The 57,671-nt window shown below is 63.4% G+C and carries 49 protein-coding genes and 1 pseudogene (2 of these 50 running past the window's edge); 34 read left to right on the top strand and 16 right to left on the bottom strand.

Annotated features, from left to right (window positions below; translation table 11 throughout):
- The 9 genes from NLY36_RS24855 to NLY36_RS24815 all read left to right on the top strand — a co-directional run.
- On the top strand, positions 1-1,353 hold the 3' portion of the coding sequence (locus NLY36_RS24855) for a sugar ABC transporter ATP-binding protein (protein ID WP_023696615.1). The gene continues 156 nt to the left of window position 1, outside the view; only the last 1,353 of its 1,509 coding nucleotides appear in the window; the start codon falls outside the window, past its left edge; its stop codon occupies positions 1,351-1,353.
- A gap of 106 nt (positions 1,354-1,459) precedes the next feature.
- Positions 1,460-2,224 (top strand): SDR family oxidoreductase, encoded by a 765-nt coding sequence (locus tag NLY36_RS24850; RefSeq protein ID WP_023696616.1) that lies wholly within the window; start codon positions 1,460-1,462, stop codon positions 2,222-2,224.
- Positions 2,225-2,233: 9 nt separating this feature from the next.
- Positions 2,234-3,019: an SDR family oxidoreductase gene (locus NLY36_RS24845; protein WP_023735614.1), complete on the top strand. Its 786-nt coding sequence runs from the start codon at positions 2,234-2,236 to the stop codon at positions 3,017-3,019.
- A gap of 416 nt (positions 3,020-3,435) precedes the next feature.
- The gene (locus NLY36_RS24840) at positions 3,436-4,410 is read left to right on the top strand and encodes an ABC transporter substrate-binding protein (protein WP_023732157.1); all 975 of its coding nucleotides are present in this window, start codon (positions 3,436-3,438) and stop codon (positions 4,408-4,410) included.
- A 70-nt stretch (positions 4,411-4,480) separates the two neighbouring features.
- On the top strand, positions 4,481-5,560 hold the full coding sequence (locus NLY36_RS24835; RefSeq protein WP_023668534.1) for a quaternary amine ABC transporter ATP-binding protein: 1,080 nt from the start codon (positions 4,481-4,483) through the stop codon (positions 5,558-5,560).
- Positions 5,557-7,536, top strand: coding sequence for an ABC transporter permease (locus NLY36_RS24830; protein ID WP_023735615.1), 1,980 nt, complete (start codon positions 5,557-5,559; stop codon positions 7,534-7,536). The genes NLY36_RS24835 and NLY36_RS24830 overlap by 4 nt, the downstream gene beginning before the upstream one ends.
- 7 nt (positions 7,537-7,543) lie before the next feature.
- Positions 7,544-8,344, top strand: coding sequence for a hypothetical protein (locus NLY36_RS24825; RefSeq protein WP_023726365.1), 801 nt, complete (start codon positions 7,544-7,546; stop codon positions 8,342-8,344).
- Positions 8,345-8,348: 4 nt separating this feature from the next.
- Positions 8,349-8,486, top strand: a complete 138-nt coding sequence (locus NLY36_RS24820; RefSeq protein ID WP_023726364.1) for a hypothetical protein — start codon at positions 8,349-8,351, stop codon at positions 8,484-8,486.
- Positions 8,487-8,640: 154 nt separating this feature from the next.
- Positions 8,641-9,435, top strand: a complete 795-nt coding sequence (locus tag NLY36_RS24815; protein WP_023735616.1) for a hypothetical protein — start codon at positions 8,641-8,643, stop codon at positions 9,433-9,435.
- 41 nt (positions 9,436-9,476) lie between these two features.
- Here the strand turns inward: NLY36_RS24815 and NLY36_RS24810 are convergent, their stop codons facing one another.
- Positions 9,477-10,835 (bottom strand): trimethylamine monooxygenase, encoded by a 1,359-nt coding sequence (locus tag NLY36_RS24810; protein WP_023709929.1) that lies wholly within the window; start codon positions 10,833-10,835, stop codon positions 9,477-9,479.
- Between the two features lie 267 nt (positions 10,836-11,102).
- Between NLY36_RS24810 and NLY36_RS24805 the strand changes: the two genes are divergently transcribed.
- Complete coding sequence (locus NLY36_RS24805) at positions 11,103-11,813, top strand: helix-turn-helix domain-containing protein (protein ID WP_023687066.1); 711 nt, start codon at positions 11,103-11,105, stop codon at positions 11,811-11,813.
- Between the two features lie 165 nt (positions 11,814-11,978).
- On the opposite strand, the gene NLY36_RS24800 is transcribed toward NLY36_RS24805, so the two are convergent.
- The 4 genes from NLY36_RS24800 to NLY36_RS24785 are packed head-to-tail and all read right to left on the bottom strand — an operon-like array spanning position 11,979 to position 15,763.
- A complete protein-coding gene (locus tag NLY36_RS24800) occupies positions 11,979-13,019 on the bottom strand; it encodes a heme-dependent oxidative N-demethylase family protein (protein ID WP_023735617.1) in 1,041 nt (346 codons plus the stop codon).
- 9 nt (positions 13,020-13,028) lie between these two features.
- A complete protein-coding gene (locus NLY36_RS24795) occupies positions 13,029-13,994 on the bottom strand; it encodes a PDR/VanB family oxidoreductase (RefSeq protein WP_023687064.1) in 966 nt (321 codons plus the stop codon).
- On the bottom strand, positions 13,991-14,587 hold the full coding sequence (locus NLY36_RS24790) for a dimethylamine monooxygenase subunit DmmA family protein (RefSeq protein WP_023668542.1): 597 nt from the start codon (positions 14,585-14,587) through the stop codon (positions 13,991-13,993). Before NLY36_RS24790 ends, NLY36_RS24795 begins: the two co-directional genes overlap by 4 nt.
- A gap of 42 nt (positions 14,588-14,629) precedes the next feature.
- On the bottom strand, positions 14,630-15,763 hold the full coding sequence (locus tag NLY36_RS24785; RefSeq protein ID WP_023668543.1) for an aminomethyl transferase family protein: 1,134 nt from the start codon (positions 15,761-15,763) through the stop codon (positions 14,630-14,632).
- A gap of 286 nt (positions 15,764-16,049) precedes the next feature.
- Here NLY36_RS24785 and NLY36_RS24780 point away from each other — a divergent pair, with 286 nt between their 5' ends.
- From NLY36_RS24780 to NLY36_RS24705, 16 genes are all read left to right on the top strand, one after another.
- Positions 16,050-16,337, top strand: coding sequence for a hypothetical protein (locus NLY36_RS24780; RefSeq protein WP_023668544.1), 288 nt, complete (start codon positions 16,050-16,052; stop codon positions 16,335-16,337).
- Between the two features lie 28 nt (positions 16,338-16,365).
- On the top strand, positions 16,366-16,743 hold the full coding sequence (locus tag NLY36_RS24775) for a hypothetical protein (RefSeq protein WP_023668545.1): 378 nt from the start codon (positions 16,366-16,368) through the stop codon (positions 16,741-16,743).
- 27 nt (positions 16,744-16,770) lie between these two features.
- A complete protein-coding gene (locus NLY36_RS24770; RefSeq protein WP_023735618.1) occupies positions 16,771-16,932 on the top strand; it encodes a hypothetical protein in 162 nt (53 codons plus the stop codon).
- A 14-nt stretch (positions 16,933-16,946) separates the two neighbouring features.
- Entirely contained in the window at positions 16,947-18,341 is a 1,395-nt protein-coding gene (locus NLY36_RS24765) for an APC family permease (protein WP_023735619.1), read from the top strand.
- A 42-nt stretch (positions 18,342-18,383) separates the two neighbouring features.
- Positions 18,384-19,073 (top strand): hypothetical protein, encoded by a 690-nt coding sequence (locus NLY36_RS24760; RefSeq protein WP_023735620.1) that lies wholly within the window; start codon positions 18,384-18,386, stop codon positions 19,071-19,073.
- A complete protein-coding gene (locus tag NLY36_RS24755; protein WP_023668549.1) occupies positions 19,070-19,387 on the top strand; it encodes a hypothetical protein in 318 nt (105 codons plus the stop codon). Before NLY36_RS24760 ends, NLY36_RS24755 begins: the two co-directional genes overlap by 4 nt.
- Positions 19,388-19,471: 84 nt before the next feature.
- Positions 19,472-20,368, top strand: coding sequence for a class II glutamine amidotransferase (locus NLY36_RS24750; protein ID WP_023668550.1), 897 nt, complete (start codon positions 19,472-19,474; stop codon positions 20,366-20,368).
- 4 nt (positions 20,369-20,372) lie between these two features.
- On the top strand, positions 20,373-21,101 hold the full coding sequence (locus NLY36_RS24745; protein WP_023668551.1) for a GltB/FmdC/FwdC-like GXGXG domain-containing protein: 729 nt from the start codon (positions 20,373-20,375) through the stop codon (positions 21,099-21,101).
- Between the two features lie 6 nt (positions 21,102-21,107).
- Positions 21,108-22,436, top strand: coding sequence for an FMN-binding glutamate synthase family protein (locus NLY36_RS24740; protein ID WP_023687061.1), 1,329 nt, complete (start codon positions 21,108-21,110; stop codon positions 22,434-22,436).
- 30 nt (positions 22,437-22,466) lie between these two features.
- Positions 22,467-23,774, top strand: coding sequence for a type III glutamate--ammonia ligase (gene glnT / locus NLY36_RS24735; RefSeq protein WP_023684436.1), 1,308 nt, complete (start codon positions 22,467-22,469; stop codon positions 23,772-23,774).
- A 36-nt stretch (positions 23,775-23,810) separates the two neighbouring features.
- Positions 23,811-25,064 (top strand): sarcosine oxidase subunit beta family protein, encoded by a 1,254-nt coding sequence (locus NLY36_RS24730; RefSeq protein WP_023668554.1) that lies wholly within the window; start codon positions 23,811-23,813, stop codon positions 25,062-25,064.
- Between the two features lie 15 nt (positions 25,065-25,079).
- Complete coding sequence (locus NLY36_RS24725; protein ID WP_023684437.1) at positions 25,080-25,355, top strand: sarcosine oxidase subunit delta; 276 nt, start codon at positions 25,080-25,082, stop codon at positions 25,353-25,355.
- Positions 25,356-25,554: 199 nt separating this feature from the next.
- Entirely contained in the window at positions 25,555-28,536 is a 2,982-nt protein-coding gene (locus NLY36_RS24720) for a sarcosine oxidase subunit alpha (protein ID WP_023735621.1), read from the top strand.
- A complete protein-coding gene (locus NLY36_RS24715; protein WP_023735622.1) occupies positions 28,529-29,146 on the top strand; it encodes a sarcosine oxidase subunit gamma in 618 nt (205 codons plus the stop codon). Before NLY36_RS24720 ends, NLY36_RS24715 begins: the two co-directional genes overlap by 8 nt.
- A gap of 348 nt (positions 29,147-29,494) precedes the next feature.
- Positions 29,495-31,864 (top strand): trimethylamine N-oxide demethylase, encoded by a 2,370-nt coding sequence (locus NLY36_RS24710; RefSeq protein WP_023735623.1) that lies wholly within the window; start codon positions 29,495-29,497, stop codon positions 31,862-31,864.
- A gap of 306 nt (positions 31,865-32,170) precedes the next feature.
- Complete coding sequence (locus tag NLY36_RS24705) at positions 32,171-33,880, top strand: trimethylamine N-oxide permease (RefSeq protein ID WP_023684441.1); 1,710 nt, start codon at positions 32,171-32,173, stop codon at positions 33,878-33,880.
- Positions 33,881-33,942: 62 nt separating this feature from the next.
- On the opposite strand, the gene NLY36_RS24700 is transcribed toward NLY36_RS24705, so the two are convergent.
- The 5 genes from NLY36_RS24700 to NLY36_RS24680 form a co-directional block, all read right to left on the bottom strand.
- On the bottom strand, positions 33,943-35,298 hold the full coding sequence (locus NLY36_RS24700; RefSeq protein WP_023735624.1) for an LLM class flavin-dependent oxidoreductase: 1,356 nt from the start codon (positions 35,296-35,298) through the stop codon (positions 33,943-33,945).
- Positions 35,299-35,573: 275 nt separating this feature from the next.
- The gene (locus NLY36_RS24695; RefSeq protein WP_023729265.1) at positions 35,574-38,711 is read right to left on the bottom strand and encodes an efflux RND transporter permease subunit; all 3,138 of its coding nucleotides are present in this window, start codon (positions 38,709-38,711) and stop codon (positions 35,574-35,576) included.
- A 248-nt stretch (positions 38,712-38,959) separates the two neighbouring features.
- Positions 38,960-40,099 carry an efflux RND transporter periplasmic adaptor subunit gene (locus NLY36_RS24690; RefSeq protein ID WP_023735625.1) on the bottom strand — a complete coding sequence of 380 codons (1,140 nt, stop codon included), beginning with the start codon at positions 40,097-40,099 and terminating at the stop codon, positions 38,960-38,962.
- A 58-nt stretch (positions 40,100-40,157) separates the two neighbouring features.
- Positions 40,158-40,763, bottom strand: a complete 606-nt coding sequence (locus NLY36_RS24685) for a TetR/AcrR family transcriptional regulator (RefSeq protein ID WP_286461551.1) — start codon at positions 40,761-40,763, stop codon at positions 40,158-40,160.
- 161 nt (positions 40,764-40,924) lie between these two features.
- On the bottom strand, positions 40,925-42,565 hold the full coding sequence (locus tag NLY36_RS24680; protein WP_023735627.1) for an acyl-CoA synthetase: 1,641 nt from the start codon (positions 42,563-42,565) through the stop codon (positions 40,925-40,927).
- Positions 42,566-42,755: 190 nt separating this feature from the next.
- Between NLY36_RS24680 and NLY36_RS24675 the strand changes: the two genes are divergently transcribed.
- The 5 genes and pseudogenes from NLY36_RS24675 (at position 42,756) to NLY36_RS24655 (ending at position 47,066) form a co-directional block, all read left to right on the top strand.
- Complete coding sequence (locus tag NLY36_RS24675) at positions 42,756-43,727, top strand: sugar-binding transcriptional regulator (protein WP_023696641.1); 972 nt, start codon at positions 42,756-42,758, stop codon at positions 43,725-43,727.
- A 94-nt stretch (positions 43,728-43,821) separates the two neighbouring features.
- Complete coding sequence (locus NLY36_RS24670) at positions 43,822-45,876, top strand: bifunctional aldolase/short-chain dehydrogenase (RefSeq protein WP_023696642.1); 2,055 nt, start codon at positions 43,822-43,824, stop codon at positions 45,874-45,876.
- Between the two features lie 214 nt (positions 45,877-46,090).
- A pseudogene (locus tag NLY36_RS24665) lies at positions 46,091-46,437 on the top strand (D-alanine--D-alanine ligase A); the annotation flags it as partial.
- Between the two features lie 88 nt (positions 46,438-46,525).
- Positions 46,526-46,786 (top strand): ribbon-helix-helix domain-containing protein, encoded by a 261-nt coding sequence (locus tag NLY36_RS24660; protein WP_023692171.1) that lies wholly within the window; start codon positions 46,526-46,528, stop codon positions 46,784-46,786.
- On the top strand, positions 46,779-47,066 hold the full coding sequence (locus tag NLY36_RS24655; protein WP_023696644.1) for a type II toxin-antitoxin system RelE/ParE family toxin: 288 nt from the start codon (positions 46,779-46,781) through the stop codon (positions 47,064-47,066). The genes NLY36_RS24660 and NLY36_RS24655 overlap by 8 nt, the downstream gene beginning before the upstream one ends.
- Before the next feature lie 70 nt (positions 47,067-47,136).
- Here NLY36_RS24655 and NLY36_RS24650 read toward each other — a convergent pair whose 3' ends face one another.
- The 3 genes from NLY36_RS24650 to NLY36_RS24640 all read right to left on the bottom strand — a co-directional run bounded on the left by NLY36_RS24650 (position 47,137) and on the right by NLY36_RS24640 (position 50,817).
- Positions 47,137-48,189 carry a substrate-binding domain-containing protein gene (locus NLY36_RS24650; protein WP_023692173.1) on the bottom strand — a complete coding sequence of 351 codons (1,053 nt, stop codon included), beginning with the start codon at positions 48,187-48,189 and terminating at the stop codon, positions 47,137-47,139.
- A 46-nt stretch (positions 48,190-48,235) separates the two neighbouring features.
- Positions 48,236-49,231, bottom strand: a complete 996-nt coding sequence (locus NLY36_RS24645; RefSeq protein ID WP_023668572.1) for an ABC transporter permease — start codon at positions 49,229-49,231, stop codon at positions 48,236-48,238.
- Positions 49,232-49,305: 74 nt separating this feature from the next.
- Positions 49,306-50,817, bottom strand: coding sequence for a sugar ABC transporter ATP-binding protein (locus NLY36_RS24640; protein ID WP_023735628.1), 1,512 nt, complete (start codon positions 50,815-50,817; stop codon positions 49,306-49,308).
- 137 nt (positions 50,818-50,954) lie between these two features.
- Here NLY36_RS24640 and mtnK point away from each other — a divergent pair, with 137 nt between their 5' ends.
- The 3 genes from mtnK to fba all read left to right on the top strand — a co-directional run bounded on the left by mtnK (position 50,955) and on the right by fba (position 54,700).
- Positions 50,955-52,229: an S-methyl-5-thioribose kinase gene (gene mtnK / locus NLY36_RS24635; RefSeq protein ID WP_023735629.1), complete on the top strand. Its 1,275-nt coding sequence runs from the start codon at positions 50,955-50,957 to the stop codon at positions 52,227-52,229.
- Positions 52,226-53,320 (top strand): S-methyl-5-thioribose-1-phosphate isomerase, encoded by a 1,095-nt coding sequence (mtnA, locus tag NLY36_RS24630; RefSeq protein WP_023668575.1) that lies wholly within the window; start codon positions 52,226-52,228, stop codon positions 53,318-53,320. The genes mtnK and mtnA overlap by 4 nt, the downstream gene beginning before the upstream one ends.
- A gap of 315 nt (positions 53,321-53,635) precedes the next feature.
- Complete coding sequence (fba, locus tag NLY36_RS24625) at positions 53,636-54,700, top strand: class II fructose-bisphosphate aldolase (protein ID WP_023687044.1); 1,065 nt, start codon at positions 53,636-53,638, stop codon at positions 54,698-54,700.
- 160 nt (positions 54,701-54,860) lie between these two features.
- Here the strand turns inward: fba and NLY36_RS24620 are convergent, their stop codons facing one another.
- The 3 genes from NLY36_RS24620 to NLY36_RS24610 form a co-directional block, all read right to left on the bottom strand.
- Positions 54,861-55,967 carry an isopenicillin N synthase family dioxygenase gene (locus tag NLY36_RS24620; protein WP_023704826.1) on the bottom strand — a complete coding sequence of 369 codons (1,107 nt, stop codon included), beginning with the start codon at positions 55,965-55,967 and terminating at the stop codon, positions 54,861-54,863.
- A 137-nt stretch (positions 55,968-56,104) separates the two neighbouring features.
- Positions 56,105-56,761 carry a methionine ABC transporter permease gene (locus NLY36_RS24615; RefSeq protein ID WP_023668578.1) on the bottom strand — a complete coding sequence of 219 codons (657 nt, stop codon included), beginning with the start codon at positions 56,759-56,761 and terminating at the stop codon, positions 56,105-56,107.
- Positions 56,742-57,671: the 3' portion of a methionine ABC transporter ATP-binding protein gene (locus NLY36_RS24610; protein ID WP_023735630.1), read on the bottom strand. Its footprint extends 159 nt past the window's final position; only the last 930 of its 1,089 coding nucleotides appear in the window; its start codon lies beyond the right edge, outside the window; it ends in the stop codon at positions 56,742-56,744. Before NLY36_RS24610 ends, NLY36_RS24615 begins: the two co-directional genes overlap by 20 nt.

Here is a 57,671-nt window from a genome sequence, read left to right as displayed (position 1 = left end):
AAGTCGACGGTGTCCAATATCATCGCCGGCTCGACCCGGCCCGACGCGGGCACCATCATCTGGCGGGGGAAGCCCTATTCCCCCGCCTCGCCTGCCGCGGCAATCGATGCCGGTGTGGGCATGATCCATCAGGAACTGAAGCTGCTGCCGGATCTGTCGGTGGCGGAAAACGTCTATGTCGGGCGCCTGCCGATGCGCGGCGGCCGCATCGACCGCGCAGCGATGAACGCCAAGGCCTCGGCGCAGTTGAAGCGGCTTGGCCTCGACGTCTCGCCCGAGCGCAAGGTGGGCACACTGCGCATCGCCGCCCAGCAACAGGTCGAGATCGCCAAGGCGTTGACGCTCAATGCCGAATTGCTGATCTTCGACGAACCCACCGCAGCGCTCGGCGGCGAGGAAACGGAGCTTTTGTTCCAGCAGATCCGCAAGCTCAAGGCGGAGGGCATGTCCTTCATCTACATCAGCCATCGTCTCGACGAGATCGCGCAGATTGCCGACCGCGTGGTTGTGATGCGCGACGGACGCATCGTCGCCCGCCACGAGCGCGCCGATATTCCCGTGCGCACAGTGGTGGAGCAGATGGTCGGCCGCTCGGTCGAGCGGATGTTCCCGCATCTGTCGCCACCGCGCGAGGAGACGCTGCTCGAGGTCGACAACCTGTCTTCGCCGGAGAAAAGTTTCAACAACGTTTCCTTCTCGGTCAAAGCAGGCGAGATCCTCGGCATTGCCGGGTTGATCGGCGCCGGCCGCACCGAACTGGTGCGGGCGATCGCCGGCGCCGATCCGATCTCGTCGGGCTCGGTGCGCGTTGCCGGCAAACCGGTGCATCTCAGCGGGCCGGCGGCAGCCATCAAGGCCGGCGTCGTGCTGGTGCCGGAAGACCGCAAGGCGCAAGGCGTCGTGCTCGACCAGACCATCGGCGAGAATTTGGCGTTCGGCAATTTCGACCATGTCGCGCCGAAGGGCTGGGTGTTTCCGAAAGCGGTGCAGAAATTCGCCGAAGCCGGCATCGCAAGGCTCGGGGTCAAGGGCAAACCTGGCCAGGCGGTCAGCAAGCTTTCCGGCGGCAACCAGCAGAAGGTGATCATCGCCAAATGGGTGTCACGCCCGCCGAAGGTGTTCATCCTCGATGAGCCGACGCGCGGTATCGATGTCGGTGCGCGCGCAGCGATCTACGACGTCATCGCCGACCTCGCCCGTTCCGGCATGGCGGTGGTGGTGGTGAGCTCCGACCTCGAGGAGGTGCTGGGTCTGTCGCACCGGGTGCTGGTGCTGAGCCGCGGCCGCCAGCGCGGCATTCTCGGCCGCAGCGAGGCCAGCAATGTCGCGGTGATGGAACTCGCCACGAGCTGAGGACAGGAGTCGGAACAAAGCGCAGCAGGTGGTATCCTCCCAAGGACCGGACCGCGCGGGGCGCCAGCAAAGACTGGCGCCCCTTCATTTCAGGAGGGGGAACAACATGAAACTATTCGATCTCAGCGGCGACGCAGCGCTGGTAACAGGCGCCGGCAGCGGCATTGGCCAGGCCATTGCCATCGGGCTCGCCGAAGCCGGCGCCGACATAGCCTGTTTCGGCCATGCCTCGAAAGGCGGGCTGGATGAGACCGCGCACAGGATCGCCGCGCTTGGCCGCAAGGCGGTGGTGCTGACCGGGACGGTGACGTCGGAGGCCGACCTAGCGACCGCAGTCGAGCGCACGGAAAAGGAGCTCGGCGCGCTGACCATCGCCGTCAACAATGCCGGCATTGCAGGAGCCGAGGCCGCCGAGACGCTGTCGCTGGAGAAGTGGCAGAAAATCTACGACGTGAATGTCAGCGGCGTGTTCCTGTCCTGCCAGGCCGAAGCGCGCGCCATGCTTTCACGACGCAAGGGCTCGATCATCAACATCGCCTCCATGTCGGGTTCGATCGTCAATCGCGGCCTGACCCAGGCGCATTACAATTCGTCGAAGGCGGCGGTCATCCACATGTCGAAAAGCCTCGCCATGGAATGGGCCGATCGCGGCCTGCGCGTCAATGTGGTGAGCCCAGGCTACACGCTGACGCCGATGAACAAGCGGCCGGAGGTCGCCGAACAGATCAAAATCTTCGAACGCGACACGCCCATGGGGCGCATGGCGACGCCGGAAGAGATGGTCGGCCCGACCGTGTTCCTGGCCAGCCGCGCCGCGAGTTACGTCACCGGCATCGACCTGATCGTCGATGGCGGTTTTGTCTGCTGGTAAGGAGAAAAGATGCAGAAGCGTTTTGAAGGCAAGACTGCGGTCATCACCGGCGCGAGCGGTGGCATCGGCGCGGCGATGGCGAAGCGCTTCGCCGAGGAAGGTGCCGCGATCGTGGTCAGCGCCATCGATACCCGCGTCGAGGACGTCGCCGCCGGCCTTAAAGCGGGGGGCGCCAAGGTCGCGTCGATGCGCATGGACGTGACCAAGAAGGATGAGGTTACAGCGCTTTACGATCTCGCCGAGAAGGAATTCGGCCGTGTCGACATTTCGGTGCAGAATGCCGGCGTCATCACCATCGCCCGGATCGAGGCGATGACCGAGGCCGAGTGGGACAAGGTGATGGCCGTCAACACCAAGGGCGTGTTCCTGTGCTGCCAGGAAGCGATCGCGCGCATTCGCAAGCATGGCGATGGCGGCCGGCTGATCAACACGGCATCGGGCCAGGCGCGGCAGGGTTTCATCTACACGCCGCACTATGCGGCGTCGAAGTTCGGCGTCGTCGGCATTACCCAGAGCCTGGCCAAGGAAGTGGCCAAGGAAAAGATCACCGTCAACGCCATCTGCCCCGGCATCATCGACACGGACATGTGGGCCTATAATGACGCCGCCTGGGGCAAGCTGATGGGTGACTACAAGCCCGGCGAGCTGATGGCCGAATGGGTGAAGAACATCCCGATGGGGCGCGCCGGCAGCGGCGAGGACGTGTCCGGCCTGGTCAGCTTTCTCGCCAGCGACGACGCCACCTACATCACCGGCCAAACCATCAATGTCGATGGCGGCCTGATCATGTCGTGATTCAGCTCTGGCGGTTGGCAATCGACCAGTCTGAAATTCCGCAGTGCACAGGGCATCAGCCGTTGCGCCGCATGAACGTTGGTATATATAATTTCATCTCATGAAACGGCCTTGGCGAGCTCGCCGGCCTAGACCATGGGACCTTGATGGCTCGTTCGTCTGAGAGCGCCGCTGGAGCGGCGATCGATCTGTTGACGATTGCTCGCGCAGCAATCCATCCGATGCCATGACGCGGGCCCGCCCGGCATCACATAAACACCGAGTCGAGCAACCATTTCGCCTGCGCAAGTTGCGGCCGCGGCACTGGCTTGGTGCGAACGAGCTTGCGTAACGACCCGCCTTTCCAACACAATCAAGAAAAGACGCAAGAAGGGAACGATCAAGAAATTTCCACATGGTTTGACAGGAGAACAAGCATGTCATTTCGCAGTGTGATTTCGAACCTATCAATGGGAGCCTTGGCGCTTGCCACCGCAAGTGCGCTTACATCACCGGTCCACGCAGCAGCACCCGAATCCAACGACCCGATCAAGATCGCGCTGTTCGACTGGACCAGCGTCAATCTCAACGCCAAGATCCTTGGCGGTATCCTCGAAAAGCTCGGCTACACCGTCGAATATCCGACCGCCGACTACCTCTCCAGCCTGACCACCGGTCTCACCAATGGCGACCTCGATGTCGGCCTGGAGTTCTGGGACACGACGGCCGGCGAAGCGATGAAGGCTTCAGACGCCACCGGCCAGACCGAGCGGCTGGGCAAGCTCGGGCCGAAGGCAAAGGAGGAATGGTGGTTTCCCGAATATATGAAGGAGAAATGCCCTGGCCTGCCCAATTGGGAGGCGCTGAAGGACCCGAAATGCGCCGAGGCGTTCTCGACAGCGGAGACGGCGCCGAAGGGCCGCTATCTCGGCGGCCCGGTAACCTGGGAAGGCTTTGACGACGAGCGCGTCGAGGCGCTGAAGCTGCCCTTCACCGTCATCCATGCCGGCACCGACGCGGCGATGTTCGCCGAGTTGGACTCGGCCTATCAGCGCAAGGCGCCGATCATGCTGTGGATCTATTCGCCGCATTGGGCGCCGGCCAAGTACAAGGGCGAGTGGGTCGAATTCCCGGAGTATACGCCCGAGTGCTACACCGACCCGAAATGGGGCACCAACCCGGATGCCAAATATGATTGCGGCAAACCGCATGGCGAAATCTGGAAATACTCCTGGTCCGGCATGAAGGACAAATGGCCGGTCGCCTACAAGGTGGCCAAGGCGTACACGATCGACACCGATGAGCTCAACAAGATGAGCGGCGAGATCGACCTCGGCGGCAAGACGCCCGAAGATGTCGCCGCCGCCTGGATCGCCGCCCACGAAGCAGACTGGAAAGCCTGGGCGCAGTGATCGCCTGACTGGAAGCCAGACCCGGCCCTAGCGGCCGGGTCTTATCTCCATTTTCCAGAAGGACCATTGGATGACGGAAGCGACTGAACCGCAGGCAACTGGCACGCCGGAGGATGTGCGGCCGATAAAGCTTGCCTGCCGTAATGTCTGGAAACTGTTCGGATCGAACGCGGCCAGCTTCATCCGCGAGCGTGACGGCAAGGCCAGCATGGCCGACATCGCCGCGGCCGGACTGGTCGGCGCGGTGCGCGCCGTCGATCTCGAAATCCGCCAGGGCGAGATTTTCATCATTATGGGGCTGTCCGGCTCCGGCAAGTCGACGCTGGTGCGCTGCATGTCGCGGCTGGTCGAGCCGACCCACGGCAAGGTCGAATTCGAAGGCAACGATCTGCTCAAGATTTCCGATTCGGCGCTGATCGAACTGCGGCGCCATCGCATGGGCATGGTGTTCCAGAATTTCGCGCTGCTGCCGCATCTGAACGTGCTGGAGAACATTGCCTTCCCGCTGAGTATCCAGGGCCAAGACCGGCCGACGCGCGAAGCGAGAGCGCGGGAGGTGATCGATCTCGTGGGCTTACGCGGCCGCGAGCATTTCTATCCGCGCGAACTCTCCGGCGGCCAGCAGCAGCGCGTCGGCATTGCCCGCAGCCTCGCGACCAAGCCGGAGATCTGGTTCCTCGACGAGCCGTTCTCGGCGCTTGACCCATTGATCCGCCGCGAGATGCAGGACGAGCTGATGCGGCTGCAGACCATGCTGCACAAGACCATCGTTTTCATCACCCATGATTTCGACGAGGCGATCAGGCTGGCCGACCGCATCGCCATCATGAAGGACGGCGAGGTCATCCAGATCGGCACACCGGAGCAACTGGTGGTCAATCCGGCGACCGACTATGTCGCCGAATTCACCCGGGATGTCGACCGCGCCAAGGTGATTTCGGCGCGCAGCCTGATGCGTGCCCTGGATGGCTCCGAGCATGGCGGCACGGTTTCGCCCGACGCCAGGATCGCCAGCTTCTCGGCCAGCATCGTCGCTTCGGGAAAACCGTTCGCGGTGGTCAACGGCAGCGGCAAGTCGATCGGCGAGGTGACGCCGCAAGCCGTGATCGGACTGCTGGCCGGCATCGACAAGCAAAGAGCCGGCGCATGACGGTGACTGCAAGCGCCAGCCAAACGAGGCCACCGGTTCAGCGCTGGCTGCTGATCTGGGCGCTGGCGCTGGCCGCCGTGCTGGTGGTATTCCTGCTGCAGGAGAGGCTGCCATGGGCGGTCGACTATCCGGCCGATGCGGTCGTTCCCGTCGCCGACTGGGTCAGTGCGCTGATGCGCTGGATCAAGTCGAACTTGTCCTGGCTGACCCGCTCGATCACCGCGGTGCTCGGCGTTCCCCTCGATTTCGCGCTCGACCTGCTGGCCAAGAATTTCAAGATTGGTCACGGTGCCGATGCCTATGTCCTGCCGCGCCTGTCCTGGATCGGCGTCTGCGTAGCCGCCTTCATCGCCGGGCACGCCGTGGGCGGTAGAAAACTCGGCATGCTGGTCGGCGGCTGCTTCCTCTACACCGCGCTGTTCGGCCAGTGGACCAGCGCCATGCTGACACTGGCACTGATTTCCATCGCGGTGCCGTTCTGCATCGTCACCGGCCTGTTCGCCGGCATCTGGGCGTGGCGCAAGCCATGGGCCGAGCGGCTGATCATCTCCCCTGCCCTCGATTTGATGCAGACCATCCCGACCTTCGCCTATCTCATCCCGATGCTGCTCCTGTTCGGCAACAGCCCGGTCTCGGCGATGATCGCCACCGCCATCTTCGCCACGCCGCCCATGGTGCGGGCAACGATGCTGGGTCTGTCGCGGGTGCCCTCCGAGATCGACGATTTCTCAGAGATGGCCGGCTGCACGGCGCGGCAGAAATTGTGGCGCGTGCAGCTGCCGTCGGCGCGGCCGACACTGATGATCGGCGTCAACCAGGTGATCATGCTGGCGCTGAACATGGTGATCATCGCCTCGATGATCGGCGCCGGCGGCCTCGGCTATGATGTGCTGCTGGCGCTGCGTGCGCTGAAGGTCGGCGAAGCGATGGAAGCCGGGCTCGCCATTGTGGCGCTCGCAATCGCGCTCGACCGGCTGAGCCAGGCGATCGCGCATAAGCAGGCAAAAGGCCACGTTCAACGGCAGGCGAACCAGAGCGTTTGGCGGCGCTATCCCAATCTGTCGCTGGCCATCGCCATCCTGGTCGTGACGACGCTGCTCGGCCTGTTCGTACCGGCCTTCGCAGCGGTGCCGAAGGAGATCACCTTCACCACCGCGCCACTGTGGAAGGCGGCGGTGAGCTGGGTGACGATCAACTTCTTCGACGTGATCGAAGCGTTTCGCGTGGCGCTCATCCTCAATGTACTGAACCCGCTGCGCGCCTTCTGCGAAGGCTTTCCGTGGCTCGGCGCGGTGGCCCTGCTCGGCCTCGCCGGCTATCAGCTCAGTGGCCTGCGTTTGGCCGCCCTTGTCGCGGCGCTGACCGCCTTCTGCGCCGTCACCGGCCTTTGGGAAAAGACTATGGCCACAGTCTATCTCTGCGGCATCTCGGCCTTCATCGCCTGCCTGATCGGCATTCCGATCGGTCTCGCGGCCGCCCGCAGCGACCGCTTCGAAAAGATCGTCACGCCCATCATCGACACGCTGCAGGTGCTGCCGTCCTTCTGCTTCATCATTCCCGTGGTGATGCTGTTCCGGGTCGGCGACGTCACCGCCATGATCGCAACGGTCGCGTTCGCCGTGGTGCCAGCGATCCGCTACACCAATCACGGCATCCGGCAAGTGCCGCCGGCGCTGATCGAGGCGGCGAAGGTTTCCGGCTGCACGCCGCGCCAGACCTTCTTTCGCGTGCAATTGCCGCTGGCGCTTCCCGAAATCATGCTGGGCGTCAACCAGACGATCCTGATGGCGCTGGCGATGATCATCATCTGCGCCATGGTCGGCACACGCGACCTCGGCCAGGAAGTCTTCATCGCGCTGTCCAAGGCCGATTCCGGACGCGGCATTGTCGCGGGTCTCGCCATCGCTTTCATCGGCATCGTCGCAGACCGGCTGTTCAATGCCTGGACGGCGAAGGCGCGGGCAAGACTAGGATAATTGTTGAATGTCCAATCCCGGCGAACCGCCTTTTGCCGTACTCGTCTTCGACATGGCCAAGACCGGCGAGCCGGACGGGGAGCACGTAGTTTCGGGGTTTGAGACGCTGGAGGCGGCGACGTCCTACGCCATTGCGCGGGTTCGCGCCTCGGTGGAGGAGTTGCGCAAGCCCGGCATCGCCACTGCTGAGCTTCGCCAGCTCTGGCACCTCTATGGCGAAGACTGTTCGGTGCTGAACGCCGGAGTGCGCGGCAGCGATCTACTCGACGATTTCATTGCGACGCCGTCGATGCCGGCCGAATGCAACTGGCAAGTTCTCGCGCCAAGGCTGCGCCGCTTCCGCGCCTCGCTGCTGATCTCCAACGGCAACAACGAATCCGTCTGGGCGGGCGGCTTCTTTCGCTCGACCTACAGGCTGACGCGAGACGGCCTCCTCGAGCGCTTTGGCGACGACGCCATTGCCGCCTTCAAGGCCAAGGGGATCGAGCCGGCGGAGCCGACGAAGCTCATGGTCGCCAATTACTTCGAGCTTCCCGACCCGCCCTACCCGCCGCCAGGCGTGACGCTGCGATCCTGGAAGGTCGAGGTCGGTTTTGTCTGCCATGACGTGAAGTTCGGCGGCGACGCCGCCGGAATCTTCGCCTGGCCGCAAGAGCCCACCGACTGGGCGCTCAGAACCATGCAGTTCCTGCTGATGGCCGACATGATGGCCATGCGCGGCGATGGCCCCGACTGGGCCAACGACTGCGAGATACTAACCGCCAAGGTGACCGAGACGGAGGCGCCTCCCGACTATCCGCTGGATTGAAGTGATGATCATCACCTGCCCCGTGGCCGGCACACGCGATCTCGGCCAGGAAGTGTTGGTCGCACTGTCCAAAGTCGCGGCATTGTCGCGGGCTGGCAACAACCTGCCATCGACATCATCGCGGTCGGTCTTCGACCCCTGAGCCGCGAAAGCTCAAGCACGGCTCGGATAGACGGTTTCGCCTCTTCTGGAGTTCGCCTCTTCTGGAAATGGCAGGCCGCGCTCCAGCTCTTGACTTTGACGCATTTTCGCGCGGAAAGCTGCTTCATCCTCGACCAGCCTGAGCTTGCTGCCGAATGCCCGATCAGCGCAAACCGCCTTTTACTGTCATCGTCTTCGACATGGCCAAAACCGGCGAGCATGTGGTTTCGGGGTTTGAGACGTTGGATGCGGCTACGTCCTACGCGATTGCTCGGGTTCGCGCCTCGGTGGAAGAGCTGCGCAAGCCTGGCATCGCAGCAGCCGAGCTCCGGCGGCACTGGCATATCCATGGTGAGGATTGCACGGTGCTGAACGCCAATGTGCGCGGCAGCGATCTGCTTGACGATTTCATCGCGACGCCGGGGACACCGGCCGAATGCGACTGGCGGGCGCTGGCGCCACGACTGCGCCGTTTCTACGCCGCTGTGAACGTCTTCAACAACGATGGCAAATCTATCCGGGTCAGCGGCTTTTTCCGCGCGACCTACCGGTTATGGCACGCTGGCCTGCTCGCACGATTTGGCGACGACGCCATCGCCTCCTTCAAAGCCAAAGGCATCACGCCGGCAGTGCCGACGAGAGTCTCGGTCGACCATCACTTCGAGCAGCCCGATCCGCCGCGCCCGCCGCTCAGCGATATCAGGCCGTTGCTGTCGTGGAAGGTCGAGATCGATTTCGGATGCACCGATGTGAGGTTCGGCGCCAAAACCGACGGCGTCTTCGCCTGGCCCGAGGAGCCGACCGGCCGGGCACTCAACGACATGACACATCTGCTGATGGCTGACAGGCTGTCTATGTACGGCACCGGCCCGGAGGGTGCCTATTATAGCGAATTGGTGTGGGTCAAGGTGACGGAGACCGATGCGGCTCCCGACTACCCTCTGAATTGAAACTGGGCCGGTGCCGGCGCATTGTTTTGCATCACGCCGACCTATTCCGCCGCCACGCCCTTCACCTGGAGATAGCTTTCCATCGAGTCGTCCAGCGCCTGCAGCCAGGGCGTATGGTGCAATGGCGCCATGGTGCCGGTCATCAGCGAGCGGTAGGCGTGGTCGCGAAAGCTCATAATGTCTTCCGCCTTGTGGTGCTCCCATTCCATGAAGGTCTGGTTGACCGCCTCGACGTCGAAGCCGGGATAGTCGGTCTGGTCCATCAGTTCCTTGGTGTAGTCGCCCTGGAACCAGATCATCTGCTCGGCGTCTTCCAGCGTCTCTTCGCGTGCCCGCCACTTGGCGCCGTGCTCGGCCATCGCCTGTCCCGACGGCAGCTTGATGCGGCCCATGATGACGTCACGGGCGAACCAGGCCTGGGCGTCGAACATGTTGAAAGTGTAGAACTGGTCCTGCATGCCGATATAGGACAGTTTCGGGTTCTTCTCCCACACGACGCCCTCATAGAGCCCGTCCGGCCACATGCGGTTGGCGGTCTTCAGCTTCAGCTCTTCCGTGAGGAACGGGAAGGAATGCAGATAGCCGGTGCACAGGATGATGGCGTCGACATCTTTTGTGGTGCCGTCCTTGAAGTGCGCCGTCTTGCCGACGACCTTCTGCAGCAGCGGCACTTCCTTCCAGTTCTCCGGCCATTTGAACCCCATCGGCTTGGAGCGGTAGCTGGAGGTGATCGATCTGGCGCCGTATTTGTAGCATTGCGAGCCGATGTCCTCGGCAGAATAGGAGCGGCCGATGATCAGTATGTCCTTGCCCTTGAACTCCATGGCGTCGCGAAAATCATGGCTGTGCAGGATACGGCCGTTGAAGGTCGAAAAGCCTTCGAAATAGGGAACGTTGGGAACCGAGAAATGCCCGGAAGCGACGACGACATTGTCGAACTCTTCGGAGTAGGTGACGTCGTTGGTGCGGTCATGCGCGGTGACAGTGAATTTCCTGCTCTCGTCCGAGAAGGTGACCATGCGCACCGGGCTGTTGAAGCGCACCCATTTGCGCAGGCCTGATTTCTCGACGCGACCCTTGATGTAATCCCACAAAACGGCGCGCGGCGGGTAGGATCCGATCGGGCGGCCGAAATGCTCCTCGAACGTATAGTCGGCGAATTCCAGGCATTCCTTCGGTCCGTTCGACCAGAGGTAGCGGTACATCGAGCCGTGGACGGGGTCGCCATGCTCGTCGAGGCCGGTGCGCCAGGTGTAGTTCCACAGGCCGCCCCAGTCCGACTGCTTTTCGAAGCAGACGATTTCGGGGATCTCGGCGCCCTTGTCGGCAGCCGACTTGAAGGCCCTGAGCTGGGCCAGACCGGATGGCCCCGCTCCAATGACGGCAACGCGCGTTTTCATGGCAGGCCTCCCGGTGTCATTCGATTTTTGGAATTGCTCTTACGAAACAAATTTCACTCACAGGACAGTAATTGCCTCTTGGATGCTGTCAACAGGCCTTGTGGAGAAACCGCGTTTCGCCCCAGCGGATTTCCGGAAAAACGGATGACGGCGTAAATCCTGTTCGGACACCATTCGACTTAAGGGGCTTGCTGCGCGGTTGCGTTTCTGTATCGGCACCGAATATGTTCACCTGGAGTGAAATAATCAGGGGGATTCGGAGGCGAGATGGCGAAGACAAGTTCCGACTCCAAGACTGCTTCGACAAGGGCAAAGCCACCGGCAAAGGCCTCCGTGGACGGAAAAACCATCCGCGCGCCGCTGACGCAGAACCCGCATGCCATTCGCGACACCCGCGAAAAAGTGCTGGAGGTGGCGATCGGGCGCGAGGTGCGCGCCTTCCGCAAGAAGCTCGGCATCACCGTCGCCGATCTCGCCGTCGCCACCGATATTTCGCTGGGCATGCTGTCGAAGATCGAGAACGGCATCACCTCGCCGTCGCTGACCACACTGCAGGCGCTGTCGAGGGCGCTCGGCGTTCCCGTCACCGCCTTCTTCCGCCGATTCGAGGAAGAGCGCAGCGCCGTCTTCGTCAAGGCCGGCGAAGGGCTAGATGTCGAACGCCGCGGCACCCGCGCCGGCCATCAATACAATCTGCTCGGCCATATCGGCTCCAACACCAGCGGCGTCGTCGTCGAGCCGTATCTGATTACGCTGACCGAGGATTCGGATGTGTTCCCGACCTTCCAGCATGAGGGCATGGAATTCCTCTATATGCTGGAGGGCGAGGTGGTGTACCGGCACGGCAGCAACCTCTATCCGATGAAGCCGGGCGACAGCCTGTTCTTCGACGCCGACGCGCCGCACGGGCCGGAGCAACTGACGAAACTTCCGATGCGGTATCTGTCGATTATTTGCTATCCGCAGAGCGCGGGGTAGTCGGACCGCCGCAGCCCCCTCACCCGGATTGCCAAGGCCGAATTGCAAGAGCAATTCGGGGCAATCCGACCTCTCCCCGAGGGGAGAGGAGTCTGGCGTCGGCGCTGGCGATCTCTTCTCCGCTCGGGGAGAAGGTGGCCGCGCAGCGGCCGGATGAGGGGGCCTTTAGTCCGGCCCGAACCCCGGTGACGTCGCACTGCCATCATCCAGCTTCGACAGCCATTCCACCAATGTCGGCCGATACCGCGTCAGGCCCTTGTAGGTGGCCAGCTCTTCCGGCAAATCCCGGATCACCCGGTGCAGTCGCCTTGCCCATTTCGGCTGTGTCACCAGTTCGTCCATCTTGATGAGATAGCAGCGGATCGGGAAGACGATGCCGTTCGAGCGCGGCAGCCGCCAGAAGCTTTGCAGTTCGACGCGCAGATGCACCTTGTCGGCGACATTTTCGGGCGTTACCGTCGCGCGGTCCGGGCCCCATTTGTGGTAATTCTCCGGACTGGTGTCGAGGCGCGGGTTTATGGTCATCGTCCAGTTCAGCCGCCGCGCCGGCTTGCCCTGCTGGATGTTGGTGAGGAACTTCAGCGCCCTGACGAAAATGCCCTTTTCATGCGCCAACGGCACCGGCGCGTGCCATTCGAAGAAATTCATGCCGATGTCGAAATCGAGCGACCAGTCGGCCTGAGTGGTGACCATGCCGGCGTCCATCCAAAGATTGCCGTCGCGCTGATCGAGAATGCAGAAATCACCCTGGCTCTGGCGGGTGATGTACTCCATCGGCCCGTAAGGCAGTGTCGAGGTGTCGCCGAAGGTGAAGGTGTCGTCGATGCCGAGCGGCCGGTTGATCCAGCGCCAGCGGTCGCCGTCGCGGGTCAGGGTGAAATGCTCGGGATAGCCAAGTGCCTGTTGCTCCATCAAAAGTTCGAGCAGGTCCCAGCCGGCCAGCGTCATATGCGGCAGCGACTGGCAGCGCAGCGGATCGTCGGCCAGCACCAGTGCACGGTCCTGCATCTCGGCGACATAGTGCTCGTCGACGTCGATCAGGTTTTCCAGAACGCTGCCCTTGGGGCCAACCACATGCGGCTCGATGTTGACCGCATACATGTAGGCGTCTTCGTGGAACGGGAACGGAAACCGCCTGATGTGTTCCGGGCTGTTCCTGAAGGTGAAATCGTCGCGAAACGTTTCCTTGCGAAAGGTGATGCCCAAGCTGGCCTCCTATCTTTCCAGGACCAGCGACTTGCCTTCGAAGCGCGACACGCACGGCATGATCTTGCAGCCGGAACGATGGTCTTCCTCGCTGAGCCAGTGGTCGTTGTGGATGAACTTGCCGTCATACGAGACGACGTTGGTCTCGCACTGGCCGCAGACACCGCCGCGGCAGAGATAGGGCGGATCGACGCCGGCGGCCTCGATCGCTTCGAGCAGGCTCTGCTGCTCGCCGACGCGGATGGTCTTGCCGCTGACGGCAAGTGTGACGTCGAACGGCAGGCCGGGCTGGGGTGCCGCGAAATGCTCGTAGTGCACGGTCTCCGCCGGCCAGCCGAGAGCCGCAGCGCGCTCGCGCACCCAGTTGATCATGCCGGCCGGGCCGCAGACATAGAGATGGGTGCCGAGCGGCTGCGAGGACAAGAGACGGTCGAGTTCGATGCGCTCGTCGCGGTCGTCGTGATAGAGCCGGACGCGACGGCCATAGCGCTCCTGCAGCACATCGGCATAGGTGCCGAGCGAGGCGGTGCGGCAGGTGTAGTGCAGCTCGAAATTGCCGCCGGACCCGGCGAGCTGCGCGGTCTGCGCCATGAACGGCGTGATCCCGATGCCGCCGGCAAGCATCAGATGCTTCTTTGCCCTGAGGTCGAGCGAGAACAGATTGACGGGGTAGCTGACCACCATCTCCAGGCCAGGCTTGACGCTCCGGTGCATGAACAACGAGCCGCCGCGGCCGACATCGTCGCGGCGCACCGAGATGGTGTATTCGCGGGTGTCGAGCGGCGATCCCATCAGCGAATAGGGATTGAGCCTTGTGCGGTCGCCATCGCGCATCTCGACCACGACATGGGCGCCGCCGGAAAAGGTCGGCAAAAGCTCACCGTCACGGCGGCGGAAATGGAAGCGCGTCACCAGTTCGTTGACCGGGACGACGTCGCTGACGACGACATCGAGCTTGGTGGTGCCGGTGCTCATGGGAAGACCTCCTCTATGGGAGGGATCTCCGAGCGATCCTCGGCATTTATGCAGACGCCCTGGAATGCTGCCAGCCGTCGCGAATAATGATCGCGCACCAGAAGCAGCAGGCCGCAATGCGCGCAGGTGGCCGGCTGCGTCGTCACATTTTCGGTGATGCCTTTGCAATGCACGCACTGCATGCGCCGCGCCAATGAGCCGCGATGCTCGGTCTGCATGGAGGTATGATCGATGCCGGCTTCGAGCGCCACCTGCATGGCCTGGCCGATCAGCCCTTCGGTGCCGGCGAGATAGAGGCGCAGGCCCATATGCGCGTTGGCAAGCGTCTGCTTCAGCCGGGGCAGCAGGCTGGCGAAGGTTGGCGCGACATGAAATTGCGCGGACTTCAGTGCCTCAAGAGCGGCAACGTGCTTGCCGTCGGCCCCGGGAATGAAGACGATTTCGGCGCCGTCGAAGAAGCCGGGGGGCGCCGTCCTTGCCATATCGACGATCGCCAGCGCGCCTTCCGCATCCGCCACGAAAAGATGATGCTTGCCGGGCTGCGGGGACAGGGTTCCGTAAATGGGCCGGCTGATGATCGTTTTGGCTGCCATTCTCTACTTCGTACCTCGAAACCCCTCGCTGTCGATTGTGCCTCAGCCTTTCGCCGTGCGCTTGGTCTTTTTGGGATCGTCGAAGGGCAGAGGCTGCGCCGTCGCCCTGATCGAACCGCTCTTGTTGCGGATCTCGAGCTTGGTGTCCTTGACCGCGCAGTCGACGTCGAGGCGGGCGATGCCCATCGATTTCTCGACCAGCGGCGAATACATGGCGCAGGTGACCACGCCCACCTTTTTGCCGTCGCGATAGACCGGCGCGCCCTCATCCGCGGGTTGCTTGCCGTCGAGCAGCACGCCGTAGATCTTGAAGCGCTCCTTGCCCTTGAGGCGGTAATGCTCTTCGGCGCCGCGAAAGCCGGTCTTGCCGGGGCTGACGGTGAAGTCGAGGCCGAGCTCCCACAGCGTGTCGCCGGGGCCTTCGTTCTCGAACGGATATTTCTGCGAGTTGTCATAGGGATAAAACAGCAAATAACTTTCGACGCGCAGCATATCGAGCGTGGTGAAGCGGCACGGAATGATGCCGGCGCTCTTGCCCTCGTCGAGGATCCTGTCCCAGATCGTGCCGGCGTCCTGGCCGCGGCAGAATATCTCGTAGCCGCGCTCGCCGGTATAGCCGGTGCGCGAGATCATGACGGGAAAGCCGAACAGCTGCGTCTGCATATGATGGAAATAGTTGAGGTCGCGAATGCCCGGCACATGCTTTGAGAGATAGTCGACCGCGGTCGGTCCCTGCAGCGACAGGTCGTGCAGATTGTCGTCGAAGCGCAGCGATACGTCGCGGCCGACGGAAGCGCGCTGCAATTCCTCATGGCCGGTGCCGGAGCCGTGCACCACCATCCAGGCGTTCGGCCCGGTGCGGTAGAGGATGCAGTCGTCGGTGAATTTGCCGGCCTCGTTCAGCATGCAGGCATAGGCCGACTTGCCGGGATAGATCTTCTCCACGTCGCGCGTCGTTGCCAGGTCGATGAGGTGTGAGGCGTGCGGCCCGGTGATGTGAACCTTCTTCAGGCCCGACACATCCATCAGCCCGGCCCTGGTGCGGATGGCGGTATATTCCTCGTCGGCGTCCTTGTCGTAGGTCCAGGCGGTGCCCATGCCGCTCCAGTCTTCGAGCTTCGAGCCTAACGCGCGATGGCGATCCGCCAGGGTCGAAAATCTCCAGGATGCCGTCATCCGCAAATCCTCCGTTCGAAAATTCTATTGTGTTCCCGGCTCCCTGCGCGGAGGCGGGAGCATTTGGTCGAATATTGATCGCAAACATCCTGATGCCGCAATACCCGCAAGCAAATAATTTCATTGTCAGGCAAAATTCGCGGCTGGGGACAAACGGTTAACCCAACGTAAAATCGGCTTGACAATTGCTGGATTCGGCCCGAATTTATGAAAAAAATTTCACTCTGTTGAAAGAGGGCAGCGGGCGGCCAATTCGGGGTCGGGCGCTGGAAAAAGGGGAAAACTGATGTCAGACCTGCAGCAGCGCATCGAAGCGCTGTACCGTTCCGACCTGCGCGGATCCGCGCTCCTGATCATCTGCCTTTGGGCGACGATCCTCTTCGTGCTCGTCATGACATGGCCCTACATCCCGGACACCGGGATCAAGATCGTCGTCGCGATCGCGGCGGCCGCCGTGCTGATCTTCAACACGGCCGCCATCCTGGCGATGGTCAATCACTACAAGGAAGACAAGGACTTCATCTACGGTCTCGACATCAAGAACGCCGACGCGGCCCGCAACCGCAAGTCCTGAAAACAGAACGTCCTGAGGGGTAGAAGACATGTCGCGCTACACGCCGCCGGAACAAGGCAAGGCCGGGCAGATTTTCGATATCGTGGTCGTTGTGGTCGCCATTTTCGTGGCGCTGTGGCTGCCATTGAAACTCGGCCTGGCAGGTGCGGCGAAATCCATCGACGCGCTCGATGCCAAGACCTGGGAAGCGTTGGGGCAGAACCCGACCATGGCCTCGATCTGGGAAAAGCTCGGCTATACGCCGGAGACCGCGCACGACATCATACAGAACCGCTTCCATTACATCATCGACTGGCCGACGCTGATCATCATGGCGGCGGTGCTGATCGGCTATTTCGTCTTCCTGTTCCGCGCCTCCGACCGCGAATATCGCGACGTCATCAACGAAAAGTTCGACGACAAGTAACGCCAGAGATTTTGGGGAAGCACGCTCATGTGGGTCGCACTCTCTTACGCATCGTGGGGCATCTCGATCGTGCTCGCACTGTGGATGCTTTACGACTGGTTCCAGATCGACACGACCTATTCCGAGGAGGTGCTGACCTCCTCGCGCGAAGGCGAACTTGAAGCCGCTTCCGAAAAACACCGGATCTGAGTGGGGATTGAACAATGACGATCGCGCTTGAACCGGCAATACACGGCGACAGGGTTTCACTGCTACGCGTGCTCGGCCCGGCCCATGTCTGGGCGCTAGGCGTCGGCATCGTGCTGGTCGGCGAATTCACCGGCTGGAATTTCTCGGCCGACAAGGGCGGCGCGCTGGCAGCGCTCATCGTCTGCTGGGTGGTCGGGCTGCTCTACACCTCGGTCGCCATGATCGATTCCGAGGTGACATCGACCGTCGCCGCCGCCGGCGGCCAGTACGCGCAGGCTAAGCACATTGTCGGGCCGCTGATGGCCTTCAACGTCGCGCTGTTCCTGGTCTTTGCCTACACCATGCTGGAGGTTTCGGACGCCATCCTGCTCGGCGACACCATCGTCGCCAAGGCCGGCGTCGAAGGGCTCACCCACAACTCCTTCATTGCCGCCACCATCGTCGTGCTGGCATGGCTGAACTATCGCGGCGTGCTGATGACGCTCAACGTCAACTTCGTCATCACGGCGATAGCCTATGTCTCGATCGTTATCCTGTTCTTCTCGGTCAGCCCCTGGACGCAAGGTGCTGTGCTGAAGCTCAACGAGCTGGTCACCCCCGGCAATGCGCTGCCCTATGGTTGGATCGGCGTCATCGCGGCCTTCCAGTTCGGCATCTGGTACTATCTCGGCATCGAAGGCACCACGCAGGCCGCCGAGGAAGTGCGCTCCCCGGCGCGTTCGCTGCCTTACGGCACCATGGCCGGCATGATCACGCTTTTGATCGCCGCCGCCATGACCTGGTATGTCTGCGCCTCGCTGATGCCCTGGGAGTACCTCGGTATCACCTATTATCCCTTGTGGGACGCCGGCAAGCTGACCGGCAGCCCGCTGCTGGAAAACCTGTTGTTCGTCGCCACGCTGCTCGCGGCACTGGCGTCGGCCAATGGCTGTATCAACGATGCGGCCCGCGCGTGGTTCTCGCTTGGACGCGACCGCTATCTGCCGACATGGTTCTCGGCCGTGCACCCGAAATACCGCACGCCCTATCGCTCGATCCTGTTCCTGTTGCCGATCGCGCTCGCCTTCGCCTTCATAGCCGACCTCAACCAGGCGATCACCTTCTCGATCCTGTCGGGCGTGCTGCAATACACCTTCATGAGCATCAACATCATGATGTTCCGCAAAAAGTGGCCGCTGGGCACGATCCGCCGCGGTTATACGCACCCGTTCCACCCGATCCCGGCGATCGTGCTGTTTTGCCTCTGCGTGGTGACCTTCTTTGCGATCTTCCTCGGCTACGGCACGCAGCTGATCGCCATGGTCGCCTTCTACTTCCTGATCTCGCTGTGGTTCCACTTCTACCGGTACCGCTATGTGCGTCGCGGCGACCAGTTCACCATGCCGTGGCCGAAGCCGCAGGGCTATTGACAGGAGAGGGCCTGCCGGTTTGGGCGGGCATGGCGTGACGAGGTGTCTGACGTGACGACAGCATTGCTGGCCGGGGCGATCGCCCTGGCTCTCGTCCTGCACCTTGCCTGGCATGCGCGCGCCAGCCGCAAAAAGGCCAAGGCTGATCTTGCAGCCGAGGCAGCCAGCATCCGGACCGTCATCACAGATGCCGTTGATGTCTCCGATGGCACAGCCGGCGTTGTCACCTGGGCGGGTTCGTGGAACGGACAGCGCGTGCAGCTGCGCACCATCGTCGACACGCTGGCGACGCGAAAGCTGCCGGCGCGATGGTTGAGTGTCACCATCACAGAGCCGGTTGCGGTGCCGGCGACCTTCGACATGATGATGCGGCCGGGTTCTCCGACGACCTTTTCCAATTTCGACCACCTCCAGCACACACTGCCGAGGGCACCCGGCTTCCCGGCCGAAGCGGTGCTGCGAACCGACCTCAGGGCGGCGCGCTTTCCGCAGAACCTCATCGCCAGCCATCTCGACATCTTTACCGAAGGCCGCGCCAAGGAACTCTTGATCACCCCGAACGGCGTGCGCATCGTCTGGCTGCTGGCCGAGGCCGAGCGGGCGCGCTACGGCGTGTTCCGGCAGGCCGCATTCGGCGGCGCAAGGCTGGATCCAACGCTGGTCGAGAGGTTGCTCACCTCAGCCTCGGGGCTGCGCGATGCCATCAACCGACAGGAAAGGCAGGTGGCATGAGCGCACCCGCACCGACAAACCCGTATCTGGTGCTCGGCGCTGCCATCGTCTTACCGGCCAGCGGCCACGTCATTCTGGGCGTGCCCGTGCGCGGCCTGCAGTTCCTGTTCTTCATGGTGATCCTCGCCTGGGTGACGGCCAAGATCGCGCCGGCCGATGCCAGCTTCGTCGGCCGCCACGCCGGCGGCTTCCTGATCTATGCGCTGTCGATCCTCGATGCCTACAGAATAGCCCGCATCCGCACCGCCACATGGATTCACAGCGCCCGCGACGGCGGCGATAGTTCACAAGGCCGCATCGAGCCGGATACGTAACTACAGGAATATTTTTTTCATACGATTGAATTCGCACGACGCATTCGATACATCATCGTCTAGTGGTAACGCCGGGAGGCTGACATGTGTGGAATCGTCGGACTTTTTCTGAAAGACAAGTCGCTTGAGCCGCAGCTCGGCTCGATGCTGTCGCAGATGCTGATATCGCTCAGCGATCGTGGCCCCGACAGCGCCGGCATCGCCATCTATGGCGCGCCTTCCAGGAATGAAGCCAAGATCACCATCCAGTCGGCGAAGCCCGAGCGCGATTTCCGCGGCCTCGACGCCGAACTCGCCAAGGCCATTGGCGCGCCGGTGAGCATAGCGGTGAAGTCCACCCATGCAGTGTTGAGAACCGCGCCCGACAAGGTCGATGCCGCGCGCGAAGCGCTGCAGTCAATCCGCCCCGACGTGCGCATCATGGGCGCCGGCGAAGCGGTGGAAATATACAAGGAAGTCGGTCTGCCGGAAGCGGTCGTCGACCGTTTCGACGTCCGCTCGATGACCGGCACGCATGGCATCGGCCATACCCGCATGGCGACGGAATCGGCCGTCACCACGATGGGCGCGCATCCGTTCTCGACCGGCGCCGACCAGTGCCTGGTACACAATGGCTCGCTGTCCAACCACAATAATGTGCGACGTGAGCTGGTGCGGGAGGGAATGAAATTCGAGACCGAGAACGACACCGAGGTCGCCGCCGCCTATCTCTCGTCGCAGATGGCGCATGGCAAGAACCTCGGCGAGGCGCTGGAAGGTACGCTGTCCGACCTCGACGGCTTCTTCACCTTCGTCGTCGGCACCAAGAACGGTTTCGGCGTGGTGCGCGATCCGATCGCCTGCAAGCCCGCCGTCATGGCCGAGACCGACCAGTATGTCGCCTTCGGCTCGGAATATCGCGCGCTGACCAAACTGCCCGGCATAGACAATGCGAGGGTCTGGGAACCGGAACCCGCAACCGTCTATTTCTGGGAGCATTGAGCCCATGCCGGCAACCAAACTTTCGAAGGCGGCGCAAGACCAGGCGTCCCGGGTCTTCGATCTCGATGTGTCGTCGCTGCGAGAGCTCAACCAGGCGCTTCACAATCTGACGCCCGGCTCCAACGAAACGGCGTGGGAAGTGCTGCACCCGAAGGGCAGCCATTCGGTTGCCGTCGGCGTCGACCAGCCTGTCAGCATCGATGTGCGCGGCAGCGTCGGCTACTACTGCGCCGGGATGAATGACGGCGCTGCCATCACCGTGCACGGCTCGGCCGGACCTGGCGTCGGCGAAAACATGATGTCGGGCTCGATCGTCATCAAGGGCGACGCCAGCCAGTATGCCGGCGCCACCGGCAAGGGCGGGCTGCTGGTCATCGAAGGCAATGCCTCGTCGCGCTGCGGCATCTCGATGAAAGGCATCGACATCGTCGTGCACGGAAATATCGGCCACATGTCGGCCTTCATGGCGCAGTCCGGCAATCTGGTGGTGCTGGGCGATGCCGGCGACGCACTTGGCGATTCCATCTACGAAGCGAGGCTGTTCGTGCGCGGCAAGGTCGAAAGCCTGGGCGCCGACTGCATCGCCAAGGAGATGCGGCCCGAGCATATCGAACTGCTGCAGGGACTGCTCGACCGCGCCGGCGTCACCGGCGTCAAGCCGTCGGAATTCAAGCGCTACGGCTCGGCGCGCACGCTCTACAATTTCAATATCGACAACGCCGACGCGTATTGAGGCAGCATGACCTACAAGAACCCGCCGACGACGCCGCGCAAATCCGCGACCTTCGACGACTACACGCTTTCCGAAATCCGCCGCGCCGCGGCGACCGGCATCTATGACATCAGGGGCGCCGGGGCCAAGCGCAAGCTGCCGCATTTCGACGACCTTTTGTTCCTCGGCGCCTCGATCTCGCGCTATCCGCTGGAAGGCTATCGCGAGCGGTGCGACACGTCGGTCGTGCTGGGCTCGCGCTATGCCAAGAAGCCGATCGAGCTGAAAATCCCGATCACCGTTGCCGGCATGAGCTTCGGGTCGCTGTCCGGCCCGGCCAAGGAAGCGCTCGGCCGTGGCGCTACGCTCTCAGGCACGTCGACCACCACGGGCGACGGCGGCATGACCGAGGAAGAGCGCGGCCATTCCAAGCAACTGGTCTACCAGTACCTGCCGTCACGCTACGGCATGAACCCCAGGGATTTGCGCCGTGCCGACGCCATCGAAGTCGTTGTCGGCCAGGGCGCCAAGCCCGGCGGCGGCGGCATGCTGCTGGGACAAAAGATTTCCGACCGCGTCGCCGAAATGCGCACGCTGCCGAAGGGCATCGACCAGCGCTCGGCCTCACGCCATCCCGACTGGACCGGGCCGGACGATCTCGAGATCAAGATCCTCGAGCTGCGCGAGATCACCGACTGGGAAAAGCCGATCTACGTCAAGGTCGGCGGCGCCCGCCCCTATTACGACACAGCACTTGCGGTGAAGGCCGGCGCCGATGTCGTCGTCGTCGACGGCATGCAGGGCGGCACGGCGGCCACCCAGGAAGTATTCATCGAAAATGTCGGCCAGCCGACGCTTGCCTGCATCAGGCCGGCGGTGCAGGCGCTGCAGGATCTCGGCATGCACCGCAAGGTGCAGCTGATCGTGTCGGGCGGCATCCGCAATGGCGCCGACGTCGCCAAGGCGCTGGCGCTCGGCGTCGACGCGGTGTCGATCGGCACGGCAGCGCTCGTCGCGCTCGGCGACAACGACCCGCGCTGGGAGGCCGAATACAATGCGCTCGGCACCACCGCCGGCGCCTATGACGACTGGCACGAGGGTCGCGACCCCGCGGGCATCACCACGCAGGACCCCGAACTGATGAAGCGGGTCGATCCGATCGCCGCCGGACGGCGGCTGGCGAACTACCTCAAGGTGATAACGCTGGAGGCGCAGACCATTGCGCGTGCCTGCGGCAAGAACAGCCTGCACAATCTCGAGCCCGAGGATCTCGTAGCCCTCACCATCGAAGCCGCCGCCATGGCTGGCGTGCCGCTGGCCGGCACCAACTGGATACCGGGGAAAAACGGCTTCTAAAAAACACATCAAAATAAGCGAGGAACTATAATGGGGAACGATCTCGCCGCATTCGCCAAAGAGAACGGCGTCAAATATTTCATGATTTCCTACACCGACCTGTTCGGCGGCCAGCGCGCCAAGCTGGTGCCGGCGCAGGCGATCGCCGACATGCAGAAGGACGGCGCCGGCTTCGCCGGTTTCGCCACCTGGCTCGACCTCACGCCGGCGCATCCTGATATGCTGGCGGTGCCGGATCCGGATTCGGTGATCCAGCTGCCGTGGAAGCCCGATGTCGCCTGGGTCGCCGCCAACTGCATCATGGACGACAAGGAAGTCGAGCAGGCGCCGCGCAACACGCTGCGCCGGCTGATCGCGGAAGCCGCCACTGACGGCATGCATGTCAAGACTGGCGTCGAGGCAGAGTTCTTCCTGATCTCGCCGGACGGCAGCGTCATCTCCGACAAATACGACACGGCTTCAAAACCCTGCTACGACCAGCAAGCGGTGATGCGCCGCTACGATGTCATCGCCGAGATTTGCGACCACATGTTGGCGCTGGGCTGGAGCCCCTACCAGAACGACCATGAGGACGCCAACGGCCAGTTCGAGATGAACTGGGCTTTCGACGATGTGCTCGCCACCGCCGACAAGCACTCCTTCTTCAAGTTCATGGTCAAGTCGGTGGCCGAGAAACACGGCCTGCGCGCGACCTTCATGCCAAAGCCTTTCCAGGGCCTGACCGGCAATGGCTGCCACGCCCATATTTCGGTCTGGGACAAGGCCGGCAAGGTCAACGTCTTTGCCGATAACGCGATGGAACTCGGCCTGTCGGCCAAGGGCAAGAATTTCCTCGGCGGCATCATGAAACATGCCTCGGCGCTGGCCGCCATCACCAACCCGACGGTGAACTCCTACAAACGCATCAACGCGCCGCGCACCATTTCGGGCGCCACCTGGGCGCCGAACACGGTGACCTGGACCGGAAACAACCGCACTCACATGGTGCGCGTGCCCGGCCCCGGCCGCTTCGAGCTGCGGTTGCCGGACGGCGCCGCAAACCCTTATCTGCTGCAGGCCGTCATCATTGCCGCCGGTCTCGACGGCATCCGCTCCAAGGCCGATCCCGGCAAGCGCTACGACATCGACATGTACCAGAACGGTCACACTGTGAAGGGCGCGCCGAAGCTGCCGCTCAACCTGCTCGACGCGCTTCGCGAATACGACAAGGACAAATCGCTCAAGGCGGCGCTGGGTGAGGAATTCTCGTCGGCTTATCTAAAGCTGAAGCAACAGGAATGGAATTCCTATGCTTCGCACTTCACGCAATGGGAGCGCGACCACACGCTGGACATATAATCGTCCTAGCGGTGCGAGCGACCTCGGAATGACCTGATGAAATATTCGATCTTCTCGCTCGCCCGTGCTGCCCTTTCCGGCCACAAGAACTGGCAGCGCACCTGGCGCGATGCGGCGCCCAAGGACCACTACGATGTTGTGATCATCGGCGGCGGCGGCCATGGGCTCGCCACCGCCTGGTTCCTCGCCAGCGAGTTCGGCATCAGAAACGTCGCCGTGCTGGAAAAGGGCTGGATCGGCTCCGGCAATGCCGGCCGCAACACCACCATCATCCGTTCCAATTACGGCCTGCCCGGCAATACCGGCTTCTACGAGCTTTCGATGAAGCTTTGGGAGCGGATGGAGCAGGACCTCAACTATAACGCCATGGTCAGCCAGCGCGGCGTCCTCAACCTCTATCATTCCGATGCGCAGCGCGACGCTTATGCGCGGCGCGGCAACACCATGCGCATCAATGGCATCGATGCCGAACTGCTCGACCAGGCGGCGCTGAAGAAGATGCTGCCGTTCCTGAATTTCGACCATGCGCGCTTTCCCGTGCAGGGCGGCCTCCTGCAGCGCCGCGGCGGCACCGCGCGGCATGACGCGGTGGTCTGGGGCTATGCCCATGCGGCGAGCGAACTCGGCGTCGACATCATCCAGAACTGCGAGGTCACCGGCTTTGTCCGGGACGGCAACGGCAAGGTGACTGGCGTCGAGACGTCGCGCGGCAAGATCGGCGCCGGCAAGGTCGGCATGGCAGTCGCCGGGTCATCGTCGCGTGTCGCAGCGATGGCGGGCATGCGCCTGCCGATCGAAAGCCATGTGCTGCAAGCTTTCGTCTCGGAGGCGATCAAGCCGCTCATCCCCGGCGTCATGACCTTCGGCGCCGGGCATTTCTATGTCAGCCAGTCGGACAAGGGCGGGCTGGTCTTCGGCGGCGACATCGATGGCTACAATTCCTACGCCCAGCGCGGCAATCTGCCTGTCATGGAAGATGTCTGCGAAGGCGGCATGGCGCTGATCCCGATGATCGGCCGCGTGCGGCTTCTGCGCCAGTGGGGCGGTATCATGGACATGTCGATGGATGGCTCGCCGATCATCGACAAGACACCGGTCGACGGGCTCTACCTCAACGCCGGCTGGTGTTATGGCGGCTTCAAGGCGACGCCCGGTTCCGGCTTCGTCTTTGCCCATCTTCTGGCGCGTGACGAAACGCACAAGGAGGCGGCGCTGTTTCGGCTCGACCGCTTCCAGCGCGGCGCCATGATCGACGAAAAGGGCCAAGGCGCCCAACCGAACCTGCATTGAGGCGGCCGGAACAAGATGCGTATCACCTGTCCTTTCTGCGGCGAACGCGAACTCGGCGAGTTCAGCTATCTCGGCGATGCCAAGCCTGTACGGCCGGCGGCGGATGCCGGCGAAGATGCCGTCTACGACTATGTCTATCTGCGCGACAACATCGCCGGCGTGATGGCAGAGAACTGGTATCACGGCGGTGGCTGCCGGGCCTGGCTGAAGGTCACCCGCAACACGCTGACGCACGAGATCTCGGCGGTGGAACCGGCGGCGGGGGCTGGTGCGAGCCAGGTGGAGACATGAGCTATTCTGTCGAGACCACAGCCGTCGCGAAAAGCGCCAGCCCCCTACCTCCCCCTTGTGGGGAGGTCGGACCGCAGGTCCGGGTGGGGGTCGGTGCCGCACCCCCACCCCGCTGCTGCGCAGCGACCCCCCCCACAAGGGGGAGGGTGAAGAGCGCGACGGTCCCGCCTGGCATTGGATCGATGAGAGGCCGGCCATCGTGAGTTCCAGCCAATCCCATCGTCTCACATCCGGCGGTCTCATCGACCGCTCGGCGCCGCTCAACTTCCGCTTCGATGGCAAGAGCCTCTCCGGCTTCCAGGGCGACACGCTGGCGTCGGCGCTGGTCGCCAATGGCGTCAAGCTGGTCGGCCGCTCGTTCAAATACCATCGTCCGCGCGGCATTCTGACTGCGGGCTCGGAAGAACCCAACGCGCTGGTCGAACTGCGCACCGGCGCACGGCGCGAGGCCAACACCAAGGCCACGACGGCCGAACTCTATGAAGGCCTCGAAGCGGCCAGCCAGAACCGCTGGCCGTCGCTGCGCCACGATGTGATGTCGGTGAACCAGCTGTTCGCACCGATCTTCGTCGCCGGCTTCTACTACAAAACCTTCATGTGGCCGGCAAAATTCTGGGAAATGGTCTACGAGCCGGCGATCCGACGCGCCGCGGGTCTGGGTCGCGCGGCGGTCACCCCCGATCCGGATCACTACGACAAGGCCTGGGCGCATTGCGATGTGGTGATCGCCGGCTCTGGTCCGGCCGGTCTCGCCGCCGCACTCGCTGCAGGCCGCAGCGGTGCGCGCGTCATCCTGTGCGAAGAAGATTTTGCGCCCGGCGGCCGTCTGTTGTCGGATGGCGGCACGATCGACGGTCTGCCGGCCGCGGAGTGGCTGTCGCGCACACTGGCCGAGCTCAGCTCGATGCCGGATGTCCGCATCATGACCCGCACGACCCTGTTCGGCGTCTATGACGGCGGTACCTATGGCGCGATCGAGCGGGTCAACGATCATCTGCCGGTGCCGCCCCAGCATCAGGTGCGCCAGCGCCTGTGGCGCATCGTGGCCAAGCGCTGCGTCGTCGCCGCCGGCGCGATTGAGCGTCCCATCGTCTTTGCCGGCAATGACACGCCCGGCGTGATGATGGCGTCCGCCATCCGCACCTACGTCACACGTTATGCGGCGACGCCGGCAAAGCGGATCGCGCTGTTCACCAACAATGAGGATGGCTGGCGCACGGTCGAGACGGCACTCGGCGCCGGACTGCAGATCGCGGCGGTGGTCGACGCGCGGCCTGACGTCTCGCCTGCCCATCGTTCTCTCGCTTCCAGGAACGGCTTCACCGTGCTGCATGGTTCGGTCAGCGGCGTCGACGGCAGCAAGGACGGCGTAAGAAAAATAGCGGTGTCGCTGACCGGCGGCGCGCGCGCCGAGGTCGAGGCCGACGGGCTTGCCGTTTCCGGCGGCTGGAATCCGGCGGTCGGGCTCACCTCTTACCATCGCGGCCGGCCGAAATGGCGAGACGACATCGCCGCCTTCGTGCCGGACGGCGCGCCGCCCGGTATGGTCGCCGCAGGTGCGGCTAACGGCGACTTCGGGCTAGGCGCCTGCCTGCGCGCAGGTTTCGAGGCCGGCGCCGCAGCGGCGCGGGACGCGGGACGCAATGGCAATCCGGGCTCTGCAGCTGTTGCCGGCGACGAGTCCTTCTCACTGACCCCGCTCTGGCACGTCGCTGGCAAAGGCAAGGCCTTTGTAGACCAGCAGCATGACGTCACCGCGTCCGACATCGAGCTGGCGCAGCGCGAGGGTTTTGAATCGGTCGAGCATCTGAAGCGCTACACCACGCTCGGCATGGCGACCGACCAGGGCAAGACGTCCAATGTCGCCGGCCTCGCCATCATGGCGGCGGTGTCGGGCAAATCCATTCCCGAGACCGGCACGACCATCTATCGGCCGCCTTACGTGCCTGTCGCCATCGGCGCCTTTGCCGGCCATCATCGCGACGAGACTTTCCATGCCACACGGCTGACGCCGTCGCATCACTGGGCGGCCGAACAGGGCGCGATCTTTGTCGACACCGGCCTGTGGAAGCGCGCGCAATGGTATCCGCGCGCCGGCGAGAAAGACTGGCTGGAATCGGTCACCCGCGAGGTCAAGGCGGTGCGCGGCGGCGTCGGCTTCTGCGATGTGTCGACGCTGGGCAAGATCGATGTGCACGGCCCCGATGCCGGCGCCTTCCTCGACCGCGCCTACATCAACACCTTCTCAAACCTTGCCGTGGGAAAAGCCCGCTACGGGCTGATGCTGCGCGAGGACGGCCTCGTCTATGATGACGGCACGACCTCGCGGCTGGCCGATGACCATTATTTCCTCACCACGACCACGGCGAAGGCCGGGCTGGTGATGCAGCATCTCGAATTCTGCCGGCAGGTGCTATTCCCCGAACTCGACGTGCAACTGACCTCGGTCTCCGACCAGTGGGCGCAATTCTCGATTGCCGGGCCAAGGACGCGAGACCTGTTGAAGGAAATCGTCGACCCTGCCGAGGACCTTTCGAACGAAGGTTTTCCATTCATGGGCGTGCGCGAAGTCGCTTTGCGCGGCGGCATCAAGGCGCGGCTGTTCCGCATCTCCTTCTCCGGCGAGATGGCGTTCGAGATTTCGGTGCCGGCGCGTTACGGTGAAGCGATGGCACGCAATTTGATGCTGGCGGGAAAACCGTTCGGCGTGACGCCGTATGGCACAGAAGCCCTCGGCGTCATGCGCGTTGAAAAGGGCCATGTCGCCGGACCGGAACTGAGCGGCACGACGACCGCCGCCGATCTCGGTCTCGGCAAGATGATGTCGACCAAGAAGGATTTCATCGGTCGCGTCATGGCCGGCCGCGAGGCGCTGGTGGCGCCGGACCGGCAGGTCGTGGTCGGCATCAAGCCGGTCGACAAGGCGCGCCGCCTGCGCTCCGGCGCGCACATCATCCCGAAGGGCCAGACGCCCGGGCCTGATAACGACCAGGGCTACGTCACCTCGGTCTGCTTCTCGCCGACGCTCGACCAGTGGATCGGTCTCGGCCTTGTCGAGCGCGGCCGCGAACGCATCGGCGAGATCGTCCATGCGCATGATCCGCTGCGCGGTGAAGACTATGATGTCGAGCTCTGCAACCCCGTCTTCTACGATCCCGATGGAGGGCGCCAGCGTGGCTGATTTTTCCTGGGATGTTCGCAGCCCGCTCGAGCGCGCGCTCGCTCCTGGCGCTTACGGCGTGCAAGGCGATGCCGGTGTGTCGTTGGCCGAGATCCGCAATTTCGACCTCGTCCAGGTGATGGCACGGCGCGGCAAGGCGGGTGATTTGGCCGAGGCCGCGAACGCTCGTTTCGGCGTCGCGGCTCCGGAAACGCCGAAGGCGGTTGGCACCGCGGATGCGACGCTGATCTGGTCGGGACCGGATCAGTTTTTTGTCCTGTCGAAGGGTGGCAGGACTGAGGTGCTCGCTCAGACCTTTGCATCTTCCGCCTCACTATCCGACCAATCGCATGCCCGCGTGCTGATCAGCGTCTGCGGCCCCAAGGCGCGCGCCATGCTGGCGAAACTGTCGTCGATTGATTTGCATCCCGATGCGTTTCCGGTTGGCGCTGCTGCCGCGACTTCGATGGATCACACCAGCGTCACGCTCTGGCGTGGTGGTGACAAGGCGGATGGGCAGGCGGTGTTCAACATCCTGGTGTTTGCGACGTTTGCCGAAAGTCTGTGGCACACGATGTTGGATTCGGCTGCGGAGTATGGTGTGGCTATCGAGCATTCCGAGGAGCTTTAGCTCGATAGTTTCAGATGTTGGCGCCGCCCTCATTGCCCTGCCGGGCATTTCTCCCCGTATAGTGACGGGGAGAAAGAAGCTGGCCGCAGCCTCGGCGCTCATCCTGCAACGTTGGCGATTGGCGAAGCCGGCGACGACAGCTTCGCCCGTTTACGGGGAGAAGATGGCGGCAGCCAGATGAGGGGCGGCGCTGGCGTTCGGAAGATGGGTTTGATTGGAAGGGTCTAACCTGCAGCGACCGCGTCGAGAACGCCACCTCCACCTTGCCAAACCCAACCGCGCTGCTATTCTTGCTGCTAAAATAATTTTACACACAGGCAAACTTGTTTCTGTAACCGCAAGGCTGAGATGAGCCAGTCGCCCTACCCTTCAGTGACAGCCGGGCCGCCGCGGCCGAGCCTCATCCTGAGGCCCGGCCAGATCGCGCTGCCGCCGGGCATGGAGCGCCATACTATCCTGGGGAATGGCGCGGTGCTGATCGAGGTCGAGGCCGGCGATACGTTCACCGTGCGCAATGTCGAGGGCGGGCAGGCTTGCGAGTTGCTGGCCTGGGACAGGACCGGCGCCACCGATCCTTCCATCCTCGGCGAAAAGTCCAACAGCAATGCCGCCGGGATCAAGGCGCTTCTGGCCGAGGGCGATGACAGCCTGGCTTCCGTCCGTCGTGGCCTTGAGCGCCGCCAGGTGCAGCTCGACGAGCCCAAGGCGGTGCGTGTGTTCGGCGGCGCAACGCCTGCCGGCACCGAGCAGGCATTCACGGTCAGGCGCGAAGGCGCGATGCTGATTGCCGCACCCGGCGGGCCGATGCTCGTCGACAGCCATGATACGGCAACGCCGCTCACCGTCATGGTGCGCCGCGCCACCGTGCGCCTGAAGACAAAGTCGCAGCTGGCCGATCCGCTTGCCGATCCGGTGCTCGATCTGCGCATCCATTCGGCGACAGCCGAATCCTATTTCGTCAAGGCGGGCGACTACCTGCAGATCATCGATGTCGACGGCCGCCAGTGCACCGATTTCCAGTGCTTCTCGGCGCGCAAGCTGGACAAGGGGCTGGACCATCCGCTCGACGTAACGACGACGCGCACGCTGATGGGGTCGAGCTACCCGATGCCGGGCCTGCATTCGAAATATTACGACCAGGACATGGAGCCGCTGGTCGAGGTTATCCAGGACACATGCGGGCGACACGACGCATTCGCGCTGGCGTGTGCCGCCAAATATTACGATGACATCGGCTATCCCGGCCACACCAACTGCTCGGAGAACTTCAATCGCGCGCTGGCCGACAAGGGCGTGACGCCCCGCGCCGGCTGGATGGCGATCAACTTCTTCTTCAACACGGAGATCGACGCCCATGGCGTGATGGTGTCGGATGAGCCGTGGTCGCGCGCCGGCGACTATGTCCTGCTCAGGGCGCTCACCGACATCGTCTGCGTCTCCTCCGCCTGTCCCGACGACACGACACCGGCCAATGGCTGGAACCCGACCGACATCCATGTGCGAACCTATTCCGGCCAGCACAAATTCTCGCGAGCGATCGCCAGACGCATGACGCCCGATTCGGAACCGAAAATGACCCGCGAGACCGCCTTCCATTCAAGCTTCGCCAAGCACACCCGCAACTTCGTGGAATACCGGGGTTATTGGCTGGCCAATTCTTTCGCCAAAGAGGGGCCGATCGCCGAGTACTGGGCCTGCCGGCAGGACGCGGTGATCATGGACCTGTCGCCGCTGCGCAAGTTCGAGGTCACCGGTCCCGATTCCGAAGCGCTGCTGCAATACACGCTGACCCGCGACGTCAAGAAGCTCGGCGTCGGCCAGGTCGTCTATTCCGCCATGTGCTACGAGCATGGCGGCATGATCGACGACGGCACGCTGCTGCGGCTCGGCAAGGACAATTTCCGCTGGGTCGGCGGCGATGACCTGTCCGGCGAATGGCTGCGCGAGACGGCAAAGAAGCTTGGCCTCAAGGTGCTGGTGCGCTCGTCCACCGACCAGATGCACAATGTCGCTGTCCAAGGGCCGAAGAGCCGTGACATTTTGCGAGAGGTGGTCTGGACCTCGCCGCTGCAACCGTCGATCGACGAACTCGAATGGTTCCGCTTCGCTGTCGCGCGCATCGGCGGCGGCAATGGCATTCCGGTCGTGGTGTCGCGCACCGGTTATACCGGCGAACTCGGCTACGAAATCTGGTGCCACCCACGCGACGCCGAAAAAGTGTTCGATGCCATCTGGGAGGCCGGCCAGCCGCACGGGCTGAAGCCGATGGGCCTGCAGGCACTCGACATGGTGCGCATCGAAGCCGGGCTGATCTTCGCCGGTTACGAATTCTCCGACCAGACCGACCCGTTCGAGGCGGGCATTGGCTTCACCGTGCCGTTGAAGGCCAAGACCGACGATTTCATCGGCCGCGAGGCTCTGATAAGGCGCAAGGAACATCCGCAGCACAAGCTCGTTGGCCTCGACATCGACAGCAATGTCGCCGTCGGCCATGGGGATTGCGTCCATATCGGCCGCGCCCAGATCGGTGTCGTCACCTCGGGCATGCGCTCGCCGGTGCTGAACAAAAACATCGCTCTGGCGAGGCTTGACGTCACCCACGCGGCAATCGGCACAGAGGTGGAGATCGGCAAGCTCGACGGTCATGCCAAGCGGCTGCCGGCGCGGGTGGTGGCCTTCGCTCACTACGATCCGCAAAAGACCAGGCCGCGATCCTGAGGGTTGCACCCCCGGCCCTTCGCAGGCTCAGAGCGTTCGAAGCTCGAAAGCAATTGGCTTTCCGTCCGCTACCGCGGACCGCTTCTCACCCCACAAGGGGAGAAGGACAAAGCGAGCGTTTCGCAACCGTGATGTGCACGGCGCCACAAATCACTTGACGTGAAAGCGCGCCGGATCAATCTTCACTGTTAAGAAAAAAATACGACTGAGTGGAAACACTGGAGTCGTGCGGTCATGTACCGGGGAACAAGCTTCGCGAAGCCGAGGCATCACCTGCCGGGAACACAAAATGGGGAATTCAGACAGATGAGCACGATTACCACTGCCCTGGAGCAGCCTGCTGAAGGCAAGCTGCTCCGCAACATCGACTGGCGCGGCGCCTTCTGGGTGGCGAGCGGCGTTCCTGCCCTTGTCCTGTTTTCGATCGGCGGCATTGCCGGCACGACCGGAACGCTGGCCTTTGGGATCTGGATTGCTTCCATGATCATGGGCTTCCTGCAATCCTTCACCTATGCCGAGATCGCCGGCCTGTTCCCGAACAAGTCGGGCGGCGCCTCGATCTACGGCGCCACCGCCTGGCTGCGTTATTCCAAGTTCATCGCGCCGCTGTCGGTGTGGTGCAACTGGTTCGCCTGGTCGCCGGTGCTGTCGCTGGGCTGCTCGATCGCCGCCGCCTATATTCTCAACGCGCTGGCGCCGGTGCCGCTGTTCACCGAGGCGTCGCCGGACGTCGTCGCCTATATCGCGGCGCATGCCGGAACGGTGCCTGCCGACGCCATCGCCGCGGTGACCGCAGCGGCCACGCCGGCGATCCGCAACTGGACGCTGTTCAGCCACACGCTAGGTCCTGTCTCCTTCACCCTCAATGCCACTTTCTTCATCGGCGCCGTGCTGATGCTGATCATCTTCTCGATCCAGCATCGCGGCATTCTCGGCACCGCCAATGTGCAGAAGTATATCGGCCTCCTGGTCATCATCCCGATGCTGATCGTCGGTGTCGTGCCGATCGTCACCGGCCAGATCAACTGGGCGAACTTTTCGCCGCTGGTGCCGCTGGCGGCGGCTTACGCGCCGGAGCCCGGCTCGTGGAACATTGCCGGCTGGACGCTGGTGCTGGGCGGCATGTTCATCGCCGCATGGTCGACCTATGGTTTTGAGACCGCCGTCTGCTACACATCGGAGTTCAAGAACCCGGGCACCGACACGTTCAAGGCGATTTTCTATTCCGGCCTGCTCTGCATGCTTCTGTTCATCCTGGTGCCCTTCACCTTCCAGGGCGTGCTGGGCCTCAACGGCATGCTGGCGACGCCGATCGTCGACGGCTCGGGTGTCGCCGATGCACTGGCCGGCATGGTCGGGGGTGGCGCATTGATCCACAGCCTCTTGGTGATGCTGATGATCCTGGCGCTGGTGCTGTGCATCATGACGGCAATGGCCGGCTCGTCGCGCACGCTCTACCAGGGCTCGGTCGATGGCTGGCTGCCGCGCTATCTCAGCCACGTCAACGAGCATGGCGCGCCGACGCGCGCCATGTGGACCGATCTCGTCTTCAACCTGATCGTGCTGGCCATCGCCTCGGCCGACGCGACGAGCTTCTTCTTCATCCTCGCCGTGTCGAACTGCGGCTACATCATCTTCAACTTCCTCAACCTCAATGCCGGCTGGATCCACCGCATCGACAACGGCCACATCAACCGGCCTTGGAAGGCGCCGAGCTGGCTGCTCGGCCTCGGCGCCATCTTCGCCTATGTAAACGCCATCTTCATGGGCGCCGGCGCCAAGGTGTGGAACCCGATGGCGCTCTGGGCCGGCCTGATCACAGCCGCCTTGATCATCCCGGTGTTCTGCTACCGGCACTACGTCCAAGACAAGGGCAAGTTCCCCGACCACATGCTGGCCGACCTCGGCATGGCGGGCGCAGACCTCTCGGTCAAAAAGGCAGGCATGCTGCCCTACCTGACGCTGGTCGCCGGCGTGGTGGTGATGCTGCTCGCCAACTGGTACTTCGTCATCTGAAAGTGATGGCTTGAAAAGAATGGGCGCGCTTCGGCGCGCCTGTTTCTTTTTATGGCAGGACGTCAGCCGGCCTTGCGAATGGCCCCTTCGGAGCCTTCGAAGAACCGGTTCGGCGGCCGCTTCAGGCCGAGATTCTCGCGCAAGGTGGTGCCCTCATACTCGCGCCGGAAGAGCTTTCGCCGCTGCAGCTCGGGCACCACCTTCTCGGCGAAGTCGTCGAGCCCGGCTGGCAGATAGGGGAACATGACGTTGAAGCCGTCTGACCCTTCGGCAAACAGCCATTCCTCCATCGAATCGGCGATGGTTTTCGGCGTGCCGACGAAAGCAAGGCCGGAATAGCCGCCGAGCCGCTGCGCCAGCTGGCGGACGGTCAAAGTCTCTCGGCGCGCCAGCTCGATGACGCGCTCACGGCCGCTCTTGGAGGCATTGGTCTCGGGGATTTCGGGCAAGGGCGCGTCGGGATCGAAGCCGGATGCGTCGTGCCCCAGCGCGATCGACAGCGAGGCAATGCCGCTCTCGTAATAGACCAGGCTGTCGAGCTTGGCGCGTTTGGCCTGTGCTTCCTCGACGCTGTCGCCGACGATGACGAAGGCGCCGGGCAGGATCTTGATGTCGTCGCGCGAACGGCCGAGCTTCTCGGCCCGGCTTTTGACATCGGCAAGGAAGCGCTGCCCGGACGCCAGATCGGAATGGGCGGCGAAGATCACCTCCGCCGTTTCGGCTGCCAGCTGCCGCCCGGCCTCAGATGCGCCGGCCTGGACGATGACCGGCCAGCCCTGCACCGGCCGCGCAATGTTGAGCGGGCCGCGCACCGAGAGATGCTCGCCCTTATGGTCGAGCACATGCAGCTTCGCGGGATCGAAATAGAGCCCGCTCTCGGCGTCGCGGATGAAGGCGTCGTCGGCAAAGCTGTCCCAGAGGCCGGTCACCACATCGTAGAATTCCCGCGCATTGTGATAGCGCTCGTCGTGCTCGACATGCTCGTCGAGGCCGAAGTTCAGCGCGGCGTCGGGATTGGATGTGGTGACGATGTTCCAGCCGGCGCGGCCGCCGCTGATATGGTCGAGCGAGGCGAAGCGACGGGCAATGTGATAGGGCGCGTCGAAGGTTGTCGATGCGGTGGCGACAAGGCCGATATGATCAGTGACGGCGGCGAGCGCCGACAGCAGCGTGAACGGCTCGAACGAGGTCACCGTGTGGCTGCGCCGTAGCGCCTCGATCGGCATGTTGAGAACGGCCAGATGGTCGGCCATGAAGAAGGCGTCGAACTTCGCCGCCTCAAGCGTCTGCGCGAAGCGCTTCAGATGGGCGAAGTTGAAGTTGGCATCGGGATATGAGCCGGGATAGCGCCAGGCCCCGGTGTGAAGACTGACCGGACGCATGAAGGCGCCGAGCCGCAATTGCTTGTTGTCTGCCATGGGATGATCACCTGATGCGAATGAGCGTTGCCGCTCCGATATGTAAGCAGGATCGGACGGCTTTGCCGTCCAGGAAAGGAATTCTGTTTTGCAAAACCGGCGCCGCGAAGCATTTTCATACAGGTGGCCGTTCAACCTATTTTGATGAACCCGCCTGGTGTTGAGATACTTGCCTGGGTGCTCGGTGCCACCGGCAAGGAGAAAGCCAGAACGCCGCACGTCAAGCGTACGGCGTTCCAGCCTTTTCCAAGGTGCATCCTGTGCGCCGGCAGCGCCTACTCGGCGGCCAGCGCGAGTGGCGGCCTGTCATTGTCCTGCACCGCCTCATCAGCCGGCTTCCTGCCTTTCTTCGGCTCGCGGCCGAAGAACAGCGCGTAGCCTGCCGGCAGCACCAGGATGGTGAGTACGGTGGCGACGAGGATGCCGCCCATCATGGCGTAGGCGAGCGGTCCCCAGAACACCGCACGCGAGATCGGGATCAGCGCCAGCACCGCCGTCATCGCCGTCAGCACGATCGGCCGGAAACGGCGCACGGCCGAGCCGATGATGGCCTCCGATCGGTCCATCCCCCTGGCGATGTCCTGATCGATCTGGTCGACCAGGATGATCGAGTTGCGCATGATGATTCCGAGCAGCGCGATGACACCGAGGATGGCGACGAAGCCGAACGGCGCGCCGCTGATCAACAGAGCCGCCGCCGCACCGATGATGCCGAGCGGACCGGTGGCCAGCACGAGCATCGCCTTGCCGAAATGCTGCAGCTGGATCATCAGGAGCACGACGATGACGGCCAGCATGATCGGCGCCTTGGCGGCAATCGAGGCCTGGCTTTCGGCGGAATCTTCCGCACCGCCCTGGATCTCGATCTTGTAGCCGGGCGCCAGGCCGGCGCGCATGCCCTGCATGTCATTGTAGAGCTTGGTGACGACGTCGTTCGACTGCACGCCATCCGGCAGCGTGGCGCGCACCGAGATGGTCGGCAGGCGGTCGCGCCGCCATTCGACGCCCTGCTCGAGCACCGGCACCACCTTGGCCACCTGCGACAGCGGCACGAAGCCGCCGAAATCGGTCGGGATATAGACCGAGTCGACCGAGGACAGCAGGCTGCGGCTGGCGTCCGGTTCGCGGGCGACGATGGAAACCGTCTCCTCGCCATCACGGAAGTCATCGAGCGGCGCGCCGGACATCGCTGCCTGCAGCATCTGGCGGATGCGTTGCGAGGTGACGCCAAGAGCACGGGCGCGGTCCTGGTCGATGATCAGCTTCATCGCCGGTACCGGCTCCAGCCAGTCGTCATGGACGGCGCCGAGCAGCGGATTTTCGGCGAATTTCGCCTTCACCTGGTCGGCGATGCGGCGCACCTCCTGGCGGTCCGGACCCATGATGCGCATCTGCACCGGCCAGCCGGTCGGCGGGCCGAGGAACAGACGGTCGACCTTGGAACGGATCGAGGGGAAATCCTGCGCCAGGATTGAGCGCAGCTTGAGGATCAGCCGCTCGCGTGCCGGCTCGTCATTGGCCATCACCAGAAGCTGCGCATAGTTCGGATTGCGCAATTGCTGGTCGAGCGGCAGGAAGAAGCGCGGCGCGCCTTCGCCGATATAGGTGGCGATGAAGCGCTTGTCCTTGTCGTCCATCATCCGGGCTTCCAGCGCCTTAGCCTGCGTCTCGACTTCCTTGATCGAGGTTCCCTCAGGCAACCAGAGATCGACGAGGATTTCCGGCCGCGAGGATTGCGGGAAGAAGTTTTGTGGGATGAACTGGAACGCCCACAGGCTGGTGGCGAAGGTGACCAGCGTCATCACCAGAACGATGATGCGGTGGCGCACCGCCCAGCCGACCGTGGCGCGCAGCCGCCGGTAGAAGCCGGTGTCGAAGGCGTCATGATGGTTGCCGGCATGCTTGCGCTGCTTGAGGATCATGTAGCCCAGCCACGGCGTGAAATAGACGGCGACGAACCACGACACGACGAGCGCGATGCCGACGACATAGAACAGCGTGCGCACATATTCGCCTGCGGTCGAGGCGGCGAAGCCGACCGGGATGAAGCCGGCGATGGTGATCAGCGTGCCGCTCAGCATCGGGAAGGCGGTCGAGGAATAGGCGAAGCTCGCCGCATCGATCTTGACCAGCCCCTCTTCCAGCTTGCGCTCCATCATCTCGACGACGATCATGGCGTCGTCGACCAACAGCCCGAGCGCGATGATCAGGGCGCCGAGCGAAATGCGCTGCAGATCGATGCCGAGCTCGTACATGATGGCGAAGGTGGCGGCCAGCACCAGCGGAATGGCAATGGCGATGACCAGGCCGGAACGCCAGCCGATCGACAGCAGCGAGACAGCAAGCACGATCAGCAGCGCCTCGCCGAGCGCCTCCATGAACTCGTTGACGGCGTCCTTGACAACCTCGGGCTGGTTGGAAATCTGGTCGACCGCAACGCCGTAGGGCAGCGCTTCCTCAAAGCGCTTGTAGGTCGCCTCGACATCCGTGCCGACGTCCCTGACGTTAAAACCCTTGGCCATGACGACGCCGACCTGGACGCTTTCGTGGCCGTTGAAGCGGTACTTGCGCTGATAGGGATCTTCGAGACCGGAACTCACGGTGGCAATATCGCCAAGACGTGTCACCTGACCACCGGCGCGCAGGCGCAATTCCCTGATGTCGGCAGCCCTGGTGACATCGCCCTCGACCGAGATGCGCACCGAGCGCAGGCCGGTGTCGACGGAGCCCGCCGGATCGACATTGTTCTGGCCCTTGATGGCGTTCTGCAGGTCGGTCAGCGTCAGGCCGCGTTCGGCCAGGGCCTTGGACGAGACGTCGATATAAAGCTTCTCCGGCTGGTCGCCGATGATGACGGCCTTCTCGACGCCCGGCGTCGTCAGCAGCATGTCGCGAGCCTGGGTGGCGAATTTCTTCAGCTCCGGATAGCTGTAGCCGTCGCCGCCGATCGAGTGCAGGGTGATGAAGGTGTCGCCGAACTCGTCGTTGAAATAGGGCCCGAGCAGGCCTTGCGGCAGGTCGCCGGAGATGTCGCCAACCTTCTTGCGCACCTGGTAGAAGGCGTCCTTCACCTCCTCTGCATTGGTGTCGCCCTTGATCTGGACGGTGATGATGGCGCTGCCGGCGCGGGTGTAGGAACGGACGAAGTCGAGGTGCGGCGTTTCCTGCAGCTTGCGCTCGATCTTGTTGACGACCTGGTCTTCCATCTCCTGGATCGAGGAGCCCGGCCAGATCGCCTGGACGACCATGACGCGGAAAGTGAAATCGGGGTCTTCCTTCTGGCCCATGCGCATCAGGCCGAGCGCGCCGGCAATGATGATCAGACCGAACAGGAAGCGCGCGATCGAGGGATGGCCGATGGCCCAGCGCGAAAGATTGAAAGGCTGCTTTTCAGTGCTGTCGGTGGTGGTCATCGGCGTCAGTCCAATTCGTTGATCGTGCGCGCATGCGCTTTGCATGCAGCTAGGATATTCCGATGCTGGCTTCCGGGCGGCGAGGCTTTCCGAGCGGAGAGACACTCATCGCGGTGGGACGCGCGGATCGATGCGGGGGAACTCGATCTTGGCGTCTCGACCATCGGGCGCTCGCCGCCCGGAAACCCTGAATTCGCTTGCCCAGCCCTTTCGCCAAAGCGACGATCAAGCCGGCTTCATGCCTGCGGTCAGCGCAGGGCCTTTGCGGCATCGCCTTCCGCAGAGGCGGCCTGGACCGCATCGCCGGTCAGCTTGACTTTGAGATTCTCGGTCATGAACTGGGTGCCGGCGGCAACGACGACATCCCCCGGCTTGAGCCCGTCGGCGACGCTGACGCCGTCGGCGGTGAACTCCGCAACCTTGACCAGGCGCTCGTGCACCGTCTCGCCGGCGCGGTCGACGGTCCAGACAATCTTGCGACCATCCTTTTCCGCAAGCGCGCTAAGCGGGATCGACACCATCTCCTGCTTCTTGGCCACCGAGGCCTCGATGTTGGCGGTCATGCCGAGCAGCACGCGCGGGTCGTCGGGCAGCGAGACGCGGACGGCAAAGGTGCGCGACTGCTGGTCGGCGCTGCCGGCGACTTCACGCACTTTGCCGGAGAGCGCCAGCGCGTCATCGGACCAGAAGCTGGCCTTGACGTCCTTTCCCGGCTTGAAGGCGGCGATGTCCATTTCGGGAACCGCGATCAGCACTTCCTTTTCGCCGTCAACGGCAACAGTCATCACAGGCGTTCCGGCGCCGACCACCTGGCCGACATCGGCCGAGACCGCCGTGACGATGCCGTTCTCGCTCGCCTTGAGATCGGTGTAGACGACTTGGTTCTGCGCCTGGGCAAGGGTAGAGCGGGCGGCATCGCGCGTCGCTACCGCCTGGTTGTAGCTCAGCGTCGCCTGTTCGAGCTGCGACTTGGAGGTGAAGTTCTTGGCAAAAAGCTGTTCAGCGCGCTTGCGGGACAGATCGACCGTCTCGACCTGCCGCTCGGCGGCGTCGAGGCTGGCCTTGGCGCTCTTGACCGACAACTCATAGTCCGTGGGATCGATACGGGCTAGCACATCGCCTGTCGTCACATGCTGGCCGATGTCGACCAGGCGCTCAGTGACCTTGCCCGAGATGCGAAAGCCGAGGTTCATTTCGGTACGGGCTCGCACCGAGCCGGAATAGGTGAGTTCGCGACTCTTTTCGGCCTGGCCGATCTCGACCACCTTGACCGGACGGATGATGTCCTGGACCTCGGTCTTCTTCTGGCTGCAGGCGGCGAGCCCGAGCGTGGCGACGATCAGGCCGGCGACCGGCAGCTTGCGGATGATGGAACTGGACAAAGACACTTTCGTACTCCCGACTGGAGATGAACGGTCGACACCGGCGCCCGGCGGGCGGCGGCTATTACTTCAGGGCCTTGATCGCGTAATCGATGAGATCGTCGGGCATCGCCCGATTGGTCTTGGCAAGGCACTGCGCCACCATTTGCGGGTGGCACAGAATGACGGTGGCGGCGCCGAAGCAGCGCGATGCGATGACCGGATCCTGGTCGGCAAACTCGCCGGCCTCGATGCCCTCGCGGATGACCTCGGCAAACAGGTCGTGAATGCTGTCGATATGCTTGTCGATGACGCCCCAGTCGCGCTCGAGCGCCACGATGACCATTTCGTGGACCTTCTGGTCGTCGAGCATGACTTCCAGTGTCATCTTGTACTGCGCATGCACGTAGCGGCGCAGCCGCTCCTCGGCGCTGATCGGCAACCGGGAAATCTCGTAGGCCATGTTGTAGCTGGCGAGGAGCATGCGGCCGCAGACGGCCTGGTGGATTTCGACCTTGGAGGCGAAGAAGCGGTAGATGTTGGCCGGCGACATGCCGAGTTCGCGGGCGATGTCGGCGACATTGGTCTTGCCGTAACCATAGTGCCGGAACAGGCGTTCGGCACAGTCGAGAATGCGGGTGACATTCTCCTGGCGGGTAGCGTCGGCCATTATGCTGGCGGCTTCGGACATGGCTCTCTGTCGATTTATGAGTGACGAATTTCAACTTTCGTCAGTCGTAAATCGAAAAGAGGGAAGTGTCAATGCGAATTCGACGTACGCGTATAATTTGGTGACAGATGGTGACAGAGGGTGTGCGCGAACTCGACCTTGCGTGCCGTTGCGCTCTGGAACTAAGATCCCTTCGCCATTTCCCGCAGCTGAAACTTCTGGATCTTCCCCGTCGATGTCTTCGGGATCTCGGCAAAAATCACCGCCTTCGGCACCTTGAAGCGGGCGAGCAGCGCGCGGCAGTGTTCGATGATCTCGGCCTCGCTTGCCACCTTGCCGGGCTTCAGCTCGACATAGGCCACCGGCACCTCGCCCCATTTGTCGTCTGCCTTGGCGACGACGCCGCAGGACGCCACGGACGGGTGTTTGTAGAGGGCTTCCTCGACCTCGATCGATGAAATGTTCTCGCCGCCGGAGATGATGATGTCCTTGGAGCGGTCCTTGAGCTGGATGTAGCCGTCGGGATGCATGACGCCGAGGTCGCCGGAGTGGAACCAGCCGCCGGCGAAAGCCTCGTCGGTCGCCTTCCTGTTCTTCAGATAGCCCTTCATGACAATGTTGCCGCGGAACATGACCTCGCCGATGGTCTCGCCGTCGGCCGGCGTCTTCTGCATCGTCTCCGCGTCCATCACCGTCAGGCCTTCGAGTGCGGCATAGCGCACGCCCTGCCTGGCCTTTCTGGCGCTGCGTTCGCCCTTGTCGAGACCGTCCCAGGCGGTGTGCCATTCGTTGACGACCGCCGGGCCATAGGTCTCGGTCAGGCCGTAGAGATGGGTGATGGCAAAGCCGGCATCGGCCATGCCTGACAGCACGGCTTCCGGCGGCGGCGCGGCAGCGGTGTTGAAGGTAACGGTCTGCGGGAAGTGGCGCTTGTCCTCATCGCTGGCGTTGATGAGCACCGACATGACGACCGGCGCACCGCAAAGATGTGTGACGCCGTGGTCGGCGATGGCATCGTAGATCGGCTTCGGCCGCACCCAGCGCAGGCAGACATGGGTGCCGGCCTGGACGGCCATTGTCCATGGGAAGCACCAACCATTGCAGTGGAACATCGGCAGCGTCCACAGATAGACGGCGTGCTTGGCCATGCCGGCATGGATGGTGTTGGTGTAAGCCATCAGGGCAGCGCCGCGATGGTGGTAGACGACGCCCTTCGGATTGCCTGTCGTGCCGGAGGTGTAGTTGAGCGAGATGGCGTCCCATTCGTCGTCGGGCATCGACCAGGCGTAGCCCTGGTCACCGCCGGCGACGAACGCCTCATAGTCGATCGCGCCGATGCGCTCGCCCTTGGGATAGGGTGCATCGGCGGCATAGTCGGGATCGTCATAGTCGATGACCAGCGGCTTCACCTTGGCCAGTGCCAGTGCCTGTTTGACGACAGCAGCGAATTCGCGGTCGACGATGAGCACCTTGGTCTCGGCATGGTCGAGCTGGAACGCGATGACGGCGGCATCGAGCCTTGTGTTGAGCGAATGCAGCACCGCTTTGGCCATCGGCACGCCGAAATGCGCCTCCAGCATGGGGGGCGTGTTGGACAGCATGACGGTCACCGTATCACCCTTGCCGATGCCGCGCTTCGACAGCGCCGAGGCGAGCTTCAGCGAGCGCTGCCAGAAGGTGCGATAGGTGATGCGCTGGCTGCCATGGATGATGGCGACATGATCGGGATAGGTGCTTGCCGCCCGCTCCAGATAGGTGAGCGGCGTCAGCGGCTGATGGTTGGCGGCGTTCTTGCCGAGATCCTGCTCGTAGGGACTGCCCATCCCGTGCTCCCCGAATTTTCATTGTTGAGAACTTCTAACCACAGCTTCCCGCCACGTCACCATCGGCGATTCCCGACCGGGCACATTTGGCGCAATGATCGTCCAGATTCGATGGGCAAAGAGGTATCGTGTACCCACGCCAGTTTGACTTTTGTCGAGAGCCGTGAATAATGTCAGCCGAGGAGACGGCATGGCGATCCGACCGGCAGAACAGCTTATCCACAAGGCCGCATGGCTCTATTATGCCCATGGCCTGCGCCAGGACCAGGTCGCCAGCCAGCTTAACATCTCCCGCGCCTCGGTCGCCATGTATTTGCGCAAGGCGCGCGAGACCGGCATCGTCAACATCTCGACCTCGACGCAGCTGTTCACCGACGACGTGCTTGCGCGCCAGCTCGAGGACGCGCTCAAGCTTGATGCGGTGTGGATCGCGCCGGAGAATGCCTATGTCGTCGACCCTTCGACGGACGTTGCGGTGCTGGCGGCGGGCGTCTTTCTCGAACTGGTCAAGAAGGGCGACCGGATCGGCGTCGCCTGGGGCCGCACCGTCTACACCATCGCCGACGTCATGTCCTATGCCGACCTGCAGGACGTCACCGTTGTGCAGCTCTGCGGCAATCTCGGCGCGCCCTACTCCTACCGTCCCGACCAGTGCACGATGGAGATCGCCCGGCGGCTCAACGCCAAGGGCCTCAATTTCTACGCGCCGCTGGTGCTGACAACGGAATTGCTGGCGCATGGGCTGCGCGCCGAACCGGTGATCCGCGAACAACTGGCCGATATTGCCAACTGCGATCTGGCGCTCTATTCGGTCGGCACCGTCGACGCCGACAGCCATGTCGTCAAATGCGGCGCGCTCAGCCCCGGCGAGATGGGGCTGTTGCGCGAAGCGGGCGCCGCCGGCGTCGTTGCCGGCCAGATCATCGATGCCGCCGGCAAGGCGCTCGACTGCAGCTACAACCGCCGCGTCATCTCGGCCTCGCTGTCGTCACTGCGCCAGATCGAAAAGCGGCTGATGGTGGTGCAGGAAGACAGCAAGTTCGAACCGCTGCTCGCCGCGCTCGCCGGCGGGCTCTGCACGCATCTCGTCGTCGGCGCCAGCATGGCGCGGCGGCTGCTCGACCATGCCGGAGCCAGTGCGGGGGCAAAAAAGGCTTCCTGACCAACGAAATCCCAGCAGCCGGCGCATTGTCATCAAGGCATCGCGGTACTCCTGTTCACAGCAACATCAAAGACAGCAAAGCGGACATAGCGACATGAAGAACCTTTGGAATGACGACGACGCGGAAAGACTGGTGGCCGACTATGCGAAAAAGGGCGTGGCCCGCGACCTCGCGTTGCGCGTCTACACCACCCGGCTGCTCGGCGGCGAGCCGCGGCTGGTGCTGCATGGCGGCGGCAACACTTCCTGCAAGACCAAGGCCACAGACCTCGTCGGCGACGAATGGGACGTGCTGTGCGTCAAGGGCAGCGGCTGGGACATGGGCGTGATCGAGCCGCAAGGCCTGCCGGCGGTCAAGCTCGGCGCGCTGCTGAAGGCGCGTGCGCTGGCCAGCCTCGCCGACGAGGACATGGTGGCGCTGCAGCGGGCGAACCTCATCGACCCCGCCTCCCCCAATCCATCGGTCGAGACGCTGCTGCACGCCTTCCTGCCGCATAAATTCGTCGACCACACGCATTCGACCGCGATCCTCGCCATCGTCGACCAGGCGGACAGCAAGCCGCTGATCAAGACCGTGTTCGGCGACAAGATGGGGTACGTGCCCTACATCAAGCCGGGCTTCGACCTCGCCAAGGTGGCCGCCGATGTCTACGACGCCGACCCCAGCGTCGAAGGCCTGATCCTCGACAAGCATGGCATCTTCACCTTCGGCGACGATGCGAAGCAGGCCTATGACCGCATGATCCATTATGTGAACGTGGCCGAAGACTATGTGGCGAAGAACGGCAAGCCGAAGACAGCGAAAGCCGCACTGCCGGCCAAGCTCGCAACGCCGGCAGCGATCGCGCCGATGCTGCGTGGCGCGGTGGCGGTGGCGCGTGGCGAAGGCCGCTTCGACCGCATGATCAGCGATTTCCGCACTTCGGACGCCATCGTCGATTTCATCAACTCAGCCGGCATTGCAGACTATGCCGGACGCGGCGTGTCGACGCCCGACCTGTCGATCCGCATCAAGACCGGACCGATGGCGGTTCCGGTGCCAGACGCCGACAAGATTGGCGACTACAAGGCCGTCATCAAGAGCCATGTCGACGCCTTCGCCAACGACTATCGCGCCTATTTCGAAACCAACGATGCGCTGGACGACGTCCAGCGCACCATGCTCGACCCGATGCCGCGGCTGACGCTGGTGCCGGGCCTCGGCATGTTCGGCCATGGCCGCACGCTGAAGGATGCGAAGATCGCATCTGATGTCGGCGAGATGTGGATCGAGGCGGTGCGCGGCGCCGAGGCCGTCGGCAGCTTCCATCCTCTATCGAAGGCCGACCTCTTCCCGCTGGAGTACTGGTCGCTTGAGCAGGCCAAGCTCGCCTCCAACAAGCCGAAGCCGCTGACCGGCCAGGTGGTGCTGATCACTGGCGGCGCCGGCGCGATCGGTGCTGCGACGGCAAAACTGTTCGCCGCCAATGGCGCGCATGCCGTCGTCGTCGATCTCGATGCGGCCAGGGCGGCCGAGGCGGCAAAGGCAGCCGGCAACAATTCGATCGGCGTCGGCGCCGACATCACCAACCCGGCCGAGCTGCACGCCGCCTTCGACAAAGCTGTCGCTGTCTATGGCGGCGTCGACATTCTGGTCTCCAACGCCGGTGCCGCCTGGGAAGGCCGCATCGGCGAGCTCGACGATGCCCTGCTGCGCAAGAGTTTCGAGCTCAACTTCTTCGCCCACCAGTCGGCGGCGCAGAACGCGGTGCGCATCATGCTGGAACAGGGCACCGGCGGTGTGTTGTTGTTCAACACCTCCAAGCAGGCGGTCAACCCGGGTCCGAAATTCGGCGCCTATGGTGTGCCGAAGGCGGCGACGCTATTCCTGTCCCGGCAATATGCGCTCGACTACGGCGCGCACGGCATCCGCTCCAATGCGGTCAATGCCGACCGCATCCGCTCCGGCCTGTTGACCGACGCCATGATCGCCAGCCGTTCCGGCGCGCGCGGCGTGTCGGAGAAGGAATACATGTCGGGCAATCTGCTCGGACAGGAGGTGACGGCAGAAGACGTGGCGCAGGCCTTCCTGCACCAAGCATTGGCCGAACGCACCACCGCCGATGTGACGACGGTCGACGGTGGCAACATCGCCGCAGCGCTGCGCTAGACATAGACCTGGAGCGGTTCATCGTTCACCAAAACGACGAACCGCTCTCCCACCTGAAGGACTCCAGGCGGAGAACTGCTTTTGCAGGTCGTGCTGAAAAACTGCTCGAACTGGTCAAAATCCACTCCAATCCTTGGCCTATTGCTCGACCACTTTAGGGCGCGCCTTGTGTTTCGCATGCGAGCTCCGACCCTGATCCTTGGTGGAGTTGTCGATGGCTGCGAAGAGACTTCGTGTCGGCTTGCTGTTCGGCGGGCGCTCCGCCGAGCATGAGGTGTCGCTGCTTTCGGCAACCAATGTCATAGCCGCGCTGGACCCGGCGAAATACGACGCCGTTCCCATCTTCGTCACCCGCGAAGGCCAATGGCTGCTGAGCAATTTCAAGGACGGCGCGCTGGCGACACCGTCTGATGGGACGCAGCTTTGCCTGGCGCCGGGCGGGCATGGGCGGATGCTGGCGATCCCCGCCAAGGGTGCGCCGCACGACCTGCCTGCCATCGAATATGGTGTTCCGGTACTGCACGCCTGCATGGCGAGGACGGCGCGGTGGCTGGTGCGAGTCGGGCGGTCATGATGCAGGGGCAGATTCCTAACAGATATTGTTAGACCTTGTTGGATGCATTATAATGTGGGTATGAAAAACGAACCTATGCGCACCCTCACCATATCCCTCACCGCGCAGCAGATAGCTCGCCTGCAAAGCGCTATCGAAGGTGGCGGTTATGCTTCCAACAGCGAGATTGTCCGCGACGCCCTGCGCTTATGGGAGCAGCGCGAGGAATTGCGCACGCTCGAACTCCAGCACTTGAAGCGGGCCTATGCCGACGGGATGGGCAGCGGCAAGCCAGTGGCTGTCGACCCCACCGAGTTCATCGGCAGCCTGAAGGCAGAACGCCGCGCCCGTGGCTAGCTATAGGCTCACACCGCGCGCTTCGCAGGATTTGCGAGACATCTGGCACACCATCGCCGCCGACAATGAAAAGGCAGCAGACAGACTGTTGATGCGCATTTTCGAAAGACTGGAGCTGGCGGCGCAGCACCCCAAGATGGGCAGCGCACGGCCCGAGTTAAGCGCAACGGCCCGCGTGCTCGTCGAAGGCCGCTATATCATCATCTACGAGCCGCAGCCCGATGGTGTTATCGCTGTGGCGATTGTCCACGGGATGCGCGATCCAGACCATTGGTTGTAGGCCGGCAGGCTTACGATCAATATGAAAAGAGCGGCCCATGCCGCCCTTCGCATCTATCAGATGTCCGATCCTACTTCGCGTTCGGGTTCGGCATCCAGGCCGGCATGGCGACATCGGCATGGGCGAATTGCGGCAGCTTGGCCGACAGGTCCTCCATGTTCTTGATGTCCTTGTCGATCAGGTCCTTCTGGGTGATCAGCGTCGGCGGCACGATGACGTTGTGGCCGGGATCTTCACCGGCGAGCAGCTGCGCCAGCGCGCGCACCGAGACCTGGCCGACGACGGCAGGGTTGGTGGCGGCGGTGGCGGCCCAGGCGCTGTCGGTCTCGCGCATGGCCGCGATGTCCGAGGTAGAGATGTCGGCGGAGTAGATCTTGATCTTCTTGTTCAGCCCCGCCTCGTCGACGGCGATCTTCACACCCTTGGCGAACTCGTCATAGGGCGCGAACATCACATTGATGTCGGGATGCGCCTGCAGCACCGAGCGCGCCTGGTTGGCGACCGAGTTGGCGATCGGGTTGTCGAGCGTGCCGAACATCGCGACTTCCTTGATGCCGGCATGTTTCTTCTTCACGTCGACCCAGGTCTCGTTGCGGCGGTCGAGCGGCGCGATGCCGGCGACATAGACATAGCCGGCGTTCCAGCTCTCGCCATTGTCCTTGACCGCCTGCTCGAGCGCCAGGCGCGCAAGGTCCTTGTCGGACTGTTCGATCTGCGGGATCTTGGGGTTTTCGACATTGACGTCGAAGGCGACGACCTTGATGCCGGCATCGACCGCGCGCTGGGCGGCGTCCTTCATCGATTCCGTTAGGCCGTGCTGGATGATGATGCCCTGCACGCCGAGTGCGATGGCCTGGTCGACCATGTCGGATTGAAGGGCGGCGTCCTGGCGGCTGTCGAGCACGCGCAGATCGATGCCGAGCGCCTTGGACTGGGACTCGACGCCCGAGAGATAGGCCTGGAAGAAATCGCCGGTCGAGAGATAGCGCACCAGCGCGATCTTGACGCCGGGCTTGTCGAACGGCGCCGGCTTGTCGGCGGCAAAGGCCGGGACCTGCATCAGCATTGTTGCGCCGGCCAATCCGAGCGCGACCTTCCCCAAAAGTCGTCTTGTGATGTTCACGTTCTTTCCTCCGTTTGTTGAACCCAAAACTGTCCCGGCAGCCATTCTATCTCCTGCCCCGGCCGGAAAGGGCGAAGGTAAAGACAAGGGCGACGACGAGAACCACGCCCTTGACGAAATCCTGCGTGTAGTAAGGCGCGTTCATCATCGTCAGGCCTTGCAGCAGGATGCCGACGAACAGCGCGCCGATGGCGGTGCCGAAGGCGTTCGGCTTGGCGGCGCCGAGCACCGCGTAGCCGATCAGCGCCGCGGCAACCGCATCGAGCAGCAGATTATTACCCGACGCGATGTCACCGCGTCCAAGCCGTGCGGCCAGCAAAATCCCGCCGATCGAGGCAAAAACTCCTGAAATGACGTAGGCCCAGATTTTGTATGCCTTGACAGGCGCGCCGGCGAGTTCGGCGGCCCGTTCATTGCTGCCCACGGCATACATCATGCGGCCGAAGCGTGTGTATTCGAGGAAGAACCAGATCAGCACGGCGAGCACGATCAGCACGACCACCGAGACCGGAATGAGGTTCGGGATGAAGAAGTCGAAGCGGTGGCGGCCGAGCGCCAGGAAGGCGTCGGAGAATTTGCCGTTGGCGACCGAGCCGTCCGGCATTGTCATACCGGTGGCGATGGAGCGTCCTTCAGTCGGGATGCGCTGGAGGCCGACGAGCAGGAACATCATGCCGAGCGTCGCCAGCAGATCGGGCACGCGCATATAGACGATCAGCCAGCCATTGATGAGGCCGACAAGGGCGCCGATGAGCAGGCAGATGAGGACAGCGACGACAACGTTCTGCTCCAGCACCACCATGACATAGGCAGCCGCCATCATGGCCGATGTGGCAACCGAGCCGATCGAGAGATCGAAGCCGCCGACAACCAGTGTGGCGGTGACGCCCAGCGCCAGCACGCCGGTGATGGCGACCGACTGGAAAATGAAGACGGCACTTTGCGGCGAGACGAACCCGTCGGCGGCGATGGCGAAATACGCGATCAGCCCGAACAGAAGCACGATGAACCCGTAGCGGATAGCGTAATCGCGCAGCGTCATTCAGCGCCCGCCGTCAATACCCAACTCAAACCCGTGCACTCCATTCCAACCCTCAGTTCTTCAATCATCGTGGCTCAGGCCGCACTGTGCAACGGCCCGCCCGCGACTTCGGCCAGCAGACGGTCGAGATCGACATCGGCGTTGCGGTGTTCGCCGACGATGGTCTGCTCGGACATCACCAATATGCGATCGGCCGTCTCCAGTGCCTCGTCGAGTTCGGTGACGAACAGCAGCGTGGCGCGGCCATTGGCGCTTGCCCTCAGCTTGGCGGCGATGTCGCGCCTGGCGGAGATATCGACGCCCTGGAACGGTTCGTCGAGAATGAACAATCGGGCGTCCTGCGCCATCCAGCGGGCCACCATCACCTTCTGCTGGTTGCCGCCCGACAGAGTGGTCATCTCGTCCTTCTCCGAGCGGCAGACGATGCCGAGATCCTCGATCTGCCGGCGGGCAATAGTGCGTTCAAGGCCGCGTTTGAGAACTGAAAAGCGCGACATGCGCTTGTGGAAGGGCAGGCTGATGTTTTCCTGGATGTTGAAGCCGCCGACGATGCCGTTTTCGCCACGGTCCTTGGCGACCAGAAACACGCCGGCGGCGATGGCTTCGCCGGTCGACGCGGGCGCATAGGGCTTGCCATATAAAGTCATCGTACCGGACAGCGGCTTGCGCAAGCCGAACAGCGTCTCGGCGAGCGCGGTCTTGCCGACGCCAACGAGGCCGGTGATGGCAACGACCTCGCCGTCGCCGAGCGTCAGCGAGAATGGCCGGGCACCAGGGGCGATGCGCAAGGCATCGACGGTCAGGATCGGCTTGGCAGAACTCCTGGCTTCGATGCGGTCAAGATGGATCTTGCGGCCGAGCATGGCGTTAACGGCGCCCTCATAGTCGAGAGGCTCGCTGTCGAAGACGCCTGAGATGACGCCATCGCGCATCGAGACGATGCGGTCGGCAAGCCGCCTGATATCCGACATGCGGTGCGAGATGTAGAGGATGGCGACGCCTTGCTCGCGCAGCCGGTCGAGCAGGGCGAACAGCCGGTCCGCCTCGGCGCTGGACAGTGAGGAGGTCGGCTCGTCGAGGATCAGCACTTTCGGCTGGTGCGCCATGGCGCGCGCGATGGCCACCATCTGGCGATCGGCCAGCGACAGATCGCTGATGCGGGCCTTGAGGTCGATGGCGAGCCCCATGCGGTCGGCCACCGCTTTGGCTTCGCGGCGCACCCGGCCGGGGTTGAACAGCAGCGGCGCGCCCTTGCCGCTCAACCTATCCAGCGTCAGATTGGTGGCGACATCGAGATCGGCGACGACGCCGTCATTGATGTTTTGATGCACGGTGACGACGCCTGCGCGGATCGCCTCGGCCGGCGTGTTCGGCGCGAAATCATGACCGGCCAGGTGCATGGTGCCGCCGGCATGGTCGTAGACGCCGCTGATAATTTTCACGAGGGTGGACTTACCGGCGCCATTGGCGCCCATCAGCACGGTGATCTCACCGGCATGCAGTTCGAGCGAGACGCCGCCAAGCACCTCGATATGGCCGAAGGACTTCCTCAGCCCGTCCACGCGGAACACGGCATCATTGCCCATTCGTTTCCTCCCTGACCATGACGCTATGGGCTACGTCATCAATTGTCAACTCGATTGACAATTGCCAGTCAGCTTCCTAGCTTGGCCTCACCGCCATCGCTCCACTATGATTGAGCGAGCAAGCGGGAGGGTGAGGAATGACTGCGAAATTGCCGTTCGAAGCACTGTCGGTGGAGACGCTTGCAACGCGCCTCGGCACGAACGAAGCGCTGTGCGCAAAAATCGGCCCCGATACCGGTGCCTGGAAGGTGCGCGAGGTCGGCGACGGCAATCTCAACCTCGTCTTCATCGTCGAGGGCGTGTCGGGTGCGGCCGTGGTCAAGCAGGCCCTGCCCTATGTTCGCCTCGTCGGCGACAGCTGGCCGTTGCCGCTCAAACGCTCCTTCTTCGAGTATCACGCGCTGACGCGGCAAGAGGCGCGCGCGCCGGGTTCGGTGCCGGCGATCCTCCATTTCGACGAAGCCCAGGCGCTGATCATCATGGAATATCTGGCGCCGCCGCACATCATCCTGCGCCGTGCCCTGATCGGCGGCCGCGAGTTGCCAAATATCGCCCGCGACATCGGCCTGTTCATGGCCCGCACTTTGTTCCGCGGCTCCGATCTCTCCATGCCGACCAAGGACCGCAAGGCCGACCTGGCGCTGTTCGCCGACAATGTCGAGCTCTGCGGCATCACCGAAGACCTGGTGTTTTCCGATCCCTATTTCGACGCCAAGCTGAACCGGCACACCTCGCCGCAGCTCGACGGCCTGGTCGCCGAGCTGCGCGCCGACCGCGACCTCAAGGTCGAGGCGCAGCGGCTGAAGCATATCTTCGCCGCCAACGCCGAGACGCTGCTGCATGGCGACCTGCATTCGGGCTCGATCATGGTCACCGACACCGAGACGCGGATGATCGATCCGGAATTCGCCTTCTACGGTCCGATGGCCTTCGACGTCGGCATGCTGCTCGCCAATTTCTGGATGTCCTACTTCTCGCAGCGCGGCCATGAACACAAGGGCAAGCGTGACGCCATGCGTGCCTATCTGCTCGGGGTGACCAATGACACCTGGACGGTGTTCCGCGCCGAGTTCTCGCATCTATGGCGCACCGAGCGCACCGGCATGCTTTACCAGAAGAGCCTGTTCGAGGATCAGGGCGACATTCTCGCCTCGGAGCAGGCGCTCGACCATGTGCTGCACCAGATCTGGACCGACCTCTTGGGCTTTGCCGGCATCGAGGTGCACCGGCGCATCCTCGGCCTCGCCCACAATGCCGATTTCGAGACCATCGAGGACGAGGATCTGCGAGCCTCCTGCGAGGCCAAGGCGCTGAAATTCGGCCGTCACATCGCCGTCAACCGGCGCCAGATTCACGGCATGGACGAGGTCAATAATCTGGCCGCTTTGATCGAACGGGAGAGCAGGATTTGAACGTCGGCGAGCGCCACTACCGCACCATCTGGCTGAGCGACGACCAGCGTTCGGTCGAGATCATCGACCAGCGCTGGCTGCCGCACGAGTTCCGGGTCGAGACGATCGGGAGCGTTGCCGGCATCGCCACCGCGATCCGTGACATGTGGGTTCGTGGCGCGCCGCTGATCGGCGTCACCGCGGCCTACGGCGTCGCCATCCAGATGGCGGACGATCCGTCTGACGAAGCGCTCGACGCGGTCTGGGAGACGCTGCACAAGACGCGGCCGACTGCGATCAATCTACGCTGGGCACTGGACGAGATGCGGCGGTTCCTCAGGCCGATCGTATTGGGACAGCGCGCGGAGGCGGCCTATAAGCGCGCCGCGGAAATCGCCGACGAGGATGTCGATCTCAATCGCGCCATCGGCGAGAACGGGCTTGCCATCATCAAGGAGATCGCGGCACGCAAGAAGCCGGGCGAGCCGGTCAACATCCTCACCCATTGCAACGCCGGTTGGCTGGCGACGGTCGATTACGGCACCGCCACGTCGCCGATCTATCTCGCCGTCGAGGCCGGCATTCCGGTCCATGTCTATGTCGACGAGACGCGCCCGCGCAACCAGGGCGCCCAGCTGACCGCCTGGGAGATGGCCGGCCACGGCGTGCCGCACACGCTGATCGTCGACAATGCCGGCGGCCATCTGATGCAGCGTGGCGCGGTCGACATGGTGATCGTGGGCACCGACCGCACCACGGCCAATGGCGACGTCTGCAACAAGATCGGCACCTATCTCAAGGCGCTCGCCGCCTCCGATAATGAGGTGCCCTTCTACGTCGCTCTGCCCTCGCCGACCATCGACTGGACAGTGGGTGATGGCCTCACCGAAATCCCGATCGAGGAACGCTCCGGTGACGAGGTGTCGCTGGTCTGGGGCAAGACGGCGGACGGCAAGATCGCGCAGGTTCGGGTTTCGCCCGAAGCGACGCCGGCGGCCAATCCGGCGTTCGATGTGACGCCGGCACGGCTGGTGACGGGGCTGATCACCGAGCGCGGTGTGGCCAAGGCTTCGCGCGAAGGGTTGAAGGCGATGTTCCCCGAACGCGGATAATCTCCCCCCTTGAGGGGGAGATGTCGCCAAAGGCGACAGAGGGGTCGGCGCGTCCTGACGCGACCTCCCAGCACCGACAGATGATGCTAGCGCTCCAGTCGAACCGACCCCCTCTGGCCTGCCGGCCATCTCCCCCTCAATGGGGGAGATTAGCGCCTCACCGGCTGGCTACCGGATTTCAGCCCTGCAACAAGAATTGCGGCCTCGATGGCCGCTGACGGTTGCGGTTCTGGCGAAATCCGGCCAGAAGCATCTAGGCTGGCAATCGGCCGGCCCGCGACGTTGCGCTTGAAACCAGATACGGGAGACTATTGGGTGGCTCGCATAACACTGAGACAATTGCTCGATCACGCCGCCGAGTACGGCTACGGCGTACCCGCTTTCAACATGAACAATATGGAACAGGGCCTCGCCATCATGGAGGCGGCCGAGGAGACCAAGTCGCCGGTCATCCTGCAGGCCAGCCGCGGCGCCCGCGCCTACGCCAATGATGTGGTGCTGGCCAAGCTGATCGACGCGCTGGTCGAAATCCACCCCGACATTCCGGTCTGCATGCATCTCGACCACGGCAACAACGAAGCCACCTGCGTCACCGCCATCCAGTACGGCTTCACCTCTGTCATGATGGACGGCTCGCTGAAAGAGGACGGCAAGACGCCGGCCGACTATGCCTACAATTCCGGCATCACCCGGCGCGTCGTCGACATGGCGCATTGGGGCGGCGTGTCGGTGGAAGGCGAGATCGGTGTGCTCGGTTCGCTTGAGAGCGGCGGCGGCGAGCAGGAGGACGGCCACGGCGTCGAAGGCGCCATCAGCCACGACCAGCTCTTGACCGATCCGGAACAGGCGGTCGAGTTCGTCAAGGACACCCATGTCGATGCGCTGGCAGTCGCCATGGGCACCAGCCACGGCGCCTACAAATTTTCGCGCAAGCCAGACGGCGCGGTGCTGGCGATGAACGTCATCGAGGAAATCCACCGCCGCCTGCCCAACATGCATCTGGTGATGCACGGCTCGTCCTCAGTGCCCGAGGACCTGCAGGAAATCATCAATAGATATGGCGGCCAGATGAAGCCGACCTGGGGCGTGCCGGTGGAAGAGATCCAGCGCGGCATCAAGCACGGCGTGCGCAAGATCAACATCGACACCGACAACCGCATGGCGCTGACCGGCGCCATCCGCAAGGTGCTTACCGAAAACCCGTCGGAGTTCGATCCGCGCAAATATTTGACGCCGGCCATGGCTGCGATGCGCAAGCTGTGCAAGGAGCGCTTCGAGCAGTTCGGCACCGCCGGCAACGCGCAGAAGATCAAGCCGCTGCCGGTGGCCGAGATGGCCAAGCGCTACAAGTCGGGGAGCCTTGATCCGAAGTTTGGGTGAAGTCCCCTGGCGCCTCTTCCTTCTCCCTTGTGGGGAAGAAAGAAGAGCTATTGACATAAAAAAGGCCGGGCGCGAAAGCGGCCCGGCCAAAAGAAGGTCAAGAACCTTCAGAGGGGAACACCGCTCGGTGGAATGGGAGGAAACCGCCGAACGATAATTCCTATATGCGCGTATTCGCCGCATATGGCGACGAACGGCTTTCTAAAACAACGCGAGATTCGGAAATTTCGTTCTCGTTTTGAAAGATTTCAGCCGGTGAGGCGTCGGTTTCCAGAAGATCGGCATAGTGCCGGCGCGCCACGTCGGGATGCGAGCGCAGGCGGCTCTTCAGCACATTGGTGCCGACATTGCGAAACAGCGGGTTGTCGGGATCGCTGGCCGGCCCCCGCGCCTCGGCCGCTACATCCTCGGGCAGGTCGAGCAGCGGAATCGTGGCGTCGAGCCGGGCGCTGAAGAAGAACGGGACCGAGACGCGCTCGACGCCGGCCGGCGGTGTCACCACACGGTGGACTGTCGCCCGGAGATAGCCGTTCGACGCCAGTTCGAGCAGTTCGCCGATGTTGACCACCAGCGTGTCGGGCAGCGGATCGACGTCGACCCAGGCGCCGTCATATTCGACCTGCAGCCCCTTGTTCTCGTCCTGCAGCAGAAGCGTCAGGAAACCGCCATCCTTGTGCGCGCCGACGCCCTGGTTGTCGCCGGTGGCGTCGCGGCCGGGGTAGCGCACGATCTTCATGCGATGGTTGGGCTCGGCCCGGTAGATCGGATCGAAGGCGTCCTCGGCCTGGTCGAGCGACAAAGCGAAGGCCCTAAGCAGCCGGATCGCCACCGCGGTCGCCTTGGCCTGCCATGCGAGCAGCGCCGGCTTCAGCTCGGGCAGCGTGGCCGGCCACTGGTTGGGCCCTTGCAGCCGCGTCCAGGCGGGCACGCCGGGGCCTTGTTCGATGGCCGCGCGTTCGACGCCGATGTCGAGCTGTTCGCGCCAGTCGGCCTTGCCTTTGGTCAGCTCGCCGCCGGCGCGCGTGTAGCCGCGGAACTGCGAGGACTTGACCATTTCAATTGCCAGTTTGTCGGCTTCCGGCAGGGCAAAGAAGCGGCGCGACGCGTCGAGCACTTCTGCGGTATCCGCAGCCGATATGCCGTGGCCGGTCAAATAGAAGAAGCCGACATCGCGCGCGGCCGTGCGCAGGTCGAAGAGAAACGTTCGCCGTTCCGAAGCGCCCTGCTCGAGGCGGCCGAGATCAAGCACGGGTACGATCCTGGGCATGGTCAAGCTCCTTGTTTCGCTGTCACGGTGGCACGCAGGCCGGTCCGATCAAAGCAACGCGCAATCCAATCTCGGCCCCGATAGAGAAAGCCGACGCTGCGTTTGGCAGCCTGCCGGCAAATAACGTTCGTGGCCGCTCATCCGCGCCGGTCCAGCCTGGCGACCAGCCGGTCGCCGACCCACTGGATGCCGCAAACGAGAATGATCAGCACAATGACCACGGCGACCATGACGCTGGTCTCAAAACGCTGGTAGCCATAGCGGATGGCGAGATCGCCGAGCCCGCCGGCACCGATGGCGCCGGCCATGGCCGAAGCGCCGATCAGCGTTACCAGCGTCACCGTGAAACCGGCGACGATGCCGGGCAAAGCTTCGGGCACCAGCACCTCGCGGATGATCGTCCAGCGGTTGCCGCCCATGGCGCGCGCCGCCTCGATCAGGCCGCGATCGACCTCGCGCAGCGACACTTCGGCGATGCGGGCATAGTAGGGCGTCGCCGCAATCGACAACGGCACGATCGCCGCCCAGGTGCCGATCGAGGTGCCGACGATCAGCCGCGTCACCGGGATCAGCGCCACCAGAAGGATGATGAAAGGCACCGAGCGGAAGCCGTTGATGACGGCGCCGAGCGCGCGGTTCACCCACAGGCTTTCGGCAATGCCGCCGCGCTCCGTGGCAATCAATGCCAGGCCGAGCGGCAGCCCGAAGACGAGCGAGATGAGGCCCGATGCCGCCGTCATCAGGACCGTCTCCCAGATCGAGCGCAGCAGAAGTTCAAACAGAACCGGCGACATGGCCAAGCACCTCCACCCGTGCGTCGCGGGCCTTCAGGAATGCGATTACTTTCGACAGATGTTTCGGATCGTTGCCCGCGACCGCAAGGAACAGCGTGCCGACCGGCTGCTGCTGGACATGGTCGATGCCACCATGGACGAGGCGGAACGGCCCCGGCACCGCCACCGCAAGATCGGACAGCAGCGGACCGCGCGCGGCCTCACCTGCGACGTCGACCCTGAGGATGAGCTCGGCGCCGCCTCCGGGAGCAAGCCGGCCGGCAATCTCGGCCGGCAGTTGCGGGCGGATGCCGCCGAGCAGGCTCCTGGTGATTTCGGAACGCGGCTCGGCAAAGACCGACCACACCGGGCCTTGCTCGACGATGCGCCCGGCATCGATCACCGCGACGCGGTCGGCGATCGAGCGGATCACCTCCATCTCGTGGGTGATGAGCAGGATGGTCAGGCCGAGCTGCCGGTTGATGTCTTTCAGCAAGGCCAGGATGGAGCGCGTCGTCTCCGGATCGAGCGCTGAGGTCGCCTCGTCGGACAGCAGCAGCGCTGGCCGCGCGGCCAGCGCCCTGGCGATGCCGACGCGCTGCTTCTGGCCGCCCGACAGCGAGGACGGATAGGCCTTCGCCTTCTCCGACAGGCCGACGAGGTGGAGCAATTCGGCGGCGCGCGCCAGCCGTTCGGCCTTTGGGCGGCCCTCGATCTTCAGCGGCAGCGCGACATTGTCCTCCGCGGTCTTGGCCGACAGCAGATTGAAGTGCTGGAAGATCATGCCGATGCGACGCCGCAGCGGCTGCAATTCACGCTCGCCGAGCCGGCCGATCTCGCGGCCCTCGATGAAGACGTCGCCGGAGTCCGGCCGCTCCAGCCCGTTGAGGCAGCGGATCAGCGTCGACTTGCCGGCTCCGCTGCGGCCGAT

The organism is Mesorhizobium sp. C399B (assembly GCF_030323185.1).
Lineage (GTDB): Bacteria > Pseudomonadota > Alphaproteobacteria > Rhizobiales > Rhizobiaceae > Mesorhizobium.
Note: the sequence above shows the minus strand (reverse complement) of the source record. Positions and strands in the feature narration are given on the sequence as shown.

Coding starts and splice junctions, on each gene's coding strand:
- NLY36_RS24850 (WP_023696616.1), top strand. CDS start 1,460: ATGAAACTATTCGATCTCAGCGGCGACGCAGCGCTGGTAACAGGCGCC.
- NLY36_RS24845 (WP_023735614.1), top strand. CDS start 2,234: ATGCAGAAGCGTTTTGAAGGCAAGACTGCGGTCATCACCGGCGCGAGC.
- NLY36_RS24840 (WP_023732157.1), top strand. CDS start 3,436: ATGTCATTTCGCAGTGTGATTTCGAACCTATCAATGGGAGCCTTGGCG.
- NLY36_RS24835 (WP_023668534.1), top strand. CDS start 4,481: ATGACGGAAGCGACTGAACCGCAGGCAACTGGCACGCCGGAGGATGTG.
- NLY36_RS24830 (WP_023735615.1), top strand. CDS start 5,557: ATGACGGTGACTGCAAGCGCCAGCCAAACGAGGCCACCGGTTCAGCGC.
- NLY36_RS24825 (WP_023726365.1), top strand. CDS start 7,544: ATGTCCAATCCCGGCGAACCGCCTTTTGCCGTACTCGTCTTCGACATG.
- NLY36_RS24820 (WP_023726364.1), top strand. CDS start 8,349: ATGATCATCACCTGCCCCGTGGCCGGCACACGCGATCTCGGCCAGGAA.
- NLY36_RS24815 (WP_023735616.1), top strand. CDS start 8,641: ATGCCCGATCAGCGCAAACCGCCTTTTACTGTCATCGTCTTCGACATG.
- NLY36_RS24810 (WP_023709929.1), bottom strand. CDS start 10,835: ATGAAAACGCGCGTTGCCGTCATTGGAGCGGGGCCATCCGGTCTGGCC.
- NLY36_RS24805 (WP_023687066.1), top strand. CDS start 11,103: ATGGCGAAGACAAGTTCCGACTCCAAGACTGCTTCGACAAGGGCAAAG.
- NLY36_RS24795 (WP_023687064.1), bottom strand. CDS start 13,994: ATGAGCACCGGCACCACCAAGCTCGATGTCGTCGTCAGCGACGTCGTC.
- NLY36_RS24790 (WP_023668542.1), bottom strand. CDS start 14,587: ATGGCAGCCAAAACGATCATCAGCCGGCCCATTTACGGAACCCTGTCC.
- NLY36_RS24785 (WP_023668543.1), bottom strand. CDS start 15,763: ATGACGGCATCCTGGAGATTTTCGACCCTGGCGGATCGCCATCGCGCG.
- NLY36_RS24780 (WP_023668544.1), top strand. CDS start 16,050: ATGTCAGACCTGCAGCAGCGCATCGAAGCGCTGTACCGTTCCGACCTG.
- NLY36_RS24775 (WP_023668545.1), top strand. CDS start 16,366: ATGTCGCGCTACACGCCGCCGGAACAAGGCAAGGCCGGGCAGATTTTC.
- NLY36_RS24770 (WP_023735618.1), top strand. CDS start 16,771: ATGTGGGTCGCACTCTCTTACGCATCGTGGGGCATCTCGATCGTGCTC.
- NLY36_RS24765 (WP_023735619.1), top strand. CDS start 16,947: ATGACGATCGCGCTTGAACCGGCAATACACGGCGACAGGGTTTCACTG.
- NLY36_RS24755 (WP_023668549.1), top strand. CDS start 19,070: ATGAGCGCACCCGCACCGACAAACCCGTATCTGGTGCTCGGCGCTGCC.
- NLY36_RS24750 (WP_023668550.1), top strand. CDS start 19,472: ATGTGTGGAATCGTCGGACTTTTTCTGAAAGACAAGTCGCTTGAGCCG.
- NLY36_RS24745 (WP_023668551.1), top strand. CDS start 20,373: ATGCCGGCAACCAAACTTTCGAAGGCGGCGCAAGACCAGGCGTCCCGG.
- NLY36_RS24740 (WP_023687061.1), top strand. CDS start 21,108: ATGACCTACAAGAACCCGCCGACGACGCCGCGCAAATCCGCGACCTTC.
- glnT (WP_023684436.1), top strand. CDS start 22,467: ATGGGGAACGATCTCGCCGCATTCGCCAAAGAGAACGGCGTCAAATAT.
- NLY36_RS24730 (WP_023668554.1), top strand. CDS start 23,811: ATGAAATATTCGATCTTCTCGCTCGCCCGTGCTGCCCTTTCCGGCCAC.
- NLY36_RS24725 (WP_023684437.1), top strand. CDS start 25,080: ATGCGTATCACCTGTCCTTTCTGCGGCGAACGCGAACTCGGCGAGTTC.
- NLY36_RS24710 (WP_023735623.1), top strand. CDS start 29,495: ATGAGCCAGTCGCCCTACCCTTCAGTGACAGCCGGGCCGCCGCGGCCG.
- NLY36_RS24705 (WP_023684441.1), top strand. CDS start 32,171: ATGAGCACGATTACCACTGCCCTGGAGCAGCCTGCTGAAGGCAAGCTG.
- NLY36_RS24700 (WP_023735624.1), bottom strand. CDS start 35,298: ATGGCAGACAACAAGCAATTGCGGCTCGGCGCCTTCATGCGTCCGGTC.
- NLY36_RS24695 (WP_023729265.1), bottom strand. CDS start 38,711: ATGACCACCACCGACAGCACTGAAAAGCAGCCTTTCAATCTTTCGCGC.
- NLY36_RS24685 (WP_286461551.1), bottom strand. CDS start 40,763: ATGTCCGAAGCCGCCAGCATAATGGCCGACGCTACCCGCCAGGAGAAT.
- NLY36_RS24680 (WP_023735627.1), bottom strand. CDS start 42,565: ATGGGCAGTCCCTACGAGCAGGATCTCGGCAAGAACGCCGCCAACCAT.
- NLY36_RS24675 (WP_023696641.1), top strand. CDS start 42,756: ATGGCGATCCGACCGGCAGAACAGCTTATCCACAAGGCCGCATGGCTC.
- NLY36_RS24670 (WP_023696642.1), top strand. CDS start 43,822: ATGAAGAACCTTTGGAATGACGACGACGCGGAAAGACTGGTGGCCGAC.
- NLY36_RS24660 (WP_023692171.1), top strand. CDS start 46,526: ATGCGCACCCTCACCATATCCCTCACCGCGCAGCAGATAGCTCGCCTG.
- NLY36_RS24645 (WP_023668572.1), bottom strand. CDS start 49,231: ATGACGCTGCGCGATTACGCTATCCGCTACGGGTTCATCGTGCTTCTG.
- NLY36_RS24640 (WP_023735628.1), bottom strand. CDS start 50,817: ATGGGCAATGATGCCGTGTTCCGCGTGGACGGGCTGAGGAAGTCCTTC.
- mtnK (WP_023735629.1), top strand. CDS start 50,955: ATGACTGCGAAATTGCCGTTCGAAGCACTGTCGGTGGAGACGCTTGCA.
- NLY36_RS24620 (WP_023704826.1), bottom strand. CDS start 55,967: ATGCCCAGGATCGTACCCGTGCTTGATCTCGGCCGCCTCGAGCAGGGC.
- NLY36_RS24615 (WP_023668578.1), bottom strand. CDS start 56,761: ATGTCGCCGGTTCTGTTTGAACTTCTGCTGCGCTCGATCTGGGAGACG.